Origin of the sequence: Streptomyces sp. NPDC102360, assembly GCF_044766085.1 — a bacterium.
In the GTDB taxonomy this organism is placed as follows: Bacteria; Actinomycetota; Actinomycetes; order Streptomycetales; family Streptomycetaceae; genus Streptomyces.
On record NZ_JBIWLG010000001.1, the window covers coordinates 911595 to 969265 of the forward strand.

A 57671-nucleotide genomic window follows, 5' to 3' on the forward strand; every position below is an offset into this window, starting at 1 on the left:
GCGGTACGCATGGTGCTCCGGGACACGTCGAACATCCGGGTGAGGTCCGCCTCGGTGAGCCGTGTGTCGGGCGGGATGCTCCCGGACAGCAGCAGGGAGCGCAGCCCGTCGTAGGCATGGCTGTAGCGGGTGGCAGCTGAGGGGATGGCGGGCGTGGCAGGCATGTCGGGTCAGCTCCCGGGCTTGCCGAGGGACGCGTACAGGCGCCGGGATGTGCCCGCGAAGATCTCCTGCCGGTCCGCCGCCGGCAGTCCCGCGAGCACCTGCTCGGCGAGCGCGAGGAGTTCGGGCAGGGACTGCTCGGCGGCCGGGCAGTTCGACCCCCAGGCGATCCGGCCGGCCCCGAACGCCCCGACGACCGGGTCGAGGAAGTCGGCTGCGCGCTCTCCGGCGTCGTGGAGCCGTTCGAGGTTGCGGTGGGTCAGCTTGAGGTGCAGGCCCGGGTGCGCGGCCAGCTCCGCCACCTCTGCGCCCGCGCGGGCGGGCGAGGCGGCGATGTCGGGGTAGCCGATGTGGTCGAGGAGGACGGTCACACCGGGGAACCGCTCCAGGAGTTCCACCAGTTGCGCGGTGGCGGGACCGAGCCGCATCTGGAGGCAGACCGGCAGCTTCAGCTCGGCGGCCCGCTCCCAGAAGGGGTACGTCTCCGGGGCGGCGAACCACTCGCCCTGGGTCGGCACCGTGCTGCCGCTGGTGAACAGCCGCACCCCGGACAGGCCGCCCTCGCCGACCGCCGCCTTCAGCGAGTCGGCGGCGTTGGGGCGCAGCGGGTCGACGGTGCCCACGGCGACGAAGCGGTCCGGCCACCGCCGGGTGCTGTCGAGGACGTAGGAGTTGTCGTAGCCGTAGTTCGTGGTGGCCTGGACGAGGACGGCCTGGTCGATGCCCGTCGCGTCCATGCGGCTCACCATGCCCTCGGCGGTCACCGGGCGGGTGGCGGCCCATGTCGACTGCTTGCCGCCGAGCGGGGCTTGGGGATAGGCGGTCGGGTCCTCGGAGATGATGTGGCAGTGTGCGTCGACGACGTCCATGGGGGGTGCTCTCTCTGTCTGTCCGGCTACGGGATGTGTGCGGCGTGGAAGGGCTCAGGCGTCCGGGTAGTCGCCCGCCGCGAACAGCGAGGCGGTGTCGGTGGGGAAGTCCGCGTCGAGCAGCCCCTGGTCCTTCCCGAACCGGGCCATCGCGCTCAGGCTCGGCTCGTTGGCCGTGACGCCGTACGGAACCGGGTCGCCGCCGATCGCGCGTCCCTGGCGGGCCAGGCGCGGCACGGCCGCCCACTCGGGCTGCGCGGCGAGGTGGCGGCGCTTGCTCTCCGCGAAGGCCGCGTACAGCTTGGTCGGCAGGCCGGGGTCGCGCTCCACGAGCTCGGAGCGCAGCGCGATCAGCGAGTGCAGCGGGTAGATACCGGTGCGCAGGTAGTGGTCGACCGCGAGCGTGCCGGCTTCGGGGAACAGCGGGTACGGCCCGTCGTCGCCGGTGGGCTCGGGCTCGGCCGACGCCGTCCACCCGGCGCGCGGCGAACCGGCCCGGCCGGTACCGGCGTTGCCGGTCAGCGCGGCGTCGATCTCCCCGGCGCGCAGCAGCTCGCCCAGCGAACGGCCGTCGGTGACCCGCTCCACGTTGGCGGGGACGCGGCCCTCGATGTGGTCGTCGTCGTCCACGACCCACGTGATCTTGTCGATGTCGACGCCGTACTCCTCGCGCAGCACGCCGCGCACCCACACACCGGTGCTCACCGAGTAGGCGCGCACACCGACCCGTCGGCCCTCCAGGTCGCGCGGCACACGGATGCCCGAGTTCGCAGCGCACTGGACGTCGCCGTGGTGGAAGCGCCGGTTGAGGAAGACCGGCACCGCGGTCAGCGCGATGCCCTCCTGGCGCGCCATCAGATAGGAGACCGGGGCGAGTTCGCACACGTCGAACTCCAGGTCCCGGATCATCCGCCGGTACGCGCCGATGACCGGCTTCACCTCTACCGGCTCGACCCGGTAGCCGTCCAGCTCGACGTCGCCATCAAGGAGTGCCTGCCCGTGCGGGTAGTCACCGAGGACCGTCGTGATCTTTTCCATGCCTGTTCTTCTCCAAGTGCTCTGTGCAGTAGGGGTGTAGGTGCCGAGGACTCAGCCGCCGAGGCGGTCCGGCGAGACACCGAGGGCCGCGCAGGTGCGCTCGACGAGCTCGTCGTAGTCGACGGCCCGCTCGATCACGCCCTGCTCGAGCGCGTACGCGGCGGCCTTGGTGAACGCGCCGCGCAGCGCCTCGAAGCCCACGGGGTGCAGGGGCACCGGGCCCGGCTTCTCCGCGGCGGCGAGCACCGAGCGGATCCCGTCGTACGCGGCGAGGATCGCGGCGGAGTGCTCGGCAGCGGCCGTCTCGGAGACGCCGACGACGTGGTTGACCGGGATGAACCCCTGGTTCCGCGACCACTGTTCGGCGACCTGGTTCGCGTCGTCGATCGCGGTGCGGATGCGGTCGTCGGCAGGGAGGCCGTTGCCCATGATCCCGAAGTCGAGGCGGCCCTCCAGGAAGTCCGCCTGCAGCTTCGCCCCTTCCGGCGCCCGCTGCACCCAGGACGGGTCGGCGGCGCCGTCGACATGGCTGCCCTCGTACGTCGTCCAGGTGGCCTTGCGCAGGTCGACTCCGTACTGCTCGCTGAGGAAGCCACGCATCCACACACCGGTGGTCTGGCTCCAGGAACGGACGCCGACGCTGTGCCCCTCGACGTCCGTGACCGACAGCTTGCCGAGGGTCACCAGGGTCTGGTGCTGGTGGCGCCCCAGAGTGGTGACCGGCAGCAGCAGCACCGGCTTGCCGTTGGCGACGGCCTGCAGCACTGTCACGATCGCCACTTCGCACAGGTCGGCGGCCGACTCGTTGACAAAGCCGCGGGAGGCCTTGTGCACGGGGTTGATGGCGAGCCGCTCCGGCTCCGCGCCCGCTTCGCGCACTGCCGAGGTCGCGGCCGCCGCGAGGTCGTCACGGCCGAGCACCAACTTCATGTCTTACTCCTTCTGGGCGGGACCAGCGCGGCATCTCAGGCCTGCTGGTCCGGGTTCGCGGTCCGCGGTGTGTGGTGACGTTCGTGGTGACGGCGCAGCAGATCGGCGCCGTAGTCACCGCCGTTGGGGGTGCGGACGATGGTGTGGATGTGTCGGCGCGACGGATAGTCGTTGCCGAAGATGACGCCCGGCATGTGCTCGAACTCGACGAGGATCACGGGGCTGTGGAAGCGGTAGTAGAAGGTGCCGTCCGGCTCGCCGGCCCAGGCGAAGTGGGTGTCGCCCTCGTGGGCCAGGACCTCCTCCATGCGCACCCGCGCATGGTGGTCGCCGGCCCGGTTCACGTACAGGCCGAGGAGCTGGAGCGCGGTGCCGCGCTGGCCGGAGGACATCCGGCTCAACGGCAGACCGGCGTAGTTGAGCTCGAAGTTGTCGCGGAACGCCCCGGCGAACAGGTCCGTCGGCAGGGTGTCGGCGATGACGGCGTGCTCACGCTGCCGGGCGTCGAGGTCGGTGAACAGCTCGTGGCCGAGGGCCTCTTCGTGGCGGAAGGCGACGGTCCCCGCGTACTTCCCGGACCCGGCGATCACTGGTTCGGCGCCGAGGAAGGAAGGGGTGAGGACCATCTGGTCCCCGATGAAGACGCAGTTGACGTTGACGTGGTGTCCGTCGAGCTGCCAGCCCCAGGGGCCGCCGTTCTCGGGCTCCCCGTATATGGAGAACCAGTACAGCCACTCGTTCAGGCCGTCCTCGTTGCCGCTCAGCTCCCCGATGGTCAGGTTGAGGTGCATCAGGTCGACCATCTGGCCGTAGCCGTCCGCGCTGAGGCTCTCCCGGATGACGGACATCGCCAACTGGCGCTGAATGTCGTCGAGTTCCTCCAGGCACAGGCCGTGGCGCAGGAAGTAGCGGGCGCCGTTGTTCCAGTGCCGCCAGCTCACGTCGTCGACCGGGAAACGGCCCTCGGCGCGCTGCTTGTCCGTGAGGCCCGCAAGGTAGTCTTCGGCGGCCTTGTACGCCGGGCGGACGTCGGCGCCGGTGCCGCGCAGCGGGAACAGTCCCGGCTGGATGCCGGCCGACGTACTCACGCCCCGCAGGGGCTCGTTCGCGGCCTTCACCCGCCAGGCGACCTTTTCGAGCAGATCAGGTGTCCAGACGTCCGGTTCGCGTGTGGGCGCGTTGCCGCGCTGTCTCAGTGCCACCATCGCCACTCCTCCTTTCGATGCTGATCGAGGGGTGCGCCGCCGTTGCGGCGCACCCTTGCCGGTCGCCCCTCACCTCGCGAGGAAGGCCGCCTTCTCCTCGATCGCCGCGACGTCCACCGGCTCTCCGATGAGGCCCTGCTCCAGGGCGTACTGGCCGGCGATCTCCAGGCAGGCGGCGAGCGATTCGCTCCAGCCCGCCTTCACCGCGCGTCCGGCCGGTGACTCGTCGCGTTCTCCCGCGGTCGACGTGATCGCCTCCTCCAGTGCCCGATACACGGCGGACACGTCGTCCCGCCGGGTGCGCAGGACGTCGTCGCGCACCACCAGCAGATGGTTGGCGGGGACCGTCCCGTGCCGTTCGATCCACGCCTGTCCGGCGCCCTCCGCGTCCTTCACCAGCGGCACAAGTCCCTTGCCCTGACCGCCGATCGCCTTCGGGCCGAGCACCGCCGCCGACACGTCCCCGGCGCGCAGCAGGTCCGCGACCCGCTCCTTGTCGGACCGTTCCACGTACGACGGGTTGGTGTACTGCGAGACATGGACGTCCTCGGTGGTCACCCAGGTGACGTCGGCCGACTTGACGCCGTACTCCTCCTGCAGCCAGCCGCGCACCCACAGGCCGGTGGTCTGGCCGTACGAGCGCACACCCACCCGCTTGCCGACGAGTTCGCGGGGATCGAGGTCCGGTCCCTCGGGGAGCCGGGTCAGGGAGCGGTGGTGGGTGCTGCCGACCAGGACCGCCGGCAGCAGGGTCACCGGGACACCCGCGTCGCGGGCCTGCAGGTACGTGGCCATCGGCATCTCGCAGATGTCGTAGGCCAGTTCACGCACCATCCGGGCGAAGGCCGGCGGCAGCGGGCTGAACTCCGGGTAGTGGCACTCCACTCCGTCCACGGGGACGGTGCCGTCCTTGAGCGGGCGGGTGTGCGGGTGGTTGCCGAGGACGACACTCAGGGGTGTCTTCGTCTTCGAGGGTGTTTCGCTCATGCCGCTCACACGTCCTCTCCGTACTGGATGCGGCGGTACGGGGTGCTCAGCACCTCGCGGGTGATGCGGACGTCGATCACGGTGGGCCGCGGCTCGCGCACGTACTCGGCGAGCGCGTCGCGCAGCTCCTGCGCCGTGCGGACGGTGGCCCCGCCGCCTCCCAACGACTCGGCGACCGCGCCGAGTTCGGGCGTGGAGATGGTCGCGAGGTCCGCGTCGAGTCCCTTGGCCTTCGCCTTGTGGTACTCGGCTCCCAGGCCCTGGTCGTTCATCACGACGACCAGGAGGGGGATGTCGTAGCGGCACGCCGTCTCGAACTCGGACAGGTGCATGAGGAAGCTGGCGTCGCCCTCGACCACGAAGCCGGGCTTGTTGCCCTTGGCGACCATCTGGCCGATGGCGATCAGCGGGGCCTGGCCGATGGCGCCGAACATGCCGTAGTTGGAGAGCACGTCACGCGAGCGCTGGAAGAGCATGGTGCCGAAGTCGGTCTGGTGGCCGCTGCCGAGGACCAGGCCCATCTCGCCGGGGAGCTCGTGGTCGAGGATCCAGATCGCCTCGCGCGGGTCGAGCCGGCCGGGCTCCTGCACGTACTCCGGCTGCTGGAGCCGGGCCGTCAGATGCTCCCGGACCTGGTCGGTGTGGAAGCCCTCCTGCCGGACGGACCGCTCCTGGAGCGCCCGGGTCAGGTCACCAAGGGCGCTGACCGCGTCGGCCTGCAGATAGCAGTCCGCCCGCTTGCCATTGCCCATGACCAGATGGGGGGCGGTGTCGATCTGGATGTACTTGGCCTCGGGATAGAGGTAGCCGCTCTCGATCGTGTAGTGGTTCAGGCTGGCGCCCACCGCGATCACGCAGTCGGCCTCCTGGAGCAGCTCCATCGACACCTTGTCGCCGAACAGGCCCGACAGGCCGACGTGGAAGTCGGTGCGGTCGCACAGCCAGTTCTTCGCCTGCAGGGTGGTGGCCAGCAGGGCGCCGGTCTGCTCCTGGAGGGCGAGGACCTCCTCGCCGGAGTTCGCCCTGCGCGCTCCCCGTCCGGCGATGATCACGACGCGTTTGGCGTCCTGGATCAGGTCGCAGGCGGCCGCGAGGCGGGCCGGGTCGGGCAGCAGCCGGGACTTCTCGATCAGGTCGGTGGACGGGACGTAGTCCTCGTCGTAGTCGTCGAGTTCGGCCACCTGGACGTCGAACGGTGCGCTGATCATGACCGGCTTGAACTCGGTGCGGGCCAGGTAGAAGGCCTGCCGCACCGCCTCTTGGGCGTTCTCGGGCCGGGTGACGTGGATGAACTCGCACTCGATGGCGGCGGCGAAGCGCCGCTGGTCGAGGTACTGGGTGGCGCCCTCGTCGCCCAGTGGTGTCTCGCCGCAGAAGGCGACCAGGGGGGTGCCTGCCCGGCTCGCGCAGAGCATCGAGGTGGCCAGCTGCGAGACACCGGGGCCGCTGGTCGTGGTGACCACGCCCGGCTGTCCCGCGCCGCGGGCCCAGCCGTCGGCCATGCCGAGTCCGGAGCCCTCGTGACGCACTTCGTAGAGCTTCACACCGCGGTCGGCGAGGGCGGCCATCCAGTGCATGTTGGCGTCGCCCATCATGCCGAAGACATCGGTGGTGCCTTCCTTGACGAACGCCTCGGCGAGCGCTTCGTAGACCTTCACTGCTGGTGCTCCTTCACGTTCGCCGCGGCCGTCGACCGCGCCTTCAGGACGCCGTCGAGCCGTGAGAAGACCCGCAGCGCGTTGCCCCCGTAGACCGCCTGGCGATCGGCATCGCTCATGTCGATGGAGTCGAGGGTGTACTTGGTGTCGTCGAACCGCCGCCCGGTCTCCGGGTCCACGCTGCGCACGGCGCCGATCATCTCCGAGGCGAACAGCACGTTCCGGGCGGGGATGATGTCGAGCAGCAGCTCCATGCCGCGCTTGTGGTACACGCAGGTGTCGAAGTAGACGTTCTGCAGGATCGACTCCTCCAGCGGCGGCCGGCCGCGGTCCTGCATCATGCCCCGGTAGCGGCCCCAGTGGTACGGGACGGCGCCGCCGCCGTGCGGCAGGATCAGCTTCAGCGTCGGGAAGTCCTCGAACAGGTCCGATTCGCACAGCTGCATGAACGCCGCGGTGTCACCGGCGAGGTAGTGGGCGCAGGTGCCCTGCATCGCGGGGTTCCGCGACATCGCGACGTGGACCATCGCGGGAACGTCGAGCTCGACCATCTTCTCGTACAGCGGGTAGTAGACCCGGTCCGTCAGCGGCGGCGCCTGGTAGTACCCGTCGGAGGGGTCCGGGTTGAGGAGGCAGCCGATGAACCCCAACTCCTCTACGCAGCGCTCCAGTTCGGTGACGGAGTTGCGTACGGAAGCGGCCAGCGCGTCACCGGGCGACTGGGGAAGCTGGCACACCCCCACGAACCGCTCGGGGAACAGGCCGCACACGCGGGAGATGAGGTCGTTGCTGACCTGCGACCAGTCGAGGCTGGTGCGCTCGTCGCCGTAGTGGTGGGCCATCTTGCCTGCGCCGGGCGAGAAGACCGTCAGGTCTGTGCCGCGCTCCTGCTGCAGCTTGAGCTGCCCGTTCTCGATGGCGGCGCGTATCTCGTCGTCGGTGATGTGCAGTTGGTCGGGCGAGACCCTGGCACCGGACTCCTCGAAAGCCCGGATCTGCTGCTCGCGCCACTTGCCGAGCGCGGGTGGCGCCGTGGTGAAGTGGCCATGACTATCGATGATCATGAGTTGCTCCGAAACGTACGTGCGGTGGTCGGCAGGGGGAGGGCGGCGAAGGCCCGTCACCCGCGGCCGGTCAGCTCCCGGGCCTTGTGAAGGCCGGGGTAGGTGCGCACAGGCGCCGACATCAGGAACCGGTAGCCGTCGTCGAGCACCTGCTTGACGTTGTCGGCCGTCACATGGGGGTGGCCGACGGCGATCCCGCGTGCGTCGCAGATGTCGAGGATCCGGCGCTTGCACTCCAGGACGCGCGGGTGCTCGTACTGGCGGGGGACGCCCAGTTCCTGGCTCATGTCGCCCTCGCCGATGAGGATCAGGCCGATGCCCGGGACCTGGTCGAGGATGTCCGGCAGGTTCTCGATCCCCTGCTGGTCCTCGATCATGAGGCCCACGAGGATCTCCCCGTCGGGGGCCAGCGGCCACACGTCGGCCCTGGCGTAGTACTCGATGTTGGAGATGCCCCAGTAGCGGGTGGCCGCGTGCGGGCCGTCGCCGCGCAGGCCGGCCGGTTCGTACAGGGGTGCGTCGGGAAGGCGCGGGTAGCGGCAGGCCGCGACCGCGTTGCGGGCCTCCTCGACAGTGGAGATGTGCGGCCAGATGATGCCGAACGCGCCGAGGTCCAGGGCCTGTTTGGCGTGCCACTGTGCCTTCTCCGCGCCGTTGGCGGGGATGCGCACGATCGGGGTGACGGCCGGGGCGAGGCTGTCCGCCTCGAAGACCTGCCGCCTGCTCAGCAGGTACTGGAAGCTGTCCTTGAGGGCGTTGATGTCCCAGGGCTTGTGCTCCATCTCGAACACCACCGCGTCGTAGTCCGAGTTGCTCAGCTCGGACGCTGCGGCCGGGGAGGCCGCGGAGAAGGTGGCGAAGACATGCCGGCCCGCGTCCAGCTCGCCGATCACCTTGTTGAACCTGGACGTTGTCATCGCCGACCTCCCTGGCCGAGTGCTTCACCGGATGTGTTCTCTGCGCGCTGAGTGGATCGCGGCTGTCGGCCGCGTCGCCTGGCCCACCACGCCCGCAGGCGGGCGAACAGGCCGACCGGGTGCGCCACTTGGGTGGGCGCGCCGGCGGGCGTCGCCGCAGGTGTCTCGGCCTCGGCCGGGCCGGCACATGTCTCGATGAGCCGCCCGGTGAACTCCTTCGTCATCCGGGAGACCACCGCCCCGGCGCCCGACTCGATCAGCTTGGCGAGCTTGCCGTTGAGCTTGATCTCGCCGTCGCAGAACACCTGGGAGCTGTCCGGTGTGTCCCCCTCGACGACACGGAAGGTGGCGGAGGCGCTGAACCGGGTGGCGCCCTGTCCGTCCGCGCCGCGGGCCGTGAGGCGGCCCTCGTGTGTGGACTCGTCCAGCTCCAGGGAGACGCGGGCGGCGAACTTGACGCGGATGCCACCGAATCTGATGGCCAGGGTCCCGTCGAAGGACCCGTCGTCGTGTGAAGCGCCGAGCTCGGCGCCGCCGATGCAGGACACGACGGCCGAGGGGTCGGAGATGACCTCCCAGACGCGGTCGGGCGGACTCGGTACGGCAATCTCTTCCGTGATCGTAATCAAAGCGGTGAACCTCACTCGGCGGCAGGCATGACGGCACAACTGCCGTGATGGTTGGGCGACTTGGGGCGCGGGCGGACCGCGTTGCCGTGCTACGCGGCGACTTCCTGCTCGGCCGCGAAGAGGCCCCAGAGGTGGTTGTAGAGCTCGGAGAACTCGGGTGACTCGACGAGCGAGCCGATCTGGCGCGGCCGCTCGAAGGGGACCTGGATGACACGGCGGATGGTGCCGGGGCCCTGAGACATCACGATGACCTCGTCGGCCAGGTAGAGAGCCTCGTTGAGGTCGTGCGTCACGAAGACGAGCGTCCCGTTCTGCTCCTGCCAGATGTTCAGCAGTTCCTGCTGGAGCCTGAGGCGGGTGATGGCGTCGAGCGGCCCGAACGGCTCGTCCATCAGCACGATGGACGGTTCGTAGATCAGTGCCCGGGCGATGGCGCAGCGCTTCTGCATGCCGCCGGACAGCTCGCGGGGGTAGTGCTCCTCGAAGCCGGTGAGGCCGACGAGCTCGATCCAGCGGGCGATGCGCGTCTCGCGCTCCTCCTTGGGCACCTTGCGGAACTTGAGGGCCAGGCCGATGTTGGCCCGGACGCTCAGCCACGGCAGCAGGTGGGACTGCTGCGTCACGTACGCCGCATCGGAGTTGACGGTGGTGACCGGCTCGCCGGCGTAGTGCACCTCGCCCTGCGTGGGCGAGAGCAGTCCGGCGGCCAGGTTGAGGATGGTGCTCTTGCCGCACCCGCTGGGGCCGATGACGGCGACGACCTTGCCGCGATCGACCGTGAACGACACGTCCTGGATCGCCGGCCGGTGAGTGCCGGGGAACTGCAGGGTGACGCCCTCGAGGCGGAGGGCCTCCGGGTGGAAGTTGCGCTGGGTGGTCGACATGTCTGTCTCCTCGGCCTCCTTCTCGCGAAGGGCTGATTCGGGGGCCGTGCGCTCGCGCCTGTGGCGGCGGTCATGGGTGGATTCAATCGACGGTGGCGCTCCGCGTCACTCAGATTGTCCAACAACTTTCAACGGGAACGTAACACTGCCGTAGTGTGGGCACAAGAACTTTGCAGGAAAGGGCGCGCATTCACAGGTTTCCAGGCTGATCGCCCCGAGAAACTGTTGGACAAAACGCGATCACGGCCAGGCCTACGGCCGCCGCAGCGATTCCGCCGACGAGCAGCGCCCAGCGGGCACCCCACGCCGCGCCGATCGCGCCTACGGCGGGACCGCCGAAGACCGTGCCGCCCAGCCAGCCGATCGACCACACCGACAGCACCCGCCCGCGCATCCGAGGCGCGGCCGATACCTGGATCAGTGTCTTGGCCGAGGAGTTGAAGGTGATCGAGGCTGAGCCGACGAACACCAGCAGGACCAGCGCCACGGGCAGCGTCGGAGCCAGCGCCGCGGCGCAGATCACCACGCCCCAGATCACCGCCGACACGGAGAGCGAGCGAGTGGTGAGCCGGCGCCGGCGCATCGCAAGGAGCCCGCCGACCACCCCGCCCAGGCTCATCACGGCCATGGCCGTGCCGTAGCCCACCGGACCCGCCCGGAACACCGACGTGGTCAGCAGCGGCAGACTCACCGGGAACTCCCAGGTGAGGATCCCGGTCACGTACACCATCACCATCGGGTACAGCAGTTCCGGTGTGTGCCGGACATGGGCGAGGCCGGCGCGGATCTGCCCCCGCCCGCTGTCCTCGGGTTCGGCCGGGTGCATCTCGCCCGGCCGCAGTCTGAGCAGGCTGAGGATGACGGCCAGGAACGAGACGGTGTCCAGGGCGAAGCACGGGGCCGCGCCCAGCGTGGCGAGCACGGATCCGGCGATGCCGGGCCCCGCGAGCTTGGCCGTGTTGATGAACGTGGAGTTGATGGCGATGGCGTTGGCCAGGTGCTTGGCGTCGACGAGTTCACCGATGAGCTTCTGGCGCGCCGGATTGTCGAAGACGTTCGTCAGGCCGAGCGCCAGCATGACCACGATGAGCAGCGGCAGCGTGACGAGGCCTGCCCAGGTCAGCACGGTCAGCAGCGCGGCCAGGACACCGAAGCAGACCTGCGTGAGCAGCAGCAGCCGACGTGTCTCGCGGCGGTCCACCACGAGACCGCCCCAGACACCCAGCAGCAGCACCGGCAGATACCGGGCACCGGTCACGATGCCGAGCATCGTTGCGCTGTGGGTGAGTTCGAGGGTCAGCCACCCGATGGCGATGTTCTGCATCCAGTTGCCGACCACGGACGTGAACTGCCCGATGGAGAACAGGCGGTAGTTCCTGATCCCGAGCGAGGCGAAGGTGCCCGGATGCCCGGAGGCCGGTGTCACCTCGGTCAACCGATGTCCGTGCCCAGTGCCTTTTCGCCCTTGGGGAAGAAGGCCGTGAGGCGGTTGTAGTCGGCGAGCGTCGAGGTCGGGTACCACTTCAGGCCCGCCTTGCAGATCGCCGCCAGGACCGGTGTGTCGTCCGGGTCCGAGCAGTCGGTCTTCGCGGGGATACGCGAGTTGTACGTCTTCGCGAGGGCCTTCTGTGCGGGGTCGGACGACAGGAACGAGGTCAACAGGGCCGCAGCGGCCGGGTGTTGGGCACCCTTCGGGACGTACAGGTACGACTCGTTGGCGTTGGTGGGGGAGATCGGCGCCACCTCGACGGGCGCGCCCTTCTTCTTCGCCTCCAGTACGAGGTTGATGAGGCTGGTGCCGATGCTCACCTCGCCGGATTCGACCGGTGCCTCGGTCTGGGTGGTGTTCGGCGCGTAGTGCGGCTTCTGCGCGGCGAATTTCTTCGCCCACGCCAGTGCTTTCGCCTCGCCCAGGTCAGGGTCCACGTCCCAGGCGGTCAGGAACGACGCGCGCGACTCTGCCGAGACCTTGCCGCCGGACCAGCGGGGGTCGAGCAGGTCGTCCCAACTCTTGGGCACATCAGCCGGCTTGACCTTCTCGGTGTTGTACGCCCACACCTTGGGGACCGCCCAGATGTAGACGAGTCCGTTGCCGAACATGTTCTTCTTGGCGATGCCGTACCGCGACCAGTCGATGTCGTCCGCCATGTCGGCGGACGGTCCGACGGTGAGCCCGCCGGCGTTGGCCACGTCGACCGACACCTTCCCGGCGGCCTGCTCCATCCGGAGCTGGCTGACCTGGTCGGGTGCCTTGGTGTTGGTGTACTTGATCTTGACGCCGGGGTACTTCTTCTCGAAGAGGTCGATCGCGGGCTGCATCTGCGCCTGCGGCTTGGGGGCGGACCACTCGACCTCGCCCTCCTGCGCGGCCTGCTTCTCCAGCCCGCCCATCGACTTCGGCAGATCGGCGCTCTTGGCTTTCGCCCCGCAGCCGGTCATGCAGGCCGCGGTGACCAGTACGGTGGCCGCGGCGAAGGCGTGGCGCCGCGGGTTTCCGCGCTTCCCCGGCGCGTTCATCGGGTGACCGCGGACGCGTTGTAGACACGGGCGGCGTTGCCACCGAGGACGTTGGCGAGGTCATCCGGGGCCATCCAGGACAGATGGCCCTCGATCCACTCGCGCAGGTCCTTCAGGGTGCCCTCGGACGCCGGGAAGTTCGACCCCCACATCAGGCGGTCGCTGCCGAAGGCATCGGCGAGACGGCGCAGGACCTCGGGCACGTCGACCCCCGGCTCGCTGCCGAGGCGGCGCAGCGCCGGAGGTGTGATCTTGAGGTGGACGCCGGGGAACCGGGCCAGCTGCCCGAGTTCGTCGAGCTTCGGGTACGCGGGTCCGCCGGTGGCGTTGGGGCGTCCTGCGTGGTCCAGCAGCACGGTCAACGTCGGGTGCGTGTCCAGGACATGGGCGAGCTGGTCGGCGTCCTTCGAGTGCATCTGGACGCACACGGGCACGCCGCGGCTCTCCACGTACTCCCACACCGCGCCCATGCGTTCGTCCGAGATCCCGGAGCCCGGCGTGGGGACCTTCGTGGTGCCGTCGGACACCCGGATGCGGACACCGCTGAAGCCGCGCTCCTCGATCCAGTGCTTGAGGTCGGGCACCGCCGAGTCGGAGAGGAAGTCGACGGCGCACACTCCCACCAGCCGGTCCGGGTGCTTGGCCAGGGCGTCGGCCGCGTACCGGTTGTCGAAGCCGTAGACCGTCGACGCGTGGACGAGCGCGGCCCGCTCGACGCCCGCCTCGTCCAGGTGCCTGATCAGGCCCGAGACATCAATGGGACGGGTCTGCGACCACTCCGACTGCGTCCCGCCGAGCGGGCGTAGCGGATAGGTGTCCGTGTCGCTCGACATGGCATGGGTGTGAGTGTCGAAGTACTGCATCAATGCTCCTCAGGCGTGTTGCGGGTGCGGCAGTGTGTCGCGCGGCGGGTCAGACCCGGCCCACGTGCCGGTTGAAGTCGGCGAACAGGTCCGCCGCGTCCATGTCGGACGTGATGAGTCCCTGCTCGCGGGCGTGGCGGATGGCCGTCTGGAGGGTGGCCAGGAGGGTGTCGCTCATCCCGTGCTGCACCACCAGTTCGCGGGTGGAACCGCTGGGCTCGACGGGTCGCGCGGCGTCGATACTGGCGCAGAGTCCCTGGTAGACCGAACGTACGAGGCCGGGCTCGGACTCCAGGAGGTCCCCCCGCACGACGGCGAGATGGTTGATGGGAACCCAGCCGTGGCGGTCGAGGAACCGCGCCTGGCGCTCCTTCGCGTCGGGGATGAGCGGGACGAGGCCGTCGACATGGTCGGCGGACCGGGCCCCCATGACGACCGCGGAGACATCACCCTGCCGCAGCGCGTCGACCAGCTTGAGCGATGTGCGCTCCACGTTGGGCGGCTCGGGGGCGCCGTCGACGTGTGCGCCCTCGGTGGTCACCCATGTCACGTCCTCGGACCGAACGCCGTAGCTGTCACTGAGCACACCCCGCACCCACAGGGCCGTGGTCTGGCTGTAGGCGCGCACACCGATGCGGTGTCCGTGCAGGTCCTCCGGGCGAAGACGCCCCTCACCTCCCCATACGGAGATGGACCGGTGGTGGAAGTTGCCGTGCAGGACCACGGGGAGCGCGGCGATCGGCACACCCGCCTCGACGGCCTGCAGCAGGGTGGCGATGGCCAGCTCGGAGACGTCGTAGCGCTGCTCGCGGACCATCGGCGCGAAGGCCCGGTGGATCGGCTCGATGTCCGGGAACTCGAGCTCGCAGTCGGTCACCTTCACGGTGCCGTCGAGCAGCGGCTCGGTGTGCGGGTAACGGCGCAGCGCCGCCGTCAGCCGGGTCATCGTGCGCTCCGGGCGCGGTCGCGCCGTGTCCCGAAGTCAGGTGCGTTACAGCGGAGTTGGCTCCTCATGTCGGTTCCCCTCATCACGCTTGTTTGTTGCACAATGCTGGGAAGTTAACAGCGGTTTAAGCCCCAACACAAGGTCGATGGATGAGAATCGTCAAACAATCCGAGGGTGTGGGCCGCCTCGCCACGGGTGGTGGAGGGTAACCGTTCCTCAAGGTGCGCCCCGGTCGGCGCCGTGGGAGGTCTGCGTGCGGGCCGTCCGATCCATTGTCTAACAATGAAGGGGACCCATGCGACCTCGGGGGAACCGGCGCCCAGGCCTGGGACAAGCGGAAACGGTGAGCAATCGGGATTTTGCTGTGACGGGGTTCACGGCAGACGAGGCCGGTGCTACGGTCCATTTTGTTTAACAAAGCGCTTGAGCCGCGTATGACTGTCCTGGCCGGTCTCCCCAGCGCCGTCTGCCCGCATCGCCCCGAGCGTGGCCTTACGGCGGCGCGGGGGCGCCCCATGGCGCCGACAGGAGACCTCCGTCGGCGCATCCGGTGCGCAAACGAACCCACGCCTCCCGACGGGGCCTGCCGCGCGGTGCGGAAGAGCGACGTGCTGTTCAGCGCGTGCGACGACCGGGTGTCCAACGGGACGTTGGGCGCCTACCCCTAGGAGGGGATGACGATGAGACACCACGCGAAGGGCCGGGTGGCGGCGGCGCTCGCGCTGCTGGTGACGGCCGCCGTGACCGGCTGCGGGACGACAGCGGAGAGCGCCGAACTCCCCTCGTCGAGGACTGCCCTGGTGAAGCAGGCCGATCAGGAGGGCGAGGTCGAGTGGGCCTCGTGGAACCCGGAGGCGCAGATGCAGCCGGCCATCGACCTGTTCGAGAAGAAGTACCCCGGCATCAAGGTGAAGTACACCAACATCAAGGCTCCCGACCAGGTGAGTCAGCTCAGGCTGGAACAGGCCGCCAAGAAGGTGTCGATCGACGTGGCGAACGCCGGCGGACTCACCATGAGTCCCGCGGTCGGACTCGCTGGTGACATCGACTGGGCGAAGTACGGCATCGCCAAGGAGAACGTCTTCGCCAAGAACTTCGTGTATGTCTGGGCCACACCCAAGGTGTGGGCGTACAACACCGACAAGGTCAAAGCCGCGGACGTGCCCAAGAGTTGGGACGACCTGCTCGACGCGCGCTGGTCCGGTGGCAAGATCTCGGCGGAGTCGCGCGCGTCGTTCATGTCGGTCTGGGACCTCGACGGCTCGATGGGAGAGAAGGAGGCCCTTGCCTGGTCCAAGAAGTTCGCCGCGCTGAAGCCGCACTACTCGCCGAACGTCACCCAGGCCGAGTCACCCATCGAGACGGGCGAGGTGAGCCTCGGCACCAGCCTCGCCAGCCTGGTGCTCGCCGCGAAGGCCAAGGGCGCACCCGTCGCCATCGCACCGGTCTCGCCGACCAGTGCCAGCGAGTCGTACCTCTACGTCCCCAAGGGTGCTCCGCACCCGGCCGCGGGGGCGCTCCTCACCTCGTTCCTGTCCTCGGACGAGGCCCAGAAACTGCTCGCGAAGAGCTACAACTCCCGGATCCCGGTGAACACCGACTGCTCGGATCCCGGTGACACCGCCGTGCTTCAAGCGCTGTGCAAGGCGGACTTGAAGTGGTACGGCACCACGACACTCCAGAAGTACAACAGGCTCTCCGGGTTCTATCCCAAGGTGGAGAAGGAATTCGGGACAGATGTGGGCTAGGTGCATGATCACGTCCAGAATCGGAGGTCCGCGATGGCCCTGAAGACCGAAGAAGAACCAGATACATCGAATGCGGAAGCCCCGGCGGCCCCGGAGATCCGTTCCGCATCGCGAGCCTCGAAGGTGTCGTCGGCAGCGGGCGCGCTGATGAACCTGGCCATGGTCGTCCTGGTGGGATATCTCGTCCTGTTCCCCCTCGCGATCCTGATCTACAGCAGCCTGAAGCCGTCCAGCCTCGATCTCCCCTTCGAGGTCCCCGGCTTCTCGCTGGAGAATTTCCAGAACGTGTTCGAGTCCAGCCGGCTCGGATCGGTGACGCTCAACACCGTCCTGTATGTGGTCGGTTCGCTGATCGTCGCCCTCGTGCTCAGCCTCTCGATGGCCTATCTCTTCGAGCGGACCGACATTCCCGGACGCCGATTCCTCAGCCCGCTCGCGCTGGCGCCGATGGCGGTTCCGGTCACCGTGATGGCGATCGCCTGGGCTCTGGTCGCCAACCCGGCCAACGGCCCACTGGCCATCATCATCCACAAGCTCTTCGGCGTGCAGATCGACATCTATTCCATCCCGGGAATGATCCTCGTGATGGGCATCTTCGGCGTGCCCAGCATGTATCTGATGATCGCGCCCGCCTTCGCCCGGCTCAACCCGGAGCTGGAGGAGGCCGCGGCCGCGGTGGGCGCCCCGCTGTGGCGACGCCTGCGCCTGATCGTCCTGCCGCTCGTGGTGCCGGCCGTGTCGGCCGCCGGAATCCTGCTCATCGTAGTGGCTCTTGAGGGCTTCGCGATTCCCGCGATCCTCGGTCTGCCGGACAAGATCTTCGTGTTCAGCAGCCTCATCCAGTACTCGCTGCAGCCGCCGGGCGGAATTCCCAATTACGGCCAGGCCTGTACGTACGGTGTCCTCATCCTCGCCGTGTCACTCGTCCTGCTCTTCGTGTACCGGCGGCGCGTACGCGACACCCACCGGTTCCGCGTCGTGGTCGGCAAGGGATACCGGCAGACCCGCGTGAGCCTCGGCCGCTGGCGGATCCCGGTGTTCATCGTCGTCTGTGTCTACATGTTCATCGGCGTCGTCCTGCCCATTCTGGCGCTGCTGTGGACGAGCTTCTCGCCGTACACCCGACCCGTCACCTGGTCGGGATTCGAGTCGATGACGTTCTCCAACTACAGCCACCTGCTCGACATCCCGGACATCGGGCAGATCCTGCTGAACACGGCGGAGGTGGTCCTGGTCACTGCGACGGTGACCACGGCGATGTCGGTATGGATCGCCGTGGCGGCCGCGCGCCGCCAATTCCCCGGCAGCACGCTGCTGTTCGAGACGCAGTTCGCGGTCTTCGGAATTCCGAGCGTCGTTCTCGGCGCCGCCGTTCTGTTCCTCTATCTGTTCGTGCCCATCCCGATTTACGGCACCGTATGGATCATCGTCGTGGCGCTGGTGACCCGGTTCCTTCCCCGGGGATCGCGCATGGTGCAGACGGCGCTGGTGCAGTTGGACGACGGCCTCATCGAAGCCGCCCGGGTGACCGGCGCGAGTCCGTTCACCGTGACGCGGACGGTGCTGCTGCCGCTGCTGCGGTCGACGCTGTGGAAGACGTGGCTATGGGTCTTCGCGCACGCGCTGGGCGAGCTCCCGATCGCGCTTCTGCTGACCAGTTCGGACAACCGCACCCTGGTGGTCGTCCTGTGGGACACCTTCACCTCCAGCGTCGACAACCCGACGGCGAGCGCCCTCGCGGTGGTGCTCGTGGTGATCTCGACAGCCGCGGTGTGGCTGGTCAACAGGCGCAGCACCGTGAACGAGGCATGAGAGAGATGGTGGAAACGATGAGCAAGAACCCCGTGAACTCGATCGTCATCACGGAGCTGCGGAAGTCCTACGACAAGGCGGCCGGCGGCGAGACCACGTACGCGGTCGACGGTGTCTCCTTCGACGTCCCCAAGGGACAGTTCGTCACCCTGCTCGGACCGAGCGGCTGCGGCAAGACCACGACACTGAGGTGTGTCGCGGGACTCGAACATGCCACCGGCGGCCGGATCGAGATGGGCGGCCAGATCGTGTTCGACGTGCCGCAGAAGCGCGACGTCCGCCCCGAGGACCGGCCGATCGCGATGGTGCCCCAGTCCTACGGGATCTGGCCGCACATGACCGTCCTCGACAACGCGGCATTCCCGATGCGGCACGGGCGCAACCGCCGCAAGGGCCAGGACATCCGCAAGCGGGCCATGGACATGCTCGACCAGGTGGGCCTCGCCCCCATGGCGGACCGCTGGGCCACCCAGCTCAGCGGCGGCCAGCAGCAGCGCCTCGCCTTCGCCCGCGCACTCCTCGGCGACCCCGAGGTACTCCTCCTCGACGAGCCCCTGTCGAACCTCGACGCGAAGCTGCGCTCCAAGCTCCGCCAGGAACTCCGCTCCTTCCAGGAGCAGTTCGGGGTCACGTCGTTGTACGTGACCCACGACCAGGGCGAGGCGCTGGCGCTCTCCGACACGGTGGTCGTGATGAACAAGGGGCACGTCGAGCAGATCGACCGACCGGAGCGGCTCTACGACCACCCCGGCTCGGCCTTCGTCGCCGACTTCATCGGCAGCGCCAACCTGCTCCCCGTGCAGGACGTCTCGACGCGTTCGGGCGGTGGTGTGATCGCGAAGACGGAGGTCGGACCGGTCCTGTGTCTCCGCTCGTCCGGCGACGGGGACCGACGGCCCGGCAGCAGCGGCTTCGTATGCGTGCGCCCGGAGAACGTCGAGGTGCGCACCACCACCGGGGGAGAGGCGCTCGGTGACGACGAGTTCCTCGCCACCGTGGAGTCCTCGGAGTTCCTCGGGGACCGGCTCGAACTCGTCGTCCGCGCCGCTGATGTGTCGCTCACCGTCTCCGCCCGGTCAAGTCTGCGCTGTCGCACCGGCGAAGAGGTCGTCGTACGGTTCGACCCCGACACGACGAGCTACCTGGCGAGTTGAGGCGGCGTGCCGCGGTGGCGGTCAGCGGCCCTTCGGGGAATCGGCCGGGACGGAGAGCTGCAACTGCAGCGCGCGCCGGGCCGCCGACAGATGGTGCCGCATCGCCGCCGCGGCGGCCTCCGGGTTACGGGTGACGATCGTGGCGAGGATCGCCTCGTGCTCGCGCACCGAGTCGGTGCGCGGGTGCTGGCGGTCCGCATCGCGGTACTGCTGCATGACCAGCGGGTAGAGCAGGCTGTCGACGAACCGGGAGAGCGTGGCCTGCCGCGCCGCCTCGCGGATCTGCTCGTGGAACCTGCGGTTGAGTTTCCAGTACTCCTCGCGCCCGCCCGGCACCTGGTGCTCCCACATGTGTTTGCAGGTCTCGGTCATGGCGGCGATGTCGGCGTCGGTGGCCCGCTCGGCGGCGCTCGCCGCCAGCGCGGCCTCCAGCACCTCACGGGTCTCCAGGATCTCCAGCGCCTCCTCCACGGAGAACGAGCGGGTCCGCGCGCTGCGGTGCGCCTCCGCGGTGACGTACCCCTCCTGCGCGAGCCGCGCCAGCACCGAACGCAGCGTCCCGCGGGAGACCCCGAGGCGTGCGGTGAGGTCCGACTCGGTGAGGCGCGAGTCCGGTTCGTAGTGACCGGACATGAGGAGGGCCCGCAGGTCGTTGTACGCCTGCAGTGTCCGGCTGGCACCCGAATCCGAACTGCCTTCGCTGCTCGGGTCCGTGCCCGTAGCCAGTGCCATGGTGGTGTCCTCCAGGGTGTCCCGCGTTCAGGCGCACGTGTTGATCGGCCGAGTTCTGGTTGAAGTTGTACAACAGCACGAACGGTCCCGTCGAACCTCAAGCGCGAGAGCGAGCCGTCGGGTGAGCGAATATTTCGCCCTGTGGGCCTCTCGTCCCTGCTGTGAAGTCCGATTATTGTTGCACAATTTTGGTGCTCAGATGGTTCTCATGCTGAGCGACTAACGTGCCCGGGCCACCGACGCCAGGCGAGTCGTAACTGGTGAGGACGGTGCAGCGGGCCGGCAGGTTGCTTTGAAGAGGAGGCCAGTACATATGACGGACAGGGCGGACTCCGTGAACGGAAAGCGGAAGCCGTTGCCGCCCCCGAACCTCTCGAAGGCTTCAGAGCACCCGATGGGTACCTGGCGATCGTGTTGGTTGCCATCGGGCACGCGTGGGAGCCGTTGCGGGACACCAGCAGCACCGCCGCGGCCCTGTACGAACTGGTCTTCGCTCTGCACATGCCGGCCTTCATCATCATCTCCGGCTACATGTCGCGAAGCTTCGACATACGCCGGGACCGCCTCCAGCGCCTGGTCACCGGCGTCGCAGTGCCCTACATCGTCTTCGAGGCCGCGTATTCGCTCTTCAAGCGGTACGCCGACCATGATCCGGGCTTTGGCATCAGCCTCCTGGATCCCTGGTACCTCACCTGGTTCCTGGTCTGCCTGTTCGTGTGGCGCCTGACGACGCCGATCTGGAATGCGGTGCGGTGGCCGGTGCCGCTGTCGCTCCTCATCGCCGCTCTGGCGTCCTTCGTCCCGAGCATCGGCAACGATCTGGACATGCAGAGGCTCCTGCAGTTCCTGCCGTATTTCGTCCTTGGCCTGAACCTCCGTTCCGAGCACTTCAGTTGGGTACGCAACTGGCACGCCCGGATCATCGCCGTCCCTGTGTTCGCGGGGGCGATCGCCTTCTCCTTCTGGGCGGCGCCGCGCATGAACTCATCGTGGCTGGACCACCGGGACGCCGCGCAGGAACTGGGCGCGCCCTGGTGGACAGGCCCGGTGATGACATTGGCGGGCTTCGGTTGCTCGCTGGTCCTGGTCGCGTGCTTCCTGGCGTGGGTCCCCGGCCGTCGGCTGTGGTGCACGGCCCTGGGCGCGGGCACGCTGTACGGCTACCTGCTGCACGGCTTCGTCGTCCAGGGCTCCCGTATCTGGAATTGGTACGACGCTTCTTGGGTGCACACCTCTTGGGGCATGATCGCCGTCACTGCCATCGCCGCGGCCGTGATGACCGTGCTCTGCACGGCCCCCGTCCGTCGGCTCTTCCGCGGAGTGATGGAACCCACCATGAACTGGGCATTCAAGGCGGACGCGGTCCGAGGGGCCCAGCAACGCCTTCACTGACGTGCGATCGTCGCCTGCAGCACGGTGCCTCGATGTGAGCGCCGTCCCCGAGTCGACGCGTCCCGCCTCAGCGCCGCGTTCTCGACGCCTTCTGGAGTTCGAGCTGGACGGCGGCGACGTGGTCGTGAGCGTGCCGGGCGGCCGACTCGTGGTCGCGGTCGAGGATCGCGTCGACGATTCCGCAGTGGTCGGCGTGGGCCCGCTCCAGGCGGCCCGGCATGCCGATGACGCGCAGCGAGTACTGCTCGAACTGCGTCGAGATCGAGTCCCACATGTGCAGCAGTAGAGGGTAGCCGCTGGCCTCGGCGACCTGGCGGTGCAGTCGCCCGTCGAGTGCCACGAAGTCCGGCTCGCTGATGTCCGGCACCTCGGCGGCGGTCACGATGGACTGCAGCAACTCCGCGTGGTGGTCGGTGAGCCGGCGGGCGGCGAGCTCGGCCTTGTGGCCCGGAGCGGGCGGGTCCGGGGTCGCGGAGCATGACACGGTCCGAGCGCAGGCGCCCGATCAGCGCGACGGGGAGGTCTGCCAGGGCGTGGGCGAGGTAGGCGGACGTTGTAGCCGGCATCCATCGTGACCCAGATCTGCGGGTCGCCCGCCTGCCACTGCCCGGTGTGGATCAACCGCTCGATCACGTCGCGTAGTTGGGCTGCGGTGACAGTGGTCGCGTCGTCCGCCCGGCCAAGGCGCACAGCGTCCAGCATCGCGACCCACGAGGTCCGGCCGGTCTCCAGCGCGGCGACGAAGGAGTACGGCCAGCCCGGCACGAACTGGTCCGTCTTACGGTCCCCACGCCCATAGACGTGGCAGAACAGCTGGTCGCTGCTGGTCGCAGCGTCGGGGCGGAGCCAGTTGCTGACATCCACGGCCAGCACGATCCGCCCGTCCGCCGCCTTCGGCAGCGGCAGGCCGACCACCGCGCGCCGCAACCGCGCAGGCTCCAGCCAGCCCCGGTCCAAAGCGGCGTACAGGGCACCGTGCCGGCGCCGGTGTTCGAGGGCCAGCGACAACTCGACCAGCGTCTTCACCGGCCCGTCCGCACACAGGATCGCGTCGGTGAGCTCGAAGAGCGCGTCACCGCGGGCGTACAGACTCTCGTAGAACTCAACCCGAAAGCGGGACAAGACGTCCAACGCCTCGCTTGCGGACCTGGCGGCAGGGAAACTCAGAGCAGCGGCCGTTCTCTCGTGCTTCGTTACTCGACATCTCGAAGCGTGGAGAACGGCCGTCCCCGCTGTCCTGGGAAGAACTGCACATCAGCAGGTCGGGTGACCTGCGAGGATAAACGCCAAGCTAAGAGGGCGGCCTTAGTCTGTCGTGATGGCGTCTGTCCGCATGTCCTTGCGCATGGCATCACGGGTCACGCGCAGAGTTGCCGTAACGGCGTCGCGAAGGGCATCCATTTCTGGAGCGTCATGCGGCTGACCAGCTGCTACGGCATCGCGTACGCGGCGCACGGCCCGGAAGTAGCCCAGGGCCGGTAGCACCACACTTTGTGGCGCGAAGACCTCTAGTTCGTAACGCGTCTCGTAGCACTGGGCGAAGCTCTCGCGGGCGCTACGCAGGCGCTCGATACCTGATATCTGGTCATCGCGGCTGAGCATGTACAGCTCGCTGCGAGCCCGTGTCATAGCTCCGAGGAAGGCCCCGTACAGGATGCGTCGTGCTTGGCGCCATTCTGTAGCCGTTGAGCGTCGGTCACGGCGCCCTTCGATGAGCAGGGACGAACCGGTGGCGATGGCCGCACCGACCAGTGTGGCCACAAGAGCTGTCCAGGTCATGAATGAAGGCTAGGGCAAAGGGAGTTGGGAGATTCTTGAGATGCGAGAGTCATGATCGCGACCGTTGAGCAGGCGCGCACCCTGCTGCCCGAAGACACTGCAATTACCAATACGCGGGTTCAAGATCATCCCTGCGCGGCGACGCCGGTGAAGTGGAGTCTGCGGGTGCCGTGTTCCAGAAACGCCTGTGCGTAAAGCCGTCTGCCAGTGGTCGTGTCGGTGTGGAAGAAGTCCGCCGCCGGGCCGGATCGACGCCGGCGAACAGCGACACCGGAGACGCGTATGTCACCGGGCCGGCCGGATCGATCGCGAGCCCGCCGGACACCTGCACCATGAACGGCACCGACGGGTCCGCCGAGGCACGCAGGGCCCGGGCGAGCATCGTGACAGCCGCTGTCCACGACCGCCCTCGCAGCGCCTGCGTCAGATCGGCCTCGTCCTGCCCGCCGATCAGCAACTCCATCGCAGCCAGACGCTGTTCCCGCAGCGCAGCGGCACGCGCCCGGGCCGTCTCGACCGGATCGGGCCCCGGCGCCGGCTCCGGCGGGGGAGCGGCCCGCCTACGCGGAGCGGGCGGACGGTGCTTCGCGGCCGCCTCCAAAGTCCCCGCTGGCGACGCCTGAATCGCGGGCGGATCGAACACCACCTCCGAGAACACACCGGCCAGCGCTGCCATCGACGATGTCAGCGCCGCCGTCCGATACTGCTCCGCCGGGAGCATGCTGAAGTCCCGCCGCGTACTGGCCTGGGCAAGCAGCCGGTCGTAGAACTCGTCGACGGCCGCGGAGTAGCGCAGCGCCTCCCGGATCAGGTGCGTCTCGTTCGTCCGCAGCCCCGGGAAGTCGCGGGACACCACCTCCACCAACCGCTGGGCGTTGACCATCAGTGGAGCCTTCGCACGATGGTGTTGACGCTGCCCGAGCAGCTCCTCGATCGGGCGGGACCGGACCCGCCTCAGCAGATAGTCCGTGGTGATGCGCAAGTCGCGCCGCACCCGCCTGAGCCTGCGCACAAGCTCCTTCTCGTCCAGTACCCCGCTCGCCACATCCCGCTGCGTCCGGTCGAGGAGAGACATGATCTCCTCCACCCCGCCGGCCTCGGCCAGACGCTCGAAGACAAGCAGCGCAGCACCGCTGGTGGGATTGAACACGTAGCGGCCCTCGTGAGCCTTCTCCCGCACCCGCTCCAGGAGACGCAGCGCGACGAACACCCCGAACCGCTGGTCGAAGGCCTCCGGGCTGGCCACCGCAGAGCAGGCCGCCTCGAGCTCGGAACGCGTCAGGCCCCGCTCGGAAGAGAGATCACCGAACGCATCATGGATGGCCTCGGTGATCCGCAACGACGTGGCGTCCGCCACCACCGCACCACGCGACGCCGCGACCGGAGCGACGAAAGGAGGCAACTGTGCCAGCAGGTCATCCTCAGGATCTGATCCGGAGAACAGGTCCGGCCCGTTCTGCCCGTGCATACCGGCCAAGCGTCCCCCTGCGATACGTCAGCATCTCCCCACTACCGACGCTACGCCCCACGTACTGCTCTAAAACCTGAACCACAACACTGGCGACAGCCTGGCCAATTCTCGCCCCATCCGCCTATAGGTCGTCCAAGCCGGTTACAGACATAGCGCGCATCCTGCCTGCTTTCGATCCGCAGGCCCCGACGGCACTCGTGCCTGCGGCTGCGCCCGTGGGGGGTGCACTTTTGCGAGTCGGGGATGCCGAACCACGGGCCCGGCGCTGAGACGGGCATCAGCGCAGACATGAGCAACCTCATCTCGGCCCAGGACGCCGGCAGCCCCGCCCTGGAGAAACTGCCCCCTGACGAGGCCCACGAACTGCCGCGCCTGCTGCAGTTGGTTGCAGCCGAGGGGTTGGATGAACTGTCCGAGGAATCGAGTTGTTCGCCCGGGAGAGCGCCACACGTATTCCGTCGGGCGCCGTACACGCTGCACGCGGGAGCCATTGAGTTCCATCTGGCGTATGGAACAGACCGTTTGAAGGTGAAGCGGTGTGAGGTCTAGCTGGGGGTGTTCAGATCGGTTCTCATCAGCCCGCGAAGGGTGGTCAGCGCTTGGTCGTAGGCGTTCTGGGCCGCTTCAAAGGACGGAGTGCCGCTTCCGGCCCCAGTCGCCACGACGTCACGGAAAGCGCGTAGACGGCGGAAGCAGCTGTCGGATACGGGGACCATGTTGGGAGGGGCCGAGATTGTCATGTGATAGCGGAGTGGATAGGCATCGCCTCTGCGCCATGTCTCGCTCACGCGGGCTCTCATTTCGGTCCGATCGGTGCTGCTCCCAAGTGCATGGAGGTCATCGGCCACGCGGGAGAGGGCTGCCAGGTAGTCGGCGTACAACTGTTGACGCATCGCCTCGGTACGCTGGGTCTGTTCTCTCGCGGCGCGCAGACGATCTGCCAGAAGCGTGGACCCGATGCCGATGATGGCCCCAAGACTTGTTGCCGCAAGCGTGGTCCATTCCACCGCCAAGCCCTCCAGGTATAGGAAGTACGTAGATCTGTAGGCCGTGTCCACCGGTCTGACCCGATACGCGGTCTATTCCTGTTCGGGTCTGCTGTCTTCGGAGGGGCCGCGCCAGGCCGCCCGCATGTCCTTGAGCGCGTTCAGCAGCTCAGCATCCCATACGAAGGAGCTGAGGAAGTCGGCGTCGCTCGCGCGCAGTCGCGGGATTTCTCTGGGGTGCAGGGAGAGGAGGAGTGGCTCAGCGTGCGTGCCGAGCCACTCCCGATCGCCCAGTTCATTGGCCAGTCGTAGCAAGCCGATGATCAGTCCTGCCGTCTGCTCTTCAGCAGGGACCTCCTTGAGTAGCGCGAGTCCGTGTTCCAATGCGGCTACATCCGATCCCCATGGACTCTCCGCCCAGATATATGTGCTTCCTGCGTCCCTCAACATCTGCCGTAGCTGATCCCGGGGGCTGTGGAACTGTGCTGCGTAGTGGCGAATATGCCCTAGAAGGGCTCTGTACTCCAGAGAATCCGGTTCGGGAGGCAACTGGGTCAATCCGTGGAGCACGTACTCCTCGAGGGTTGGCCACAGCCCAGCCCAGAGCATTCCATCGACCCCCGCTCCCAGGCGAAGAATCTCGACCAGCAAGGCCCGAAGGGTCTCTTCGGGGAGCGCGTCTGCGTCATGGACGACCTGGCGTACCAGGATGCCTGCAACGGGCATGCGCTCGTGTTCGGGCAGGTGGCGTAGTAGTTCCAAGACATCGGAGTAGTGCGAGGTGAGTGGTGTTTCCAGGGGACGGCACAGTAGCGCGATCAAGGCGTGTGCACCGGAAACGGTGTGCTGCTCCCTGTCGATGCGGTAAGTGCGCAGAGTATTCGGCATGCTCCGCATTAACGGGGCCAGTGCATGAAGTACGTGTTGCACGTCCGCGTCGCACAGGAGGGCCAGGCGTGTGGTCAGGTCCCCGGCGTCTACTCCACGTGCGTCGTGGTAGCCAGCGGGCCCCAACGTGTCGTGACGCAGCATCCAGGAGACGTCATGCGCGAGCTCGGTGGTCCCCTGAAGGGATAGCTCCAGGTCGACAAGAGGTTGGCAGCTGTCCCGTTTGCCGTTGCTGGCCGGGGTGGGAGTGACCCGCTTCACCGAGACTGTGTGGGCGAAAGAGTCCCAGGACGCTTCACCGAACTGAGAGCGCCAGAACTGTGCGTATCGCCACCAGCGATCCACGGGATCCGCTACCGACAGGAAGTCCGAGGCCCGTACGCCGCCTTCGATGACGAGAGCGAGCAGGAGGAGGTTCGCCTCGTAGACGGCATCCCGTTCGGTGCGTCTGCGCACAGCCGGGGCGTAGGCGGTTTGGGACGGCCCGTGCTCAGCTCGATCCTCGGTGTGGAACAGGTTGCGCAGCAGCTTAGGTAGTTCGCCGTTCCAGCGCGGTCCTTCCGGTCCGGCCATTTCCCGTAAGTAGTCGACGACGTTGGCGCGGTCGCTGAGCGGGACGAACGAGAGTAGACAGCGGAGCACCGCGTCGTTGTGTCCTCGGTCCGACGACGGCTCGGCTGTGTCGCGTATCTGGTTCAGCTCGTCGCAAATAAGGCGGGCGACCAGATACTCGCCGAATGTCGCATGGAGGAACTCGTACGAACGCAGACGTTCTTCGGCGACCGTTGCTTGCGCCTCGTGTACGAAGAAGAATCTACCAAACAGCAGGGCAGAGTCTGCTTCGCCGAACAACGCGCCGAGATCGCTGTCCGCCTCGCTCGCTGTGAGGCTTTGTCTGCGACGGTTGAACATTCCGAAGGCGATCGCGCCCAGTCGCCCGAACTCCCGCTCGACTGCTGCAGTCTCGAGGGAAGGCGGCAGAGGGCCGTCGTGTTTGACAACCTGGCGCCGGACAAACTCCACCAGGATCCGTTCGTACAGATCCACACGGCGGATGCCCCAACCGCCCAGGCTCCGCAGCGGATTGCCCGTCGCGTCGTACAGGGCGAGCATGAGCAGGAGCAGTGAGTGGCGGGCGAGTTCACGGTAGGGACGTATCACGTCCCATGTGAGGGGCATGACGTCGTGTTCTGAGAAGTAGCGGCGATTGGTGGACTGCCACACCTCCAGCCAACTGACGATGCGTTGGTCATCGAAGGGCTCGAGCCGGAGGACTGTGGCGGTCAAGGGCGCCAGTACCTGGTCAGCGACGACGGTGCGGCTTGTGACGACAAAGACGACCGGCCGACCCAACTCGTACTCACGCAACTGAAGTTGCTCGATATTCTTCAGGTACCGCCATTGCCTGCTCATATCGAGCCGTCCTGCGCCCGCCTGGATCAGCTCGTCGAGGCCGTCCAGCAGGACGACTCGGATGACCTCGCCAGATGGCAACGCGTCCGGCCAGGGCATGAGGCTTCCGGTTGACCTGTGAACGGCCCACTCGAGTTGTTCTTGGAGGTCGAGCTCGACAGGAACGTGTCGGAGCTCGATATGGAGGCAGGAGAATTCCGACTGTGGGAGACGCGCGGCGATGAGCCTCATGAGCAGCGACTTTCCCGAACCCGGGTGCCCGAGTATGAGCAGGGGCGACTGCGTGGCCTGGTGGCCGAGGAGGTGCGCGGCGAGGAATCCGGCGATGTCCTCACTGAGAGGTTGCTCATCCCACCAGGTGTCGGCAGACAGCTGCCAATCGGCGGCACGTCCCGCCACGCGATAGGCAGGGTTGATGTAGCCGGCTGCGAGGGAGGGAATCGCCGGCCCTGACCCGTCGGCAGCGGAGATCGGGGCTCGCAGGAGTTGGCGCTGGCGTGTGGTGGGAGAATCGGCGTGCGTGAAGTTCCCCAGGAGGACGCCAAGTTCGATGAGTCCGACCCGGTCCGCTGTGATCGGCTGACGGTTCTCTGCCTCGTCCGGGTCGTAGGTCTCAGAAGTCAGGCGCAGTTCCGGGCAGTCCCAGGTGACAGCGGCCTGCAGGGCGTCGTAGCGGCGCAGCGCCAAGCGTGCGAGTTTGTCGGGCGATGCCCCGTTGAAGCCGGCGAAGGCCATGAGGTCTGCGGACGCCGCATAGGCGGATGCTATGTCGGCGCGCAGTGCGGACGGCGAACGCGCACGGACGGATCCAGGTACCACCCGGCCGAGTTCCTCGAGTACCTGAGCCCGGATGTCCATCTGTGTGGTCGCTTGGGGGTCCCGTACAGAACCGAGATTGCCGACCGCGTCGCAGAAAGCGCCCACGAGCAGGACCAGGTCCGCCGAGCACAGCAGCGCTGTTCTTGCGGTGCCGCGGCACGTACGGACCCGACTTCCGAGGCTCTTGAGGAGGGCGGAGAGCTCGCCGGGTCGCGCGCCGACCAAGTCGAGTGGGCCGAGAATCTCTGAGACGACTCCTTCGAAACCGTCTCGGCGGCCTGTGAGGACCTCAACGGCGGATTCGAAGTCGAAAGGCACGAACTCCGGCAGTTCGAGGGGTAACCGTTCCTGGTCATGCCTCGGCGGCTTGCGCTGTCTGTCCTCTTCTGTTTCCTGAAGTTCGGCGTGACGTGTGCGCCACCAAGCTGGATCAAGCACGATGCCGGGGGGAGAGTGGGCACCTGCCTGGCGGCGACAGTGGTTCACAATGGCCAGGACTTCGTCCAGTTGTGGGGGCTTCGCCCGCTGGCCGGTCAGGAGTGTGGAGACGGAGGCGTCGCTCCGGTGCAGGATTCGCGCGAGTTCCGTCTGTGGGACGCCGCAGCCGCGTACGGTTCGGCGGAGCGTGGCGCAGAAGTCCGCCACGGCGCCCGTCGCATCCCCCATCAGAAACCTCGGTTTCGCCGTCTTCGGGAAAACTTCGGTCAGCGTATGCCGTGACCTGCACCGATGTCTTCAGCTTCAGAGTTCTTCAGCGTTCGGCCCTACCGATACTGAGCCGGCGCACTCTTGGGGGCCGGATGCACAAGGTGGACGCTCAAGACGGAGGAACGCGCATGCGCCTGCTCACTTCGCACACGATAGTGCTGGTGACCGTGATGTTCACTGCACTCTTCACCGGGGTGGTCCTCCCGGCTGTGTGGTCATCGTCTCCAGCTCGCCGGCGTGCTGCCGCGGCCGTGTTGAGCCAGGTCTTGGGCGCTCTTCGCCGACCCCGCTGAGATGCGGGATACGGAGTCGGGCAGGACTCGCGCCAAAGTGGCGGGGCCGGCGTCTTCGTTGTTCATGTACCCGACTCTGCTTCCAGCCCCCCCTGTCGGCTCTCCTCGACAGGGGGCTGATGCAGGGTTCGGTGACAGGTCAGCTTCGGAGCCCCACCGTTGCTGGCTTAAGGTGAGCTCATGGAGCTTGAGTTCTTGCTCCGCGAGTGAAGCAGTACGGGCTTTGACTGCGTTGCACATCCGCGTACTTCCCGCAACCTCTGAATAGAGCGCGTAGCCCATTGCTGGGGGTCAAGGGGTCGCAGGTTCAAATCCTGTCGTCCCGACAGTTTTGCGGCATGAAGTCGCAGGTCACAAGCCGGTTCGAGGAAATCTCGAACCGGCTTGTTTCGTTTGACCGTTGGGAGCGGATCGTGCTCCCTGGGCCGCTTCGATTCGAACGGCGTGACACCGGATCGCCCTGAGGTCCGGTCGTTTGTGCAGGCTGTCGTGGTGGGCGTGGGTAAGTCTGCTGTTCGAGTGACAACTTGTCTGCGGCGTAAGTGCGCAACTGTTGCGTGTGGGGTGCGGATGACGTCGTGGGGCGTTTGAGGCGTCTCGATGGGCTCGTGGAGCTGCCGCCACTCTGGCGAATTGCCGCTGTTGTCGCAGTTGCCCTTCTTGGCGTGCGTGGTCAAGGGGTCGTTTTGCTCCCCGGCTGCTCCCAGAGTGCTCCCCGTGTTCGATTCTCGTGTCCGAACCGGGTGGGGCTGGTGGGGTGTGTGGGTCACCAGTGTGTGGGGATGCCGGGTATGGGGTCGCAGTTGGAGTTCAGGTAGTCGGCGAGGCTCTGTCCGGCGGTGGCCAGGTGGCGGATGCTGGGATGGAGGTAGAGCTGGGTGGTGGTGATCTCCCGGTGTCCGGCGATCTGTTGGAGGACGTGGAGGGGGACGCCGGCGTCGGCCATCCAGGTCAGGGCGGTGTGGCGGAGGTCGTGACGGCGTAGGTGCTCGTAGCCGAGACGACGTGTGACCTCGTCCCAGTGGGTGGCGCGGCGCAGGGTGGCGGTGGTGACGCGTCCGCCGAGGGGGCCGGTGAACAGGCGGGCGTCGGGCGCGCCGTGGACTTCGGTCATGCGGTCGGTGATCAGAGTGCGCAGTGGTTCGATGATCGGGATGAGGCGGGCGCGTTTTCCCTTGGTGTGTTTGTCGGCGAGGCCGCCGGGGGCGGGGGTGGTCTGGCGGCGGGCGGTCCAGATCCAGGTGCGGGCGTCGATATCGCGGACGCGGACTCCGGAGATTTCACCGATTCGGGCCCCGGTGCAGGCGGCGAAGGTCACGGCGTGACCCCAGCCGGGGTAGTGGTCGTGGGCGGCGCGGGTGAGGGCTTCGGCGAGGCGGAGCAGCGCGGCGTAGTAGGGCAGGGCCAGGCCGCGGGGTTCGGCCAGGAGATCCTCGCCGGTGTAGTGGAGGCGCTGCCATCCGGGCAGCGGTTGGGGCTGGCAGGTCAGCCAGCCGTCGCGGGTGGCCTGGCGGGTGATGCGGGCCAGTGCGGCCAGGGCGTTCTTGATGGTGGAGCGTTTGGTTCCGGTGGTTACCCAGGTCTGGACGGTGCGGTCGATCATCCCGGCGGTGAGGTGGTCGATGGGGACGGTGCCCAGGGCGGGCAGGACGTGCCGGCGCCATGCGGCGTGGTAGGCGCCGCGGGTGGTGGTCTCCAGGCCGGCCAGGGCGAGGTCGATGACGCGGGCGCCGTAGCCGCCGAGCGTGGGGGCGTCGGGTAGGTGGGGTGCCGGGTGGTTGGCGGCTGCGGTGAGGGCGGTCAACAGGGCGGCGGCCAAGTCGGCCACGGAGGCGTCGGATTGCTGCCGGGGAGCGATCAGTGCCTGCGGTGCGGGTGCGGATGCCGTCGAGGAGGGGCCGGGCGATGCATGCCGAGGTGAGGTCATGATCGCAGCGTGGGCGGCGCACCGGGCTCACAACCTCTCGGATTCCGGCCGATTGTGCGGGCGTGCGCAACGGCGCTGCACGACGTACTCGAGGCCCTCGGTAAGGGCCGTCGTTGCCGGGCGTCTGCCGCTCGGAAGGCGAGGTGGGCCGACGGGCGGGACTGGCGTGGAGGTGGTGCGGGCCTATGACTGATAGGGGTCGGTGATCGTGTAGGGGGTGCGTACGGCTTCAACGATGGTGGTGGGGAGGGCGGGGTCGGGGGTGTCACCTGGTCTGGGACGGAACCTCGCCCGGCAGACGGGGGTACAGCGTCATCTCGATCACCTCACGCTCGCACCCGCCATGCCGCTCCGGCCATCATCTCGCCGCCACAACATCACTTAAAGCCAGCCGATGAATTCACCAACGGTGTCTCACGGGGGACATGACCCGATGCCAACCGAGAGGCCCCCCGCTCTTCCACCCACCTCGCGGACTTCCGAGAGCGAAACACGGGCACGGGGGAGCGATGGCTGCACGACCGGGTGCGGGGCGTGATCTGGACGGGCAATCATGCTGATTGGAAGCGGGTGGGAAACCTGTAGCACATGACGTTGGTGGAGAACGCACGTCGGTTGTCCACCTGTTGGCCCCGTCCGCCGAGCTGCATTCAGGCCCAGCAGGCCGAGCCCGTGCACATCGGGTCCGGAGCGCCTCAGGTGCTGAGGCCGCCGGACGCCAGTCGATCGTTCACCCCGCTCGCCAGGCCTTCGCCCGTGTCGGCTACTTGAAGTAGAAGCGTCTCGAAGGCGCGCAGACGTCGGAAGGCCTCGGAGTACGCGGCTTGTTTCTCCAGGGGGAGCTGCAGCACCTGAAGGCGTCGGATGTCCACCCGGGACGAGCTGGAGGCGTGGGTGCCCGCCTGGCGCCCGTTCGCGGGTGCGCGCAGGCAGCCGGCGAGGAAGTGGGCGTGCGACTTCTCCGGATCCACGCGTAGGGCGTAGAGCTGGGGGCCCAGGGCCATTGGCGGGCCGGTGTGGACCCATGCTCTGAAGGCCCGCACCACCCCCGCGACCACGACGTCTCCCTCCTCGACGACGGCCTGCGCCCCTTCGCGGGGGACCAGGCCGGTGGGAGTGCCGTCCTGCAGCAGGTCGGGCACGGTGAGCAGCGGAACCGTGTCGGCGCCGGGCGCGTCCGCGGTCGTCGGCGGCTGCTGACCGGCGCGCAAGGTCAGGACACCCGCCTTGACGAGATCACCGACGGTGGTCGTTGGATGCGGTACCTCGACTTCGAAGGGCAGCTTCGAGAGATACCGCAGATGCCCGCCAAGTTCCGCCAAAGAGGCCGACAAGTCGTCGCTGACAGCGGCGATTTCCATGCCCGAGGGTTCCGCGCTGGGGGCGGCATAGCGCCCCGGCGTGATGTCCACCTCGTCGTCCAGCAGGTCGAGCAGCGGGACGCGTACGGCGCTTTCCGGCAAGTCGCCGTCCGGGCGGTCAAGTTGTTCCACGGCGGTCAGAACGAACGAGCCGAGAGCGTCCCAGTCGGGTCCTGGTTCACGCGCGCCGGGACGGGCGAACCGCGTGGCGTCCACCAGCAACGCGTCCTGGATCGGGGGAGCGGACGCGGGGGCGGCCGGCGCGGTGCGCAGGATCCACATCTGCAGAGACACACTGTGGGGCTGCGCGCTGCCGGGCGGGAGGGCCACCACCGCGCGCAGCACCCCGGTACGCAGCAGGGAGCCGCGGATGCGTCGGCCGGCCTTGCGCGAGGCGACGGCGGGCGGAAGTACGACGACGGCCGTGCCACCCGGGCTGAGGTGGGACAGCACATGCTGCACCCATGCCAGCTCGGGCTCCGTCCTCGGCGGCAGTCCGTGCGTCCAGCGCTGGTCCGTGGCGAGTTCCTCGTAGCCCCAGTCGCGCTCGTTGAACGGTGGGTTGCACAAGGCAATATCGGCACGCTGCCCGGCGAACGGGTTGTCGCGCAGTGCGTCGGCCGTGGCAGTCTCTGTGCGGGTGTCCTGTTCGTCGGTCACGAAGGCGAGTCGGGCGGCGGCGAGGGCGGCGAGGGCCGGGTCGCGTTCACAGCCCAACAGCGTCAGACCGGTTCCGTCGTACTCGTCCGCTGTCGCTGCCTGTAGGTGTCCCGTACCGCACGCGGGGTCGAGGGCCGTGAGGTTGTCGTCGCTCTCACCGAGCCGGACGGTGAGGGCGATCCGGGCCATCAGCGTGGCAAGTGGTGGCGGTGTGGTGCTGAGCTGCCGCACATGCGTTTCGAGCCAGCGCTGCATGAGGAACTCGAAGGTCTGGCGAGGGCCTTCGGCGCGCCCCAGCCGTGCCGCTTCGCGTGCCAGTTCCACAGCCGTGGAGGAGATGCCGAAGGCTGTTCCCCGGGCGCGGGGCGCCCGCATCCGGCGGGCCGCCTCGGCGATGGCCAGGCCCGACTCCTCCCGGCTACCCAGCGCCTCGATGTGCGGCCAGAGCAGTTCGAGGCCGCAGATCTCCTTGAGCTTGCCGTTCTCGCGCAGCCACTGTTCGATCTCGGACAGGGAGAACTGGGGGCTGACGTCGGTGCCCCCTATGCGGGCGGGGAACGAGTCATGGCGGCGGCGCCAGTTGCTCACCGCCGCGCGTCCCACGCCCGCGATCCTGGCGATCTCGGCAAGGCTGACGGGTACAGGGTCAGATGTGCTCATCGAACGGCCTCCCAGGTGCTCGGCCGGCCGAGTGGTCGGCATCCCAGCGGCCCGCTGCCAGGAAGGCTACTACCCTCTTTGACAGAGTTCACAAGAAAAAGATGCGCCAACTGTGTGGAAAGAGTGGAGGATGGGAGCGGTGCAGGAATTCATGCCGGGCGTGGTGCTGCAGGATCGCTACCGGCTCGGCCCGGTGCTCGGTCGCGGCGTGATGGGTCACGTGTGGCAGGGCCGCGACCTGTACCTGGACCGGCCCGTGGCGGTGAAGACGGTGGCCGCGGAACTGCTGGCCGTCCCGCGAAGCCGCGAGGAGGCGCTGGCGCGTTTCAGGAGGGAGGCGCGGGCCGCTGCGCGCCTCGACCACCCCAACATCACCACGGTCTTCGACGCGTCGATCACCGACGACACCTGTTGTCTGGTGATGGAGTTGATCGAGGGCGCCACCCTGGACCACCTGTTCGATCAGCAGGAGGAAGAACGGTTCGACCTTCCCGCGGCGGCTGCTGTGGCCGCGCAGGTGTGCGCCGGACTGTCCGCGGCCCACGCGGCGGGCCTCGTGCACCGCGACCTGAAAACGCAGAACGTCATGGTCCGGCGCGATGGCATCGTCAAGATCCTCGACTTCGGCCTGGTGAAGGTGCTCAGTGACACCGACCCACGCCTCACGATGACCGGTGAGGGCATCGGCAACATCCTCTGCGCATCCCCCGAACTGCTCGCGGCCCGTGAACCGCTCGACGGTCGCAGTGATCTGTACGCCGTGGGCTGCCTGCTCCACCACATGCTCACGGGCAACGCTCCCTTCGTCACTGACCAGCCGGCACTCCTGGCCTCCCTTCACCTGAGCTCAGCACCGCCACTCGTCTCAGATGCGGGCGTCCGCATTCCAGGAGCCCTCCAGGACCTGGTGACGGCCTTGCTCGCCAAGCGGCCGGAGGACCGACCCGCCTCCGCCGTCGAGGTCTATGCGGCTCTCGCTCCCTATCTTCCGACTCCGGTACCCGAGACGGCCGTTCGGCGATGCCCGCCCGAGGATCCCCGCAGGCCTTTCGTCGTTCCGCAGGGGCCGAGACCCTTGTGAGCGGTGAGAGGATGATCCCGTAGGCCGGAAGCGTTGCGCCGTTCCCGGCCACAGGGGTTGTCACGGGCGCCGGGGGGCGCTGGGACTGGGGGCGGGCGCGATGGGGCGAAACCTTGGACGGTACGAGTTAACGCGCGAGCTGGGCCGCGGCGGTATGGGGGTGGTCTGGGCGGCGTACGACCGCGAGCGCGGCAGGGAAGTCGCCGTAAAACTCCTCCTGCCCCGAGGGCGTGAAGCCGAACTGTCCACGCTGGAACGCCGTTTCCTGCGCGAGGCGCGCCTTACGAGCCGTCTGCGTCACCCCGGCATCCCCGTCGTTCACGACCACGGCAGCCACAAGGGCGAGCTGTACCTCGTCATGGACCTGGTGTCGGGGTGCGCGCTGGACGCCGTTCTCGCGAAGGGGGGCCCGCTGCTCGTCGAGCGCGCCGCCGACATCGCACGGCGTATCGCCGAAGTGCTGGCCTATGCCCACGGGGAGGGCGTGGTGCACCGTGACCTCAAACCGTCCAACGCGATGATCACCTCGAACCATGAGGTCAAGGTCCTCGACTTCGGTGTCGCCGCCGCCCTTGAACCTCAGCCCGGTGAGACCCGGTTCACCGCCGCCAACGCGACCCCCGGCACCGTCGTCTACATGGCTCCTGAGCAGGCGGTCGGTGAAACCGCGCCCGCCAGCGACCTGTACTCGCTCGGTTGTGTCCTCTACGAACTGCTCGCAGGGGCACCACCGTTCACCGACGCCAGCCCTTTCATGCTGTACCACCGGCACGCGCACGATCCCGTGCCGTCCCTGGCAGGCCTCCGTCCCGAAGTCCCGCACAGTCTCTGTGAGTTCGTCGAGGTGCTGTTGGAGAAGAAACCCGAGAACCGGCCTGCGTCGGCAGCGGAGGCAGCCGCCCTCCTCGCCGCATGGTCCCCGGCTCAGGCCCCGGCGCCCACGACCGCCACAGCCGCTCCTGCCCATCCGCGCCTGGCCGAGACGGCCGCCCTGCGCCAGGCCGGACGTCCGGCCCGCGCCCTGGAGCAGTACGAGGAGCTCATGGCGGCCCCCGGTCTCAGCCATGCCGACCGGCTGGCGGCCCGCGTCGGCGCCGCCCTCTGCGCGGGTGCGCTCGGCCGCAGCCGTGAAGCGCTGGAAGAGCTGAGATCGGTTCTGGCCGAGCAGCGCAGCCTGCTCGGCGCGGGAGACCCCGCGGTGCTGGACACGCGATACGAGATCGCTGTCCTGCTTGTACGGACGGGCGAACGGCGCGCGGCCGCGGAGCTGTTGCGGCGTTTGGCCGACGAAGAAGGTGGAACCCGGCCGGTGGAGGACCCCCGGTACGGGCGCAGCCGTTCCCTGCTGGACCGGCTTGAGCGCATGACCTGATTGGCCATCAACTCCATAGACGAGGGGGCGTGTGAGCTCTGTTCACACCCGCCTCTGCGTGTTACTGTGCGTCGGCTCGCACCGGTGGGGAGACAGGAAACTGTCTACGGGCGGCATCGCACCACCAAGGGGGAACAGCGCCCATGACGTCAGCAGTCAGACGTGACAGTGAGCGGACGGGGAGTCAGGAACTCCCCGAAGAGGGCAATCTTGTCGAGGTGCGCGGCCAGTCCTGGGTCGTCGCCCGTGTCGAGCCGTCACCGGCGAGTAACGGTGACGCCGAGGGCGCCGGGCGGCGTGCTTGCGCCACCCTCGTCCACCTCCAGTCCGTCGCCGACGGTCGTTTCGGAGACACCCTCTCCGTCATCTGGGAGGTCGAGCCCGGCCGTCACGTCCTGCCCGCGGGCTCCCTCCCGGACGCCTCCACAGGCGACTACGACTCCCCGCACCGGCTCGCCGCGTTCCTCGACGCGGTCCGCTGGTCTGCTGTCGCGTCGGCCGACGCCAAGACGCTCCAGGCGCCGTTCCGTTCGGGTGTCGCCGTCGAGCCGTACCAGCTCGAGCCGGTCTCCCGTGCCGTCGGCGCCCCGCGCGTCAACCTCCTCCTCGCCGACGACGTCGGCCTCGGCAAGACCATCGAAGCTGGCCTCGTCGTACAGGAGTTGATGCTGCGCGGCCGCGTCCGGCGCACCATGGTCGTCTGCCCGGCCGGCCTCACGCTCAAGTGGCGCGACGAGATGGCCGAGAAGTTCGGCCTGGAGTTCACCATCGTCGACTCCGAGCACTGCGCCCGCCTGCGCCGCACTCATGGCACGGCAGCCAACCCCTTCCGCGTCCATCCGCTCACCATCGTCTCCCTGCCCTGGTTACGAGGGCAGAAGGCCCAGCGCCTTCTCGACGAGGTCATCGGCTCCCCCGAGGAGAGCAGCGACGGCGAGCACAGACGCTTCTTCGACCTGCTCGTCCTCGACGAGGCGCACCATGTCGCGCCCGCCGCGCCCAAGCAGGTGTACGCCGTCGACTCCCAGCAGACCAAGCTGATCCGGCGCCTTGCCCCGCACTTCGAGCACCGTCTCTTCCTCTCCGCCACTCCGCACAACGGCTACCCCGAGTCGTACACGGCCCTCCTCGAACTCATCGACGACCAGCGTTTCGCCCGAGGCGTCGACCCCGACAAGGAAGCCCTCAGGGACACCGTCGTCCGCCGCCTGAAATCCACGGTCACCAACGCCGACGGCACGCCCCGCTTCCGTACCCGCAAAACCCTCGAACTTCCCGTCGACTACACGCCGCAGGAGCGCGAGATCCATCAGCTGCTCGGGTCGTTCGCCGAACAGCGCCGCCAGAAGCTCACGCCCAAGGCCCGCGGCGGCCGTCGCGCCGCCGACCTGGTCACCCTGCTCCTGAAGAAGCGACTCTTCTCCTCTCCGGCTGCCTTCCTCCATACCGTCCAGGTCTACCTCTCCCACCTGGAGGACACCGGACCGGCCCGCGGCGGGCGTGCTGCTGCCGCCGAAGTCCCCGAGTGGCTGGAGGAGTTCGCCGACCTGGTCGCCGACCTCGACGACACCGGACTCGTCGACGCCGAGGACGACGCCCTCACCCGCTCCACCTCCCTCACCCCCGCCGAGGACGGCCAGGAACTCGACCTGCTCCAGGAGATGGAGCGCTGGGCCGTCACCCACGAGGCCGCCCCAGACTCCAAGGCCGAGGCCTTCATCCGCGCACTCAAGGCCGTCTGCCGTCCCGACGGCAAGAAGTGGACGGACGACCGGGTCGTCGTCTTCACCGAGTACCGCGACACCCAGAAGTGGCTCCACGATCTCCTCCAGCAGGAGAAGCTCACCGATGGCGGCCGGGTGGAGCGCCTGCACGGAGGGTTACCCGCGGAGGAGCGCGAGCGCATCCGGCTCGGCTTCCAGGCCGACCCGTCCCTCGACGAGGGCAAGGTCCGCATCCTCCTGGCGACCGACGCCGCGGGCGAAGGTATCGACCTCCAGAACCACTGCCACCGCCTCATCAACTACGACATACCCTTCAACCCCAACAAGCTCGAACAGCGCATCGGCCGTATCGACCGCTGGGGTCAGCGGCACGACCCGGAGATCACCCACTTCATCGGCTCCGGATGGCAGGACGCCCAGGCCGGCTCCTACGAGGCCGACCTCGAATTCCTCTCCCGCGTCGCCAAGAAGGTCGCGCGCATGGAGCAGGACCTCGGCTCCGTCAACGCCGTCCTCGCCGAGGCCGTCCAGCGCCGTATGACCGGTGACACCGCACCCGTCGACATCGAGAACGCCAGGCCGAGGCCCATCAAGGGCCGCCGCACCGGCGGCGTGGTCGCCCCCGAGCAGAACGTCACCACGCAGACCAAACGGCTCGCCGACCAGTACGAGGACACCATCGCCGCCCTCGGCCTGACGCCGGCGAACGTCAAGCGCGTCGTCGACACGGCCCTGGCCCTCGACCACCAGCCCGCCCTCCTGCCCGCACACGGCGACGGCTTCGAAGAGGGCGACGTGTTCGACGTACAGCCCCTCTCCGGAAGCTGGGAGCGAGCGACGCGCGGCCTCGCCCACAAACTCCGCGAGGGCGAGCAGCGCCCGCTCACCTTCTCCCCGGCGGTCGCCGCGCACGGCAGGGACGAGGTGGTCCTCGCGCACCTCAAGCACCCGCTCGTCGCGCTCTCGACGCGCCTGCTCACCGCAGCTGTCTGGAACGCCGACTCGGTCGGCCTGCACCGCGTCACCGCCGTCGTCTCCGACGACCCGGCCGTCACCACCACCCTGGTCTCCGCCTACGCGCGTTACGTCCTCGTCGGCACCGACGGCACCCGCCTGCACGAGGAAGTCCTGTACGCGGGCGGCTGGTTCGGCGACACGGGCCGCTTCCGCCGCTGGGAGTCGGTCGGCGAACAAGGCAGGGTCCTGTCCCAGGCGCTCACCGACAGCACCGAGGCCGCCCCGCACCTGCGCAGGGAACTCACCGGCGCCTGGCCGCGGCTCCGCGACCCGCTCTACGCGTCCCTCAAGGCCCGCGCCACCGAACTCGGCCGCCAGCTGGAGAGCCGCCTCGCGGACCGCCGCACCGAGGAGGAGCGCCGTATCACCGCCACCCTCGACCGCTTCGAGGCCACCTTGCGCACCAAGCTCAAGGAGGAGGGCGACGGCGAGGGCGAACAGCTCGCGCTCCTCTCCAGCCACGAACTGACCGGCCACGAACGCCGCCAGTTCGAGGACGACCGGCGTCGCTGGCAGGAACGCCTCGAAGGCCTCCCCGCCGAGCGCGAGCGCGAACTCGCCGCCATCGCCGCCCGCTACCGCGAGCCCCGCTCCCACCTCTTCCCCGCCGCCGTCGTCTTTGTGATTCCCGCAAAGGAAGCCCGCCGATGAGCACCCGCCGCGCCATGAGCCGTGGACTGGCCGCCGCCAAGGCCCAGGCCGCCGACGGCCGCCGGCAGCACCAGGAGTGGCTGGACCTCACCGAGGTCTCAGGACCCTTCCTCACCATGCCCATCCTGCTGCGCGCCTGGCCCCAGCTCGACACCCTGGAGAAGGACGAGCGCGCCCGCCTGCGCGCTCACCACGCCGACTGGCAGACCGACACCGTCGCCGGGCGTGACGAGTGGGTGGCGTACGTCCTGTCACGCCTCCTCGGCTGGAACGACGCACTGACGCTCCGCGTGGGCGAGTCCGAGCACCACGGCCTGGACCGCCTCACCCTGCGCGTGGCGGAGCACAGCACCGAGGTGCGCCCCGACTTCGTCCTCGTCGAGCCGGGCACCGACCTCGCCTCCGAGCCCAGCGTGGAGAGCGCCACCAAGCGGGTGAGGCTGCTCGGCATGACGGTCCCGGCGGGCACGGCGCCCATCATGCGCGCGGGCGGTGGCGGCGACTGGGCGGCGGCACCGGCCGACCGCCTGGCCCGCCTGCTCCGCCACCACGGGGTGCCGCTCGGCCTGGTGACGGACGGCCGCTGGTGGTGCCTGGTGTGGGCCCCGCTCGGCGGCGTCACGACCACGGCCGTCTTCGACTCCATCGGCTGGAACGAGGCCGCCGAGCGCAATGTCGTCCGCGCCTTCGTGTCCCTTCTGCGCCGCCGCCGCTTCTTCGAGTACGAGGAGGCCGAGACGCTCGTCGGCCTGCTCAAGGCGAGCCTCGCGGCCGGCGAGGACGTCACGGAGGCGTTGGGCGTCCAGGTCAGGCAGGCCGTGGAACTCCTCGTGGACGCCATCGGGCGCGCGGACGTACGCGCCGTCGAGCACGGGGCGCCGGGCATGCACGCGTCGGGTACGAGCGCGGGCGAGGTCTACCGCGGCGCCGTCGCGGTGATGATGCGCGTCGTCTTCCTGCTCTTCGCCGAGGAACGCGGCCTGCTCCCGGCCGACAACGAGGTCTACGCCCGCTCGTACTCGGCCCGCTTCCTGCGCGACGAGTTGAAGGCGCGGGCGGACGAGGAGGGCGAGACGTCGCTCGAGCACACGACGTCGGCATGGCACCGCCTCATAGCCCTCTTCCACGCGGTGCACGGGGGAGTGGACCACCCCGGCTCCGGCTTCCGCCTCCCCGCGTACGACGGCTCGATCTTCGACCCGGAGAAAACCCCCTGGCTGGAGCTCACCACCCCGCTCCTCCCGATCGACGACCGCACGGTGCTCCACATGCTCCAGGCGGTGCAGGAGGTCCGCGTCGGCAAGGGCAAGGACCGTGAGGTCCGCACGCTCAGCTTCCGCGCGTTGGGCGTCGAGCAGATCGGTTACGTCTACGAGGGCCTGCTGTCGTTCGACGGCCGCCGGGCGGCCGAGCACATGGTGGGTCTCATCGGCCCGGAGGGCCTGGAACACGAGGTGCCGCTGCGGGAGTTGGAGTCGCTGGCGGCGAAGGCGGGCGGCTCGCTGCCGACGCTGGCCAAGTCCATCCATGAGAAGTGGAAGGACCCCAAGCCCCCTGCGACGGTGGGCCAGTTGGAGAAGAAGCTCGCGCCGGCGGGGGCGGAGGGTTCGGCGGAGGCCCGTCGCCGCTTGAACGCGGTGACAAAGGACCCGGCTTTGACTGAGCGGTTGCTGCCGTTCGTGGGCATCCTCCGGGACGACCTGCGGGGCCTGCCGACGGTCATCCCGAACGGCGCGCTGTACGTCACGGAGTCCTCCCTGAGGAAGAACACGGGGACGCACTACACGCCCCGGTTCCTGGCGGAGGAGGTCGTGCTGCATGCGCTGGAGCCGCTGGTGTACGAGCCGGGGCCGCTCCAGACGGCGGACACGGGGGAGTGGCGGCTGAAGTCCTCCGAGCGCATCCTCGACCTGAAGGTCGCGGACATCGCGGTGGGTTCGGCGGCGTTCCTGGTGGCGGCGTGCCGTTACCTGGGGGACCGCCTGATCGAGGCATGGGAGGCCGAGGGCCGCGCGGACGCGATGGTGTACCGGGCCGGCCGTGCCGTGGACGCGGTGACGGCGGCGGACGCGGAACAGGACCCGGTCGTCGTCGAGGCCCGCCGCCAGATCATCGAGCACTGCCTGTACGGGGTGGACATCAACCCCATGGCGGTGGAGATGGCCAAGCTGTCGCTGTGGCTGGTGTCGATGGACCCGGAGCGGCCTTTCACGTTCTTGGACGACCGGTTGGCGGTGGGGGATTCGCTGCTGGGGATCCACAGAATGGAGCAGATCCGCGCCGAGCACCTCAAGCCTGGACAGAAGCGCAGCCTGTTGACGCAGCAGGTCGACGAGCGAGCGGAAGCGTTGACGGCGAAGGCCAAAGAGCTCAAGGCGCTCCGTTTGGCGATTACTTCCCTGCGGGGTGTCGACCTGTTCGCTCTGCAGAGGAAGCGGGAGCGGCTGGCTGAGGTCAACCGGCACTCCGCGCGGTTGCGCCTTGTCGGAGACCTGTTGGCGGGCGCTGCACTGGCTACCGGTGCTTCAGGCCGGGTCCCGTGGTACTCCGAGGACGGTGGCAAGCGGCTGAAGGATCTCTTCCCGCAAGCTGAACTGATCGTTGAGAGGATCATCGACGAGCAGGTGTCTGCGGACGCTGCGTCAGTCCGTGCCGCTCGGGACACGGCGGAGACATGGCTCTCCTCCGAACTCCCCGAAGGCAGTCTGGAGCGGCGGCCGTTGCACTGGCCGCTGGTTTTCCCCGAGGTGTTCACCGAACGCGGCGGCTTCGACGCGATCATCGGCAACCCGCCCTTCCTCGGCGGCCAGAAGCTCACCGGCACGCTGGGCGAGGCGTACCGCGAGTACATGGTCGACTACCTCGCCGGCGGCAAGCGCGGCAGCGCGGACCTCGTGGCTTACTTCGAACTCCGTGCCCACCAACTCCTCAACTCAGGCGGGCAGACGGGCCTCATTGCTACCAACACCCTGGCGCAGGGCGACACTCGGGAGGTCGGCCTCGACCAGTTGGAGACCAGGTCCACGATCCGGCGTGCTACCAAGAGCGCTCGGTGGCCGTCGAAGTCGGCCGCGCTGGAGTACTGCGCTGTGTGGACGACGGTACCGGCGATCGCTGATAACGCGGCCCGGATCTTGGATGGCGAGAAGGTCAGGGGGATCACGACGTCCCTGGATCCACAGTCGCGAGTGACAGGGCGTCCGCACCGGCTGGTAGCCAATCGAGGTACGGCCTTCCAAGGCGCCAATGTACTGGGCCGCGGCTTTTTGATGACGCCCAATCAGGCAGAGGATTTGATCCAGCGTGACCCGCGCAACAAGGATGTCCTCTTCCCCTATCTCAATGGCGAAGATCTCAACTCCCGACCGGACTGCTCTGCAAGCCGCTGGGTGATCAACTTCCACGACTGGCCCGAGGAGCGGGCGCGCGAGTACCCGGAGCCCTTCGCCATCATCGAACGAGACGTCAAGCCAGAGCGACTAAAGAACAAAAATAAGCAGCGCCGGGAAATTTGGTGGCGATTCACTCGTCCGGCGATGGACATGCAGCGAGCAATAAACGATCTTGATCGAATTCTGGTAGTAGCACGAATCAGTCGCACGGCAGCTCCCACCTTCGTTCACCCGCGCCAAGTCCTCAACGAGAAGGTCGTAGCCTTCGCTGACAGTCACGAAGGTTTGCTGGCTTTGCTCAATTCCACCTTTCACGTCCAATGGGCTTGGAAGTACTCCGCAACATTGAAGACTGACCTTCAATACACCCCGACTGACGCGTACGAAACAATGCCTCACCCAACAAAAACATCCGACATGGCGGCAGTCGGAATCGAACTGGAAACCCTCCGTAGGCAGGTGATGAAAGAACGTCAACTTGGTCTCACCAAGCTTTATAATGCTATACATTTACCGAATAACGAAGACGCTGACATTTCTGCGATTCGTGACCTTATCGTCGCCGTAGATGAGAAGGTTTGCATTGCCTACGGGTGGTCGGATTTGAACATGGAGCGCCACTTCATTGAGACGAAGCACGGAATGCGGTACACCATCCCACGCAACATCCAAAATGAGATGCTGGATCGACTTCTCGAAGTAAATTATCGAGAGTGCGCAAATTCGCCCACGGCGCAAAGTGGCGAGGGACTACTTTTCTAATCTCTAGACGATTCCTGGAAGTTCTTCCGTGCGCTGAACTGCATGATTCAGATCAAGTAGTCGATCCGTGATCTCCGTTTGCGTCAACCGGGGAAGACAGAATCGGACACCCTGGCGAGTTTCATTGAAGGAATGCTTCATGTCGAGATCGTTCCACCCGTAAGCGGGGGCCACGGCTTGGTCGATTTCTGCATGGACTGACCGAAGACTCTTAATCTCTTCGTCTGTTATACGGGGGTCGTGGAAGGCAGAGTAGAGCTTCGTGAGGCCAATCTTTCGGTCAGCCATGATCTCGGTTCGCATACATGCAAGGGTGGCTCCCTGAGTGTCCATCTCCCCGCTGCCATCTGGATGAGGTAGCGTTTCAAAAACATCCGAAGGGGAGTAGTTAAGATCGGCCTTAAGTGTTGAGGAATTTTTCCAGGCCCAGCATGAATGAAAAGAACTGCTTAGCAATGCAAGGTCGCGGTCAAGGGATCGAGTAAATACTGCCAACTTGTGCGCAAGGACTTGATTACTTGAGACCCGTGCAGGCATCACGGTGCGTGACACTAGTGCTACTACCAGGACTCGTTCCTGCCTACTGATCCGCTTATACAGCTCAGGGCGGCTGCGCTCGTAAAGCCACCATCGCGCACGGGCATTTTTGCTGTGTTTGACCTTCATTCGCTCTGGCTTGACGTCTCGTTCGATGATGGCGAAGGGCTCCGGGTACTCGCGCGCCCGCTCCTCGGGCCAGTCGTGGAAGTTGATCACCCAGCGGCTTGCAGAGCAGTCCGGTCGGGAGTTGAGATCTTCGCCATTGAGATAGGGGAAGAGGACATCCTTGTTGCGCGGGTCACGCTGAATCAGGTCCTCTGCCTGGTCAGGGGTAAGGACAAAGCCCTTGCCCAGGACAATCGACCCTTGGAAAGACTTGCCAGAGTTCGCTACCAGCCGGTGTTTGGTGCGTAGTGTTTTGAGACATTTTTGAATGGTTTATAGCCAACCTGGCGAATTAGGGATTTGCTGACGTCTGAGTGCTACACATTTTTCCTCATGGTCCTCAACGAGTTCATAGCCTCGCAGCGTGCCGACGGGTACTCGAAAAGCACCATCAGTGCCAGGGTTCGGTGTGTTCGTGCAATTGCGCGAGCCGCTCTTGTGGGAGCTGATGAACTGACCGTTGAACACGTCCTCAGCTACTTCGGTTCGCGAACGCTTAAGCCCTGGTCACGGCGGACCTACCTAAATCACCTTCAGGCCTTCGGGAGGTGGCTTGGGGTGAATCTTGTCGCCGGGATACGCAAGCCGCCAGCGCCACGGTCCATCCCTGACCCCCTGCCTGAAGAGGAACTGGACAGATTGACGGCCCGGACTGCGGGGCGTCAGCGGGCGTGGGTGCTGCTCGGAGCCTTCTGTGGACTGCGTGCCCACGAGACGGCAAAGCTTAGACGCGAGGACATCTCAGTCCTGCAAGAAGGCGAGGTGGTCCTGCGTGTTCAAGGTAAAGGGGGACGCACTGACATTGTTCCAGTGCCGCCGGTCGTCGTCCGTGAGCTGAACCTGATGGGCGCTGGCAGATTATGGGACGGCGTCAGTCCAGAGCGTGTATCGCGGACCGTCGCGGGTATCGCAGCCAAGCATGGTATCCGAATGCGGTACCACCAGCTCAGGCACCGTTTTGGCACGGCCGTGTACCGTGCGTCCGGTCGTGACCTGCTGTTGACCCAGCGCCTCATGCGTCATGCCTCACCCGCAACAACCGCTGGCTACGCCGCTGTTGCGGACGAGCGTATCCACTCCGTGATCAGTGCCCTGCCTGGCGCGGACCCCGACGCGCGACCGAAGCAACCCCGCCGGCGTTCAATGGCCTGCGCGTCTTGCGGGGGATGAGTAGGTGCGCCGGAACTGACGCCGCTCGTTCTCTCAATGCCTCCTACTTCAGCACGAGCGTCACGAGCGCCGCCCACTCGCTTCGGCCGACTCGCAGCACCGGCCCGTTGGCCGTGACCTTGGAGTCCCGTACATACACTGCGTCGAGGTCGGCGGCCACTTCCACGCAGTCGCCGCCGTCCGACCCGCTGTAGCTGCTCTTGAACCACTGCAACCCGTTCAGGCTCTCGGTCACCTGCTCCACGCTCACGTCTCTCCCGCCATCCGCTCGATGAGTCGCGCAGACTCCTCGATGTTCAGGGCCTGCGATCGCAGCTTGCCATAGCGCAACGCGAAGGCGCTGACCTCTACGGCATCTCCGACGACGCACCCGACTCCTTGGGACTCGAAGTACCCGAGCTGGTGGTGTTCCTTCGACTCCACCACGACGAACGGTCCGTTCTTACCTGGGTGGAAGCCCCGTTTGGCGGGCATGACCTGGACCTCGATGTTGCGCAACGTGCTCACCTCCAGCAAGTGCTGACACTGGCCGCGCATGGTCCCCATGCCACCCACTGGATCGCGCAGCGCCTCCTCGCTGATGATGAACGACAGTTCTGCCAGCGGTGCCCGAATCAGCAGCTTCTGCCGACTCAGCCGTGCTTCCGTGTGCTGGTCGATGATCTCCTCGCTCAGCGGCGGACAGTGCCCAGCGAAGACGGCCCGCGCATACTCTTCCGTCTGCAACAACCCTGGCACCAGCAGCGGATCGTATGAGAAGCGGCTCATCACCTCCGCCTCGATCAGCGCGAAGTTACGGAAAAACCGAGGCAACTTCGCCCGGTCCACCTCATCCTGGAGCGCCTCCAGGACCCCCCGCGAGTCCAGCGCCCTGTCCGCCGCCACCGTGAACGCCGCCTTCGCCGGTCGTCGCCCCCGCTCCACCGAGGCGACCTGCTCCAGCGAGTAGCCGATGGCCTCCCCGAGATCTCGCTGGTTCAACCCGGCCCGTTTACGCAGATGTTGCAGCAACGCGCCGTACGCCGACCAAGCGCCCGGCACGTGGCTCTCCTCCGACGGCTTCACCGCGCGACCCTTCTGCGTGTCCCGCATCGCCCTCACGCCCTTCCGATCCCCGAGTCCGCCCGCCGCTCCGGACACGGGCTCCGCGAACCGCCCTGCGGTGGGGCATGGTTCAACGCGCAGCGCTCGTTCGAAGGCACGGGGCCCAGCCCGTACAGGGCCCGTACAACGCCCGTACAAACGAAGGCGTCACCTCCGACCCACCCCGTACAGGGTCCTTCGGTACGGCCGTTGCACCTGGTCGGTAGGCCGGCCACCCCCTCACGCTGAACCCCGTGACGCACCAGCAACTCACCAGCGGGGCACCGCCGCCTGTCCCCGCCCGCCAACTGACCCTGCGCTTCAGCAGCACAAGGCGCGGTGCCCGCCTCGCCCGCCAGCTCGCCGTCCAGCAGTTCACTGAATGGACCGGCCTCGCGTACGACTCCGACGTCGCCCAGGCCGTCGCCCTCGTCACCGCCGAACTGGCGTCGAACGCCGTCCGCCACGGCAGCCTTCCCGGCCGGGACTTCCGCCTGTCCTTGGCGCTCATGCCCGCCTTCCTCCGGATCGACGTGACCGACACCCGACCCGAGCGCCTCCCGCCGCCCGAGGCGCCGGAACCCGCTGACGACGAGTCCTCGGGCCGGGGGCTGTTCCTCGTCGAGGCCTACGCCGACCGTTGGGGGTGCATGGTCCACGACGCGTACACGAAGACGGTCTGGGCGGAGGTGCGACTCGGCGCCATGACTTTGTGACACCCACGCTCTCGCTCCGCGGAGACCTCAACGAGTGGAGAGGGCAGTCGAGTTGACCTGACAGTCCCAGTGAGCGCGAGCGTCCCTACACCTGCGCGGGCAGCGCGGGGAACACGACCACCGAGCCGTCCCTGTCGCGGGCGATCTCGATTGCCACGTCCGTCGTGGGGCCGTTGACCATGACTCCGTCTCCCAGTTGGCGGATCCGGTGTGCCACGCGCATCAGACGATCGACTTCACCGGTCGTGAAGACGGGCCGCAAACCGCTCGGGCGTGCCAGCTCCAGCGCCGACAGGCGGATCAGGACAGCGGCGATGCCCGACTCCAGTGTGTCGAGGCGCTGCTGATCGGCCTTGAGTGCGCGGGCGAAGTTCTCGAACAGGTTGTCAGGGGCGCTCTGGGCGTGCTCGACGGCTTGCAGGACGATGACCCGTCGCTTCAGCGCAACGGCCAGGGCGGCGAGTTCGAGGTGAGTGCGGAACGTGCCGCCGTGGTCGTCGTCGATGCCGGGGAACGACTTGGTCAGCGTGTCGATGTCGACGGCCTTGCCGTCGGGCAGCTTGTCGAGTGCGCTCTGCCACCGGGCAAGGCGGCGGTCGGCGGTGCCCAGTGCCGTGTTGATGGCATGCACTGCCGAGTCCAGTCCCAGCGAGATACCGAGCTTGCCCTGGTCGAGCAGGATGGCGGTGGCTTTGTCGATGGCGTCGCGGCAGCCGTCGAGTTCGCTGTGCTCGTCCTCAAGCTTCTGCTCTTGCAGTTGCTCCAGCAGTTCCGTGATGTGTTCGATGGCCTGCCGGCGTTGCGAGTCGGCATGCGCGCTCACCCCCACCGCCACGGCCATGAGCACGAGCGGCGCAGCTATGGTGAGCGCCGCGCTGCCGGCGGCCGCGACACCGGCTGTCGCACCGGCGCCACCGGCTGCGCCTGCCGCTGCCGCTTTACCGACCGGCACGAACGTCGCGCCGGCGGCGATGCGGCCCGTTGAGTCCATGAGTGGGCCACGGATGCCACAGACCACTCCCTTCGCCGCCATCGGGCGAATGGTGCCCTGGCCGAACTGGGCGGCAACCTTCGCCGGCACCACCATGCGGTACAGGCACTCGCCGGCAGCGGTTGCCTTGGCCGCCGCAGAGGAACTCCGCGCCGACTGCGTGATGAGCTGCGAAAGGTGCTGCGCCAGGGGGCTCACGGCGTCGAGCGGGATGCCACGGCTGCGGTCGAGCCCATCGGGCAGCGGATGCGCTTCAAGCGTGGCGATCGGCTTGTCGGCCAAGCCGGCCAGTACACCGCGTAGTTCAGTCAGGCGCTCAGCCGTCATCGGCTCGTCTGCGCCGACTGCGGGCACCCGGACGTCACCGGTCGCCAGTGTCCACACCGGAACGGTCGTTGCCTTGCGGTAGTCGATCATCGTCTCCCCTTGCTCCCCTTGCTCCCCGGCAACAGCCTACGGCTGATGTCCGACAAGAACGGCATGCCGGCCCGACGTAAACGGGCCAGCAACCCGGCATCCTCCCGGACCGGATCTGCGGCCCGAACCCGTGGTTCAGGCCGGGCAGTCGGCCTCCCTGGCCGCCGTACCCGAACGGATCATGAGGTAGCCGGACGCGCCGACCTCCGCCACCGCGTAGCGGGTGTACGGCCACGCGCTGCCCGAGCTCTCGCGCTGCTTGACGAGGGCCCGGCATGCCTTGCCGGCGGCCATGCCCGCCCACGAGTCGACCTGACTCTGGTTCCAGGTCACGTAGTTCGACCACACGTACATCGCCGAGCCCGCCGGGTCGAAGCCGATGGCGATGTCGTCGTTGCCGAGGGTGCGGTCGGTGCCGAGAGTTCCCCGCATCTCGTTGGTCCGCTCGATGACGCCCCTGGCGGCGCGGTCCGCGACCTGGATCTCGGTGCTGTCGGAGCTGGGGTTCATCGCCTCGGCGAGACCGTCGTCGTCCGGTTCCCAGTCGTCCTGAGTGGCCGCGCCGGAGGCGTCACCGGAGTCGCCGTCCTGCGCCGACCGGCACGCCGAGTCGGCGGTGAAGCCGTCCTGCCACGTCACGCGCGGGTCCTGGCCCTTCTCGTCCCGGACCAGGACGTAGGTGCGGTAAGGCAGGTCCGGATGGGCGTCGAGGACGACGTCCCGCAGGGTCAGGCACATCAAGTGGGCGATTTCCGTCTCCGCGTACATCTCCGCCTGTTCGTCGGAGTCGAGTGCGTACGAGAAGTAGACCTCCCGGCGAGACTCATGGAACTTCACCGTTCCCGTGGTCAGCACGATCGGGAGCAGGTCCTGTGCTCCGACGCCCTGGTCGTGCAGGACCGCGCCCGCCACGTCGTGTTCGCCTTGTCCTTGCGCCTTGCGCGCCTGTCTCCAGGTCTCCGCGTCGGCCGGATCCGTGCCCGCTGCCTGGTCTCCCTTCCCCGCGGTGTCGTTCTTCGCGGTGTCCGCCGATGGCTTCGTGGATCCGGCCGCGGCGGGGGAGGATGTCGAGGCCGTGGGGCGGACCGCGTGCTCGCCGTTCCGGGTACTGTCACCGGGCATCAGGGCCGCCGCTCCGCCGGCCAAGCCGCCGCCGACAGCCGCCGCGAGGACCACCGCGGTCACCGTCCGCTTCCACGAACGGCGCGGGGGTGATTGCCAGGCGAGTTCGTCCCCAGCGGGTATGTCCCACAGGGCCGTCACCATGTCCACGGCAGTCGCCGGTATCGCGTCGGTGCCCACCGCCTGCGTCGCCTGGGAGGCCAGCAGGTCCGCGCACTCCTGAGCGGCCTCGGCGGCCGGCGGACGGTCATCCGGTTCCTTGGCCAGCGCCCGTTCCAAGATTCGGCGCAGGGGCGCGGGAACATCGTCCAGGTCTGGTTCGCCGGACATCACGCGGAACGCGACCACGTCGGGTGCGCCGGTCCCGAAGGCCAGCCGGCCGGTGGCCGCGTGGGCGACGAGCGCGCCCCAGGCGAACATGTCGCTCGCGGGGCCGGTCGTCCCTGTGCGGTAGTGCTCCGGGCTGATCCAGCCAGGAGTGCCGGTCATGACGCCGGTGCGGGTGACACTCGTGCCGTCGGCGGCGTGCGCGATCCCGAAGTCCAGGACGCGGGGGCCGGCGGGCGTGAGGATGACGTTCTGGGGTTTCACGTCGCGGTGCACCACTCCCGCGGTGTGGACGGCGGCGAGTGCCTGGGCGGTGGCCGCCGCGAGCGCGTACAGGCTGCCCCCGGTGAGCGGTCCGTGGTCGAGTACGTACCGGTCCAGCGTCGGGCCGGGCACGTACGGAGTGACCAGCCATGGAGTCTCCGCGTCCGTGTCGGCGGTGAGTACGGGCACCAGGTACGGTCCGGTGACGCGAGAGGACAGCTCCACTTCCCGCTTGAAACGGGCTCTGAACTCCGGATCCTGCGCGTGCTGTGGGTGAATCGCCTTGACCGCCACGCGCGTTCCGTCCGGGGCGATCCCGGCGTGAACGGTGCCCATGCCTCCCGCACCGAGGCGGCCGACGATCCGGTACGGGCCCATGCGGGAGGGGTCGCCCGGACGCGCCGACCGGACTCTTCCGGCGGAGCTGTTCTCGCTCACAGATGGTTCCTTCGTACGCGGTCGGAGGGTTCGGGCCGAACAAGACGGTGGCTGAGCGGATGTGCGGTCGGGCCTGGGTTCGGCCGGCGGCACACCAGGCGAGCGTCCAACAGCCCTTGAGGAGGTATCACTTCGTGCACGAGGACGAGGCGCATCGAACCGGGCCACCGTCCCCGTGAGGACAAGTGACCCGGTCGCTGGCGTCAGTTCCTCCGTGCCAGATCCAACGCCGCCGTGTGCACGAACCAGTCCAGCACCCCGCAGATCTCCGCACTGTGCTCCGCGAACACCCGGACCGGGAACGACGGGCGCAGTTCCAGCTTCGCCTCGGGCAGGTCAATGCCGTCGATCTCGTTGAGGCGGCGTAGCAGCTCGCGGCGCTGTTCCGTGTCGTCGAAGGGGCTGCGCGTCTTGAGGTACTGGAAGACGACCTCGACCGTGCCGCTCACCGGGTAGATGCCGACGGGCCAGATCAGGTGGGGCCGCTCGCTCGTCCCGGCGTCCAGCATCGGGAAGCAGCTGGTCTCTTCGTTGCGGCCGTACGTGACGTGACCACCCTGGCCGCGCCAGTAGTCGAGCGCTGCCATTACTCCGGAGGCCGACTCCGTTGTGTGCGTCTGCAACTGCGTACGGAAGCGTTCGGCCGCCGCGGCGTCCTCCTCCGCAGGGAGCGGATCGTGCGCACCTTGCTGGGCGACGTCCTTGCCGAGCAGGGTGGCCAGCTCCGCGGCGGTCAAGCGCTGCGAACGGTCCGCCCGGCCCGAGGCGTCGAACCTCACACCCTCGTTCACCAGCAGTTCTTGCGGCGGCTGTCGGTCGACGCCGTCCGGCCAGCGGAAGCCGGCGGAGACCTTGCCCTCCGAGTTCAGGACCCGGTGAGCGCCGATGACAGACGAGTTGGTTCCCAGGTGGGTACCCACGGGCACCGGGTGGCTGCCGATCAGCTCGGCGATGTCGCCGTACGAGGTCCACGTTCCGCTCGGCATCGCCACCAGGATCGCCCGCAGTTCGGCCCAGCCCGGCCACTCCTCGCCGGTCGGCTTCGTCCCGCCGATCGGGCCGGGCCACAGCTCGACGGCGCGCTTCGTCAGCCGGTCGGCGCGGTTGAGGATCTCCGCCCTGCCCCAGCGTTCCTGCGAGGCGATCTCCGCGTTCATTCGCAGGGCGCTCGACTCGAGAATCTGCTGCTTGCGCTTGAAGGGGTGGTTGGAGAGCTTGGAGTTGTCGCCGGTCAGGGTCAGGTTGCCGAGCGTGTGCACCAGCAAGTCGTGCAGTTCTTGGGGCGTCTGGTCCGGCTCGGTCTCGTCGGCGAGCAGCTCGAACCACTGCGGGGCCGGGCGCTGCGGAAGGACGTGTTCCACGCTGAGGGACGCCTTGGCGAAGTCGACCGGCTCGGTGGAGAGATGGCTCTCCTCCAGGCGGCGCAGAATGTAGCTGCGCTGCGGAGGACGGCCGCTCCAGTAGAACGGCTTGCTGCGGACCGCCGCGTGCAGCTCCTCGTCACTGGGCCACCGCCGACGCCGACCGGACAGGAACCGCCGGACGGCCTCTGCTGCCGGTCGGTCGGTCTCCAGCTCCTTCGGCGCGTCCATGAAGATCCGGTTGAGGCCGGTGGTCGGTGTCTGGCAGATCAGCCGTCGCACCAGGTACGACTCGACGTACAGCAGGGCCTGCGCCGCGTCGTCCGCAGTGGTGCCTCCGGCGTCCACGAGGTCCAGTAGGTGCAGGGCGAGCGGGTAGTGCGTCTGACCACCCCAAGCCGCCAAGCGCTCCAGCACCGCGCGCAGTGCGGGCGAGTACTCGCGCGCCGGCTCGATGATGCGGCGGAACCGCAGGCCGCGATCGGCCAGTTGCTCGATCTCGCGCTGAAGCGCTGCCTCGTCGCCGGCCAGCGGCTGGAGCCGCTTCTGCTGCTCCCGGTAGATCTCGCTCTGCTTCACCTTGGAGTGGCCACGCACCACCAGGTCCAGCCAGACCAGCAGTTCGAGGTTCTTCGGGCCCAGGCTCTGCTGCATGGGCAGCCACAGCTCTTGATAGACCCGCTCGCCCCGCTTGGGCAGCAGCATGAACACGTAGTTGCGCAGCAGGTCGCTCTGGCTCAGCCCGACGCCCGTGTTGTTGATCGATTCGAAGATGCGGTACACGTTGTCGCCGGACTCGGCGGTGATCTCCACGATCGAGAGCAGGTCCTTAAGGACAGTCTCGACAGTGCTGATCCACTGTGCGCCACCGGTCTCCCGGCCCTCGGCCATCGCACCGAGAAAGAAGCGATAGGCCGCACCGATGTTGTCGCTGCCACCGGCCTCGGCCCGGGACTGCACACAGGCGGTGAAGGCCTCGCGGTCCGCCTGGGTGGGAAGCAGCCGGTAATGGCCGGGGCCCTCCTGGTACTCGTTGACGAGTATCTGACGGTGCACCCTGTCCATGCCACGCTGGTCACCCTGCTTCCTGTGGTGGTCACGCAGAGCGGCGAACGCCAACATCAGTGTGGTCAGCCGCTGCTGCCCGTCCACCACCAGCCACCTCTGCACGCCGCCGGCCTGGATCTGTCCGGGGGCCAGCACCACCGAGCCGAGGAAGTGCGGCGCGACGGTCTCACCGGAGAGATGCTGGTCGACGAGTTCACCGACGTCCTCCCAGAGCCGCTTCAGCTGATCCCCGCCCCAGCTGTACGTGCGTTGATACAGAGGTACCTGGAACTGCTTCTCCCCCTGGACGAGCTTGACGAAGGTGATCTCCTGGGCGCGCATGCGCTTCCTTTCCCCCAGTTGGTGCGCAGATGTTTCGGAACCGTCCCCCGGTGTGGTCCCGAAGACAGCGTGCAGTACGAACAAACGCGGTTTCTACAGCTGGGGTGACCCGAGTCAGCCACTCCGCTGCCAACTCGGGTGAGACGTCGAGCACTTCCATGTGCATGGCGCGTGTGCCTCTCCCGCGAGAGGAGGCTTGGCGAGCATAGCTCGAAACAGAGTGCAGTCAACTGTGAACATAGTCAAACGGCTACTTGTCGCACCATGGTGTCCGTAGGGAGGGGGGAGGGCGGGGGCGTGCCTGCGGGTTCTGTAGCGCCGTGGCTGCGTGGTGCTGCTGCTACCCTCGATGCGTGTGCTCAGTTCACACGTGATGTCGGCGTGCCGGGGGGTTCGTCGGCGATCGTTCTCGGTGTGGCCGGGGCGGGGAATGCACAGAGCGGCCATCATGTGGCCCGCGACAGGGGTGGGGTGGCGCGTGAATCAGCGTGAGAGCGGTCCGGGCGACGGCGTGCAGCCGGTCGGCTGCGTCCATCAGTACGGCGACGGGCTGCATGTGTGGGTCGACGACGTCGTGCCGTACGAACTGATCGATGCCGAGGACTCGTACGGGTACCGGCAGGGCGACGACCTCATACGCTGCACCCTCTACCTGAGCAACGGCACGGGCCGTGCCATCGACCTGGACGGCATATGCCTCCTGGTCCGCGGCGGACCGTACGGCAAGACGGCCCGTCAGGTGCAGGACTACCAGACCGAGTTCCTCGACGACGAGCTCGAAGGCACCCTGCTCAAGGGGCGCAGGACCTCGGTGACCTGGGCTTACAGCATTCCGTCCGGCACCGCGGCGGAGTTGGACATCGAAGTGCGATTCGGGGGTGGGCACGAGCGGGAGAGCGTCACCTTCACCACCGCGGTGGCCACTTCGTCCGCCGCCCCCGCCGGGGCCGGTGCGCCCAGCGTCGACGATCCCCGCCGCGCCCTCGCGCAGGTCGCGTCGGCGCCGTTCTCCGACCAAGGGGCACTCTTCGGCGAGCACCAGGACTCCCTGTTCGCATCCACGGGGCCTGAGCCCGTTGCCGGTCGGCGGGACGTGCTCGGTGTCGTGCCGTCGCAGCCGTCCGCGGTCGCACAGCAGGGCGCGCCCGTGCGGAGGCACGAGCTGTCCGCCGACGCGGCGGACGCCGCGCGCGTCCGGCAGATCTTCCGGTTCCTCGCCGAGGCGGAGGAGTCCAAGGCGCGGCCCGTGCGCACGCTCGACGGCGCGGCCGGCACCGTGTGGTTCGAGGAACTGCCGGAGCTCGACGGCGTCGAGGTGATGCTGGACGAGTCGCTCGCCACCGACGAGCCGGCCTGGCTCACCGTCGCGCGACCCCAGCGCGAGGAGCCGCCGCACCCCGAGACGCCGCTCGGCCCCTGGGTGGACGAGACCCGCATCCGGGACTTCGCGCAGACGCACGCTCCGCACCTGCGCCGACGCGTCGAACCCGAGTATCCGGACTGGTCCGAGGGAATTCCGCTCGAGAAGTCGTACCACGAGCTGGACGAGCACCCGAAGCGGGAGAAGATCGAGAAGCTGTACGCCGCGTGGCAGCAGAAGTGGCTTGCGTGGGCGGAGCAGCGGCGCGCGATCGATCCCCTCGTCAAGCTCTACGACCGGCTGCACAAGATGCACGAGGACGCCGCCAACCTGGGCGAGGCGTACGAACTCGTCCTCGGTCTTGGGCGGCTGACCTGGCAGACGAACGGCGGCCAGCGCGTCGAACGGCACCTGATCACCCACCGGGCCACCCTCCAGCTCGACCCGGCCACGGGCACGCTCACCGCCGCACCGGACCCGACCGGCGTCGGCCTCGAACTCGAAGAAGGCATGCTGGAAGGGGCCCAGCACGTTCCCGGCCCCGTCCGCGAGCAGATCATCGAGGTGCTGGAAGGCGCGTCGGACGTTACCGACCCCCAGCACCTGGAAGCCCTCCACACAGCCCTGCGCAGTTGGGCCAACGCGGCGCACAGTGCCAGTAGTTATTCGCCGGCGGTGGACCGGGTCAAGCCGCGCACCCTTGACGTTCCGCAGGTGGGGCTCACCCCTGCCCTTGTGCTGCGGGAGCGCAATCGCCGTTCGACGATGGATGCCCTCAAGGCCATCGCCCGGCAGATCGACGCCGGTACGCCCCCCACCGAACTGCTCGCCCACATCGCGGGCCGGGGCGGGGCAGCGACCGCCGCCGACCGCGCGGCGGCCGAGGGCGATGGCGTGTCGGCCGGCGGCGGCGAGATGTATTTCGCGCTGCCCGCCAACGAGGAGCAGCGCACCATCGCCGAGCGTCTGCGCGGCAATCGGCTCGTCGTGGTGCAGGGTCCGCCCGGCACGGGCAAGACACACACCATCGCCAACCTGGTGACGGACCTTCTCGCGCAGGGCAAGCGCGTCCTCATCACCAGCCACACCTCACGCGCCCTGCGCGTACTGCGGGACAAGCTGCCGGAGTCCGTCCGCGACCTGTGCGTGAGCCGCACCGAGGACGGCGCGGCGGCCCAGCGTGAGCTGGAGGCGTCCGTGCAGCGGATCCTCGGCGAGTACGCGGGGTACGACCCGAAGGCCTCGGAGCAGGACATCCGGGGGCTCCAGGCACGGCTCGCCCGGGCCCGCTCCGCCCAGCAGGCCATGCTGCGGGACCTTGCGGTCCTGCGGGAGCAGGAGACCCGCCGTTTCGAGGCGGAGATCGGCGACTACACCGGCAGCCTCCAGGAGATCGCCGAGCGCCTCACGTCAGAGGCGACGACGTACGACTGGCTCGGCCCGGTCCCTCAGGAACAGGCCGCGCTGAACGTCGGCGAAGCGCTGCGCCTCCTGCACACCACTCGTGCGTTCACCCCGCACCTGCGGGCTCTCGCGGCCGAGGTGCCCGGGCCGTCCGAACTGCCCGACCCCAAGGCCTTCGAAGAAGCCGTCACTGTCGTGCGCTCCGCGGAGGAGGCGCATGCGGCGGTACGACAGGACCCGCTGAGCGGTGAGTACGACACGGCGGTGCGGGGCCTGGGGGAGAGCGAGCAGCAGCGGCTCTCGGCTGCCCTGGACGCCTTCGCCGCCGCCCGGGTCCGTGCCGCGTCGCTTGCCGCGGCGGCGGGACCGTGGGCGACGGAGCTGCTGCGGGAGGTCACCGCGGGGCAGGACTGGCAGGCCCGCAGTCGGCAGGCGGCCGTGGCCGACGCTCTC

General features: G+C 68.0%; 39 protein-coding genes and 2 pseudogenes (2 of these 41 cut by a window edge). 11 read left to right on the forward strand and 30 right to left on the reverse strand.

Features of this window, described 5'->3' with window-relative positions; genetic code table 11:
* The 15 genes from ACIRHA_RS04160 to ACIRHA_RS04230 form a co-directional block, all read right to left on the reverse strand.
* A protein-coding gene (locus ACIRHA_RS04160) for a GntR family transcriptional regulator (protein WP_403839612.1) crosses the window boundary here: on the reverse strand, positions 1-164 show its start. 514 nt of this gene lie to the left of the window's left edge; 164 of the gene's 678 nt are visible here — the first part of the coding sequence; its start codon is at positions 162-164; its stop codon lies beyond the left edge, outside the window.
* Between the two features lie 6 nt (positions 165-170).
* Positions 171-1031, reverse strand: a complete 861-nt coding sequence (locus ACIRHA_RS04165; RefSeq protein ID WP_403839614.1) for an amidohydrolase family protein — start codon at positions 1029-1031, stop codon at positions 171-173.
* 54 nt (positions 1032-1085) lie between these two features.
* Positions 1086-2069 carry an ABC transporter substrate-binding protein gene (locus ACIRHA_RS04170; protein WP_403839616.1) on the reverse strand — a complete coding sequence of 328 codons (984 nt, stop codon included), beginning with the start codon at positions 2067-2069 and terminating at the stop codon, positions 1086-1088.
* Between the two features lie 51 nt (positions 2070-2120).
* On the reverse strand, positions 2121-2999 hold the full coding sequence (locus ACIRHA_RS04175) for a hypothetical protein (protein ID WP_403839618.1): 879 nt from the start codon (positions 2997-2999) through the stop codon (positions 2121-2123).
* Between the two features lie 35 nt (positions 3000-3034).
* Positions 3035-4204, reverse strand: coding sequence for a DUF3500 domain-containing protein (locus tag ACIRHA_RS04180; RefSeq protein WP_403839620.1), 1170 nt, complete (start codon positions 4202-4204; stop codon positions 3035-3037).
* 69 nt (positions 4205-4273) lie between these two features.
* Entirely contained in the window at positions 4274-5191 is a 918-nt protein-coding gene (locus ACIRHA_RS04185) for a hypothetical protein (RefSeq protein ID WP_403839622.1), read from the reverse strand.
* A 5-nt stretch (positions 5192-5196) separates the two neighbouring features.
* Positions 5197-6849 (reverse strand): thiamine pyrophosphate-binding protein, encoded by a 1653-nt coding sequence (locus tag ACIRHA_RS04190; RefSeq protein WP_403839624.1) that lies wholly within the window; start codon positions 6847-6849, stop codon positions 5197-5199.
* Positions 6846-7913 carry an amidohydrolase family protein gene (locus ACIRHA_RS04195; RefSeq protein ID WP_403839626.1) on the reverse strand — a complete coding sequence of 356 codons (1068 nt, stop codon included), beginning with the start codon at positions 7911-7913 and terminating at the stop codon, positions 6846-6848. The genes ACIRHA_RS04190 and ACIRHA_RS04195 overlap by 4 nt, the downstream gene beginning before the upstream one ends.
* A gap of 56 nt (positions 7914-7969) precedes the next feature.
* Positions 7970-8830, reverse strand: coding sequence for an HpcH/HpaI aldolase/citrate lyase family protein (locus ACIRHA_RS04200; RefSeq protein WP_403839628.1), 861 nt, complete (start codon positions 8828-8830; stop codon positions 7970-7972).
* Positions 8827-9459, reverse strand: a complete 633-nt coding sequence (locus ACIRHA_RS04205) for an SRPBCC domain-containing protein (protein ID WP_403839630.1) — start codon at positions 9457-9459, stop codon at positions 8827-8829. The genes ACIRHA_RS04200 and ACIRHA_RS04205 overlap by 4 nt, the downstream gene beginning before the upstream one ends.
* 89 nt (positions 9460-9548) lie before the next feature.
* Positions 9549-10343 (reverse strand): ABC transporter ATP-binding protein, encoded by a 795-nt coding sequence (locus ACIRHA_RS04210; protein WP_403839632.1) that lies wholly within the window; start codon positions 10341-10343, stop codon positions 9549-9551.
* A gap of 190 nt (positions 10344-10533) precedes the next feature.
* Complete coding sequence (locus ACIRHA_RS04215) at positions 10534-11769, reverse strand: MFS transporter (RefSeq protein ID WP_403842087.1); 1236 nt, start codon at positions 11767-11769, stop codon at positions 10534-10536.
* Positions 11770-11774: 5 nt separating this feature from the next.
* Complete coding sequence (locus ACIRHA_RS04220) at positions 11775-12860, reverse strand: ABC transporter substrate-binding protein (protein ID WP_403839634.1); 1086 nt, start codon at positions 12858-12860, stop codon at positions 11775-11777.
* Positions 12857-13723, reverse strand: a complete 867-nt coding sequence (locus tag ACIRHA_RS04225) for an amidohydrolase family protein (RefSeq protein ID WP_403839636.1) — start codon at positions 13721-13723, stop codon at positions 12857-12859. Before ACIRHA_RS04225 ends, ACIRHA_RS04220 begins: the two co-directional genes overlap by 4 nt.
* Positions 13724-13772: 49 nt before the next feature.
* Entirely contained in the window at positions 13773-14669 is an 897-nt protein-coding gene (locus ACIRHA_RS04230) for a hypothetical protein (protein WP_403839638.1), read from the reverse strand.
* 680 nt (positions 14670-15349) lie between these two features.
* On the opposite strand from ACIRHA_RS04230, the gene ACIRHA_RS04235 reads away from it, so the two are divergent.
* The 3 genes from ACIRHA_RS04235 to ACIRHA_RS04245 all read left to right on the forward strand — a co-directional run bounded on the left by ACIRHA_RS04235 (position 15350) and on the right by ACIRHA_RS04245 (position 19383).
* The gene (locus ACIRHA_RS04235; RefSeq protein WP_403839640.1) at positions 15350-16417 is read left to right on the forward strand and encodes an ABC transporter substrate-binding protein; all 1068 of its coding nucleotides are present in this window, start codon (positions 15350-15352) and stop codon (positions 16415-16417) included.
* Between the two features lie 123 nt (positions 16418-16540).
* A complete protein-coding gene (locus tag ACIRHA_RS04240; RefSeq protein WP_403839642.1) occupies positions 16541-18229 on the forward strand; it encodes an ABC transporter permease in 1689 nt (562 codons plus the stop codon).
* 17 nt (positions 18230-18246) lie between these two features.
* Positions 18247-19383: an ABC transporter ATP-binding protein gene (locus tag ACIRHA_RS04245; protein WP_403839644.1), complete on the forward strand. Its 1137-nt coding sequence runs from the start codon at positions 18247-18249 to the stop codon at positions 19381-19383.
* 21 nt (positions 19384-19404) lie between these two features.
* Here the strand turns inward: ACIRHA_RS04245 and ACIRHA_RS04250 are convergent, their stop codons facing one another.
* Entirely contained in the window at positions 19405-20115 is a 711-nt protein-coding gene (locus ACIRHA_RS04250; protein WP_403839646.1) for a GntR family transcriptional regulator, read from the reverse strand.
* 336 nt (positions 20116-20451) lie between these two features.
* Between ACIRHA_RS04250 and ACIRHA_RS04255 the strand changes: the two are divergent.
* Positions 20452-21507, forward strand: a pseudogene (locus ACIRHA_RS04255) (acyltransferase family protein); the annotation flags it as partial.
* Between the two features lie 67 nt (positions 21508-21574).
* Here the strand turns inward: ACIRHA_RS04255 and ACIRHA_RS04260 are convergent.
* From ACIRHA_RS04260 to ACIRHA_RS04275, 4 genes and pseudogenes are all read right to left on the reverse strand, one after another.
* The gene (locus ACIRHA_RS04260) at positions 21575-21904 is read right to left on the reverse strand and encodes a FadR/GntR family transcriptional regulator (protein WP_403842090.1); all 330 of its coding nucleotides are present in this window, start codon (positions 21902-21904) and stop codon (positions 21575-21577) included.
* A 16-nt stretch (positions 21905-21920) separates the two neighbouring features.
* Positions 21921-22638, reverse strand: a pseudogene (locus tag ACIRHA_RS04265) (transposase); the annotation flags it as partial.
* Positions 22639-22812: 174 nt separating this feature from the next.
* The gene (locus ACIRHA_RS04270; protein WP_403839648.1) at positions 22813-23286 is read right to left on the reverse strand and encodes a hypothetical protein; all 474 of its coding nucleotides are present in this window, start codon (positions 23284-23286) and stop codon (positions 22813-22815) included.
* A gap of 103 nt (positions 23287-23389) precedes the next feature.
* A complete protein-coding gene (locus ACIRHA_RS04275) occupies positions 23390-24754 on the reverse strand; it encodes a hypothetical protein (RefSeq protein WP_403839650.1) in 1365 nt (454 codons plus the stop codon).
* 291 nt (positions 24755-25045) lie between these two features.
* Here ACIRHA_RS04275 and ACIRHA_RS04280 point away from each other — a divergent pair, with 291 nt between their 5' ends.
* Complete coding sequence (locus ACIRHA_RS04280; protein WP_403839652.1) at positions 25046-25306, forward strand: hypothetical protein; 261 nt, start codon at positions 25046-25048, stop codon at positions 25304-25306.
* Here ACIRHA_RS04280 and ACIRHA_RS04285 read toward each other — a convergent pair.
* The 4 genes from ACIRHA_RS04285 to ACIRHA_RS04300 form a co-directional block, all read right to left on the reverse strand.
* The gene (locus ACIRHA_RS04285) at positions 25303-25764 is read right to left on the reverse strand and encodes a hypothetical protein (RefSeq protein ID WP_403839654.1); all 462 of its coding nucleotides are present in this window, start codon (positions 25762-25764) and stop codon (positions 25303-25305) included. The two genes, ACIRHA_RS04280 and ACIRHA_RS04285, sit on opposite strands and share 4 nt — an antisense overlap.
* A gap of 72 nt (positions 25765-25836) precedes the next feature.
* The gene (locus ACIRHA_RS04290; protein WP_403839656.1) at positions 25837-29529 is read right to left on the reverse strand and encodes an NACHT domain-containing protein; all 3693 of its coding nucleotides are present in this window, start codon (positions 29527-29529) and stop codon (positions 25837-25839) included.
* A gap of 1101 nt (positions 29530-30630) precedes the next feature.
* On the reverse strand, positions 30631-31791 hold the full coding sequence (locus ACIRHA_RS04295; protein ID WP_403839658.1) for a tyrosine-type recombinase/integrase: 1161 nt from the start codon (positions 31789-31791) through the stop codon (positions 30631-30633).
* Between the two features lie 695 nt (positions 31792-32486).
* Complete coding sequence (locus ACIRHA_RS04300) at positions 32487-34472, reverse strand: N-6 DNA methylase (protein ID WP_403839660.1); 1986 nt, start codon at positions 34470-34472, stop codon at positions 32487-32489.
* Positions 34473-34602: 130 nt separating this feature from the next.
* Between ACIRHA_RS04300 and ACIRHA_RS04305 the strand changes: the two genes are divergently transcribed.
* The 4 genes from ACIRHA_RS04305 to ACIRHA_RS04320 all read left to right on the forward strand — a co-directional run bounded on the left by ACIRHA_RS04305 (position 34603) and on the right by ACIRHA_RS04320 (position 44471).
* Complete coding sequence (locus ACIRHA_RS04305) at positions 34603-35553, forward strand: serine/threonine-protein kinase (RefSeq protein ID WP_403839662.1); 951 nt, start codon at positions 34603-34605, stop codon at positions 35551-35553.
* A gap of 100 nt (positions 35554-35653) precedes the next feature.
* Positions 35654-36925 (forward strand): protein kinase, encoded by a 1272-nt coding sequence (locus tag ACIRHA_RS04310; protein WP_403839664.1) that lies wholly within the window; start codon positions 35654-35656, stop codon positions 36923-36925.
* Positions 36926-37068: 143 nt separating this feature from the next.
* Positions 37069-40317 (forward strand): DISARM system SNF2-like helicase DrmD, encoded by a 3249-nt coding sequence (gene drmD / locus ACIRHA_RS04315; RefSeq protein ID WP_403839666.1) that lies wholly within the window; start codon positions 37069-37071, stop codon positions 40315-40317.
* Complete coding sequence (locus tag ACIRHA_RS04320; protein WP_403839668.1) at positions 40314-44471, forward strand: Eco57I restriction-modification methylase domain-containing protein; 4158 nt, start codon at positions 40314-40316, stop codon at positions 44469-44471. Before drmD ends, ACIRHA_RS04320 begins: the two co-directional genes overlap by 4 nt.
* A 3-nt stretch (positions 44472-44474) precedes the next feature.
* Here ACIRHA_RS04320 and ACIRHA_RS04325 read toward each other — a convergent pair whose 3' ends face one another.
* The 3 genes from ACIRHA_RS04325 to ACIRHA_RS04335 all read right to left on the reverse strand — a co-directional run bounded on the left by ACIRHA_RS04325 (position 44475) and on the right by ACIRHA_RS04335 (position 47438).
* On the reverse strand, positions 44475-45446 hold the full coding sequence (locus ACIRHA_RS04325) for a type IIL restriction-modification enzyme MmeI (protein ID WP_403842093.1): 972 nt from the start codon (positions 45444-45446) through the stop codon (positions 44475-44477).
* A 943-nt stretch (positions 45447-46389) separates the two neighbouring features.
* Positions 46390-46596 carry a DUF397 domain-containing protein gene (locus tag ACIRHA_RS04330; RefSeq protein WP_403839670.1) on the reverse strand — a complete coding sequence of 69 codons (207 nt, stop codon included), beginning with the start codon at positions 46594-46596 and terminating at the stop codon, positions 46390-46392.
* Complete coding sequence (locus ACIRHA_RS04335) at positions 46593-47438, reverse strand: helix-turn-helix transcriptional regulator (RefSeq protein ID WP_403839672.1); 846 nt, start codon at positions 47436-47438, stop codon at positions 46593-46595. The genes ACIRHA_RS04330 and ACIRHA_RS04335 overlap by 4 nt, the downstream gene beginning before the upstream one ends.
* 245 nt (positions 47439-47683) lie before the next feature.
* Between ACIRHA_RS04335 and ACIRHA_RS04340 the strand changes: the two genes are divergently transcribed.
* Positions 47684-48145: an ATP-binding protein gene (locus ACIRHA_RS04340; protein WP_403839674.1), complete on the forward strand. Its 462-nt coding sequence runs from the start codon at positions 47684-47686 to the stop codon at positions 48143-48145.
* A gap of 85 nt (positions 48146-48230) precedes the next feature.
* On the opposite strand, the gene ACIRHA_RS04345 is transcribed toward ACIRHA_RS04340, so the two are convergent.
* The 3 genes from ACIRHA_RS04345 to ACIRHA_RS04355 form a co-directional block, all read right to left on the reverse strand.
* Positions 48231-49553 carry a hypothetical protein gene (locus ACIRHA_RS04345; protein WP_403839675.1) on the reverse strand — a complete coding sequence of 441 codons (1323 nt, stop codon included), beginning with the start codon at positions 49551-49553 and terminating at the stop codon, positions 48231-48233.
* 135 nt (positions 49554-49688) lie between these two features.
* Positions 49689-51704, reverse strand: coding sequence for a serine/threonine-protein kinase (locus ACIRHA_RS04350; RefSeq protein ID WP_403839677.1), 2016 nt, complete (start codon positions 51702-51704; stop codon positions 49689-49691).
* A gap of 203 nt (positions 51705-51907) precedes the next feature.
* Complete coding sequence (locus ACIRHA_RS04355; RefSeq protein ID WP_403839679.1) at positions 51908-54454, reverse strand: DUF262 domain-containing protein; 2547 nt, start codon at positions 54452-54454, stop codon at positions 51908-51910.
* Between the two features lie 478 nt (positions 54455-54932).
* Between ACIRHA_RS04355 and ACIRHA_RS04360 the strand changes: the two genes are divergently transcribed.
* A protein-coding gene (locus ACIRHA_RS04360; RefSeq protein ID WP_403839681.1) for an AAA domain-containing protein crosses the window boundary here: on the forward strand, positions 54933-57671 show its 5' end (the start). Its footprint extends 3120 nt past the window's final position; the window shows 2739 of its 5859 coding nt (coding positions 1-2739); its start codon is at positions 54933-54935; its stop codon lies beyond the right edge, outside the window.

Excerpts from the sequence above, each read along its gene's own strand:
- ACIRHA_RS04165 (WP_403839614.1), bottom strand. The coding sequence starts at position 1,031 with ATGGACGTCGTCGACGCACACTGCCACATCATCTCCGAGGACCCGACC.
- ACIRHA_RS04170 (WP_403839616.1), bottom strand. The coding sequence starts at position 2,069 with ATGGAAAAGATCACGACGGTCCTCGGTGACTACCCGCACGGGCAGGCA.
- ACIRHA_RS04175 (WP_403839618.1), bottom strand. The coding sequence starts at position 2,999 with ATGAAGTTGGTGCTCGGCCGTGACGACCTCGCGGCGGCCGCGACCTCG.
- ACIRHA_RS04180 (WP_403839620.1), bottom strand. The coding sequence starts at position 4,204 with ATGGTGGCACTGAGACAGCGCGGCAACGCGCCCACACGCGAACCGGAC.
- ACIRHA_RS04185 (WP_403839622.1), bottom strand. The coding sequence starts at position 5,191 with ATGAGCGAAACACCCTCGAAGACGAAGACACCCCTGAGTGTCGTCCTC.
- ACIRHA_RS04195 (WP_403839626.1), bottom strand. The coding sequence starts at position 7,913 with ATGATCATCGATAGTCATGGCCACTTCACCACGGCGCCACCCGCGCTC.
- ACIRHA_RS04200 (WP_403839628.1), bottom strand. The coding sequence starts at position 8,830 with ATGACAACGTCCAGGTTCAACAAGGTGATCGGCGAGCTGGACGCGGGC.
- ACIRHA_RS04210 (WP_403839632.1), bottom strand. The coding sequence starts at position 10,343 with ATGTCGACCACCCAGCGCAACTTCCACCCGGAGGCCCTCCGCCTCGAG.
- ACIRHA_RS04220 (WP_403839634.1), bottom strand. The coding sequence starts at position 12,860 with ATGAACGCGCCGGGGAAGCGCGGAAACCCGCGGCGCCACGCCTTCGCC.
- ACIRHA_RS04225 (WP_403839636.1), bottom strand. The coding sequence starts at position 13,723 with ATGCAGTACTTCGACACTCACACCCATGCCATGTCGAGCGACACGGAC.
- ACIRHA_RS04230 (WP_403839638.1), bottom strand. The coding sequence starts at position 14,669 with ATGACCCGGCTGACGGCGGCGCTGCGCCGTTACCCGCACACCGAGCCG.
- ACIRHA_RS04235 (WP_403839640.1), top strand. The coding sequence starts at position 15,350 with ATGAGACACCACGCGAAGGGCCGGGTGGCGGCGGCGCTCGCGCTGCTG.
- ACIRHA_RS04245 (WP_403839644.1), top strand. The coding sequence starts at position 18,247 with ATGAGCAAGAACCCCGTGAACTCGATCGTCATCACGGAGCTGCGGAAG.
- ACIRHA_RS04250 (WP_403839646.1), bottom strand. The coding sequence starts at position 20,115 with ATGGCACTGGCTACGGGCACGGACCCGAGCAGCGAAGGCAGTTCGGAT.
- ACIRHA_RS04270 (WP_403839648.1), bottom strand. The coding sequence starts at position 23,286 with ATGACCTGGACAGCTCTTGTGGCCACACTGGTCGGTGCGGCCATCGCC.
- ACIRHA_RS04275 (WP_403839650.1), bottom strand. The coding sequence starts at position 24,754 with ATGCACGGGCAGAACGGGCCGGACCTGTTCTCCGGATCAGATCCTGAG.
- ACIRHA_RS04280 (WP_403839652.1), top strand. The coding sequence starts at position 25,046 with ATGAGCAACCTCATCTCGGCCCAGGACGCCGGCAGCCCCGCCCTGGAG.
- ACIRHA_RS04290 (WP_403839656.1), bottom strand. The coding sequence starts at position 29,529 with ATGGGGGATGCGACGGGCGCCGTGGCGGACTTCTGCGCCACGCTCCGC.
- ACIRHA_RS04295 (WP_403839658.1), bottom strand. The coding sequence starts at position 31,791 with ATGACCTCACCTCGGCATGCATCGCCCGGCCCCTCCTCGACGGCATCC.
- ACIRHA_RS04300 (WP_403839660.1), bottom strand. The coding sequence starts at position 34,472 with ATGAGCACATCTGACCCTGTACCCGTCAGCCTTGCCGAGATCGCCAGG.
- ACIRHA_RS04305 (WP_403839662.1), top strand. The coding sequence starts at position 34,603 with ATGGGAGCGGTGCAGGAATTCATGCCGGGCGTGGTGCTGCAGGATCGC.
- ACIRHA_RS04310 (WP_403839664.1), top strand. The coding sequence starts at position 35,654 with ATGGGGCGAAACCTTGGACGGTACGAGTTAACGCGCGAGCTGGGCCGC.
- drmD (WP_403839666.1), top strand. The coding sequence starts at position 37,069 with ATGACGTCAGCAGTCAGACGTGACAGTGAGCGGACGGGGAGTCAGGAA.
- ACIRHA_RS04320 (WP_403839668.1), top strand. The coding sequence starts at position 40,314 with ATGAGCACCCGCCGCGCCATGAGCCGTGGACTGGCCGCCGCCAAGGCC.
- ACIRHA_RS04335 (WP_403839672.1), bottom strand. The coding sequence starts at position 47,438 with ATGCGGGACACGCAGAAGGGTCGCGCGGTGAAGCCGTCGGAGGAGAGC.
- ACIRHA_RS04345 (WP_403839675.1), bottom strand. The coding sequence starts at position 49,553 with ATGATCGACTACCGCAAGGCAACGACCGTTCCGGTGTGGACACTGGCG.
- ACIRHA_RS04355 (WP_403839679.1), bottom strand. The coding sequence starts at position 54,454 with ATGCGCGCCCAGGAGATCACCTTCGTCAAGCTCGTCCAGGGGGAGAAG.